General features: G+C 70.5%; 25 protein-coding genes, 1 tRNA gene and 1 pseudogene. 11 read left to right on the top strand and 16 right to left on the bottom strand.

What is annotated here, in order from left to right; translation table 11 throughout:
- Positions 1-400: 400 nt before the first annotated feature.
- Entirely contained in the window at positions 401-826 is a 426-nt protein-coding gene (locus tag ACFRAQ_RS28380; RefSeq protein WP_379105025.1) for a hypothetical protein, read from the bottom strand.
- Positions 827-1,018: 192 nt separating this feature from the next.
- On the opposite strand from ACFRAQ_RS28380, the gene ACFRAQ_RS28375 reads away from it, so the two are divergent.
- Together ACFRAQ_RS28375 and ACFRAQ_RS28370 are read left to right on the top strand one after the other, a co-directional pair.
- Positions 1,019-1,495: a hotdog fold domain-containing protein gene (locus tag ACFRAQ_RS28375; protein ID WP_357285062.1), complete on the top strand. Its 477-nt coding sequence runs from the start codon at positions 1,019-1,021 to the stop codon at positions 1,493-1,495.
- A gap of 61 nt (positions 1,496-1,556) precedes the next feature.
- Positions 1,557-2,789 (top strand): lycopene cyclase family protein, encoded by a 1,233-nt coding sequence (locus ACFRAQ_RS28370; protein ID WP_379105023.1) that lies wholly within the window; start codon positions 1,557-1,559, stop codon positions 2,787-2,789.
- 22 nt (positions 2,790-2,811) lie between these two features.
- Here the strand turns inward: ACFRAQ_RS28370 and ACFRAQ_RS28365 are convergent, their stop codons facing one another.
- The 4 genes from ACFRAQ_RS28365 to ACFRAQ_RS28350 form a co-directional block, all read right to left on the bottom strand.
- Entirely contained in the window at positions 2,812-3,840 is a 1,029-nt protein-coding gene (locus ACFRAQ_RS28365; protein ID WP_379105021.1) for an SDR family oxidoreductase, read from the bottom strand.
- Positions 3,841-3,936: 96 nt separating this feature from the next.
- Positions 3,937-4,827, bottom strand: a complete 891-nt coding sequence (locus tag ACFRAQ_RS28360) for an ABC transporter permease (protein ID WP_379105019.1) — start codon at positions 4,825-4,827, stop codon at positions 3,937-3,939.
- Complete coding sequence (locus ACFRAQ_RS28355) at positions 4,824-5,633, bottom strand: ABC transporter permease (protein ID WP_357089192.1); 810 nt, start codon at positions 5,631-5,633, stop codon at positions 4,824-4,826. The genes ACFRAQ_RS28360 and ACFRAQ_RS28355 overlap by 4 nt, the downstream gene beginning before the upstream one ends.
- Positions 5,630-6,637 (bottom strand): ATP-binding cassette domain-containing protein, encoded by a 1,008-nt coding sequence (locus tag ACFRAQ_RS28350; protein WP_379105017.1) that lies wholly within the window; start codon positions 6,635-6,637, stop codon positions 5,630-5,632. Before ACFRAQ_RS28350 ends, ACFRAQ_RS28355 begins: the two co-directional genes overlap by 4 nt.
- Before the next feature lie 332 nt (positions 6,638-6,969).
- Between ACFRAQ_RS28350 and ACFRAQ_RS28345 the strand changes: the two genes are divergently transcribed.
- Positions 6,970-8,451, top strand: a complete 1,482-nt coding sequence (locus ACFRAQ_RS28345; protein WP_379105015.1) for an aldehyde dehydrogenase family protein — start codon at positions 6,970-6,972, stop codon at positions 8,449-8,451.
- A gap of 48 nt (positions 8,452-8,499) precedes the next feature.
- Here the strand turns inward: ACFRAQ_RS28345 and ACFRAQ_RS28340 are convergent, their stop codons facing one another.
- Positions 8,500-9,741 (bottom strand): TetR/AcrR family transcriptional regulator, encoded by a 1,242-nt coding sequence (locus tag ACFRAQ_RS28340; protein ID WP_379105013.1) that lies wholly within the window; start codon positions 9,739-9,741, stop codon positions 8,500-8,502.
- Between the two features lie 127 nt (positions 9,742-9,868).
- On the opposite strand from ACFRAQ_RS28340, the gene ACFRAQ_RS28335 reads away from it, so the two are divergent.
- Entirely contained in the window at positions 9,869-10,657 is a 789-nt protein-coding gene (locus tag ACFRAQ_RS28335) for an enoyl-CoA hydratase-related protein (RefSeq protein WP_379105011.1), read from the top strand.
- A 9-nt stretch (positions 10,658-10,666) separates the two neighbouring features.
- On the opposite strand, the gene ACFRAQ_RS28330 is transcribed toward ACFRAQ_RS28335, so the two are convergent.
- From ACFRAQ_RS28330 to ACFRAQ_RS28300, 7 genes and pseudogenes are all read right to left on the bottom strand, one after another.
- Positions 10,667-11,920, bottom strand: coding sequence for an Nramp family divalent metal transporter (locus ACFRAQ_RS28330; RefSeq protein ID WP_379105009.1), 1,254 nt, complete (start codon positions 11,918-11,920; stop codon positions 10,667-10,669).
- Between the two features lie 126 nt (positions 11,921-12,046).
- Positions 12,047-13,039, bottom strand: coding sequence for an alpha/beta hydrolase (locus ACFRAQ_RS28325; RefSeq protein WP_379105684.1), 993 nt, complete (start codon positions 13,037-13,039; stop codon positions 12,047-12,049).
- Between the two features lie 320 nt (positions 13,040-13,359).
- Positions 13,360-27,423: pseudogene (locus ACFRAQ_RS28320) on the bottom strand (amino acid adenylation domain-containing protein); the annotation flags it as partial.
- Between the two features lie 250 nt (positions 27,424-27,673).
- The gene (locus tag ACFRAQ_RS28315; RefSeq protein ID WP_379105007.1) at positions 27,674-35,104 is read right to left on the bottom strand and encodes an amino acid adenylation domain-containing protein; all 7,431 of its coding nucleotides are present in this window, start codon (positions 35,102-35,104) and stop codon (positions 27,674-27,676) included.
- 308 nt (positions 35,105-35,412) lie between these two features.
- Complete coding sequence (locus ACFRAQ_RS28310) at positions 35,413-42,849, bottom strand: amino acid adenylation domain-containing protein (protein WP_379105005.1); 7,437 nt, start codon at positions 42,847-42,849, stop codon at positions 35,413-35,415.
- A gap of 210 nt (positions 42,850-43,059) precedes the next feature.
- Complete coding sequence (locus ACFRAQ_RS28305) at positions 43,060-44,040, bottom strand: LuxR C-terminal-related transcriptional regulator (protein ID WP_379105003.1); 981 nt, start codon at positions 44,038-44,040, stop codon at positions 43,060-43,062.
- 62 nt (positions 44,041-44,102) lie between these two features.
- Complete coding sequence (locus ACFRAQ_RS28300) at positions 44,103-44,942, bottom strand: M23 family metallopeptidase (protein WP_379105001.1); 840 nt, start codon at positions 44,940-44,942, stop codon at positions 44,103-44,105.
- A gap of 198 nt (positions 44,943-45,140) precedes the next feature.
- On the opposite strand from ACFRAQ_RS28300, the gene ACFRAQ_RS28295 reads away from it, so the two are divergent.
- Positions 45,141-46,184, top strand: coding sequence for a nitronate monooxygenase (locus tag ACFRAQ_RS28295; protein ID WP_379104999.1), 1,044 nt, complete (start codon positions 45,141-45,143; stop codon positions 46,182-46,184).
- A 57-nt stretch (positions 46,185-46,241) separates the two neighbouring features.
- Positions 46,242-46,634, top strand: coding sequence for an SCO5389 family protein (locus tag ACFRAQ_RS28290; protein ID WP_379104997.1), 393 nt, complete (start codon positions 46,242-46,244; stop codon positions 46,632-46,634).
- Positions 46,635-46,685: 51 nt separating this feature from the next.
- Here the strand turns inward: ACFRAQ_RS28290 and ACFRAQ_RS28285 are convergent, their stop codons facing one another.
- Together ACFRAQ_RS28285 and ACFRAQ_RS28280 are read right to left on the bottom strand one after the other, a co-directional pair.
- On the bottom strand, positions 46,686-48,479 hold the full coding sequence (locus ACFRAQ_RS28285) for a protein kinase (protein WP_379104995.1): 1,794 nt from the start codon (positions 48,477-48,479) through the stop codon (positions 46,686-46,688).
- Between the two features lie 87 nt (positions 48,480-48,566).
- On the bottom strand, positions 48,567-50,186 hold the full coding sequence (locus ACFRAQ_RS28280) for an acyl-CoA synthetase (RefSeq protein WP_379104993.1): 1,620 nt from the start codon (positions 50,184-50,186) through the stop codon (positions 48,567-48,569).
- 116 nt (positions 50,187-50,302) lie between these two features.
- Here ACFRAQ_RS28280 and ACFRAQ_RS28275 point away from each other — a divergent pair, with 116 nt between their 5' ends.
- Positions 50,303-51,121, top strand: coding sequence for a class I SAM-dependent methyltransferase (locus ACFRAQ_RS28275; RefSeq protein WP_379104991.1), 819 nt, complete (start codon positions 50,303-50,305; stop codon positions 51,119-51,121).
- 297 nt (positions 51,122-51,418) lie between these two features.
- Here ACFRAQ_RS28275 and ACFRAQ_RS28270 read toward each other — a convergent pair whose 3' ends face one another.
- Entirely contained in the window at positions 51,419-53,056 is a 1,638-nt protein-coding gene (locus tag ACFRAQ_RS28270; RefSeq protein ID WP_379104989.1) for a long-chain fatty acid--CoA ligase, read from the bottom strand.
- A 517-nt stretch (positions 53,057-53,573) separates the two neighbouring features.
- Here ACFRAQ_RS28270 and ACFRAQ_RS28265 point away from each other — a divergent pair.
- The 4 genes from ACFRAQ_RS28265 to ACFRAQ_RS28250 all read left to right on the top strand — a co-directional run bounded on the left by ACFRAQ_RS28265 (position 53,574) and on the right by ACFRAQ_RS28250 (position 57,459).
- Entirely contained in the window at positions 53,574-55,043 is a 1,470-nt protein-coding gene (locus tag ACFRAQ_RS28265; RefSeq protein ID WP_379104987.1) for a flavin-containing monooxygenase, read from the top strand.
- Positions 55,044-55,113: 70 nt separating this feature from the next.
- Positions 55,114-55,186: transfer RNA gene (locus ACFRAQ_RS28260), tRNA-Arg, on the top strand.
- Between the two features lie 594 nt (positions 55,187-55,780).
- Positions 55,781-56,140 (top strand): hypothetical protein, encoded by a 360-nt coding sequence (locus ACFRAQ_RS28255; RefSeq protein WP_379104985.1) that lies wholly within the window; start codon positions 55,781-55,783, stop codon positions 56,138-56,140.
- Positions 56,095-57,459: an FAD-dependent monooxygenase gene (locus tag ACFRAQ_RS28250; RefSeq protein ID WP_379104983.1), complete on the top strand. Its 1,365-nt coding sequence runs from the start codon at positions 56,095-56,097 to the stop codon at positions 57,457-57,459. Before ACFRAQ_RS28255 ends, ACFRAQ_RS28250 begins: the two co-directional genes overlap by 46 nt.
- The last annotated feature ends 212 nt before the right edge of the window (positions 57,460-57,671 follow it).

Raw genomic sequence — 57,671 nt, 5'->3', positions numbered from 1 at the left:
CACCACACGACCTAGGCCCTCGGGCCCGATCCATCGCCGCTGTTCATCTGTCATGGTTCATCCGGTCCACGCGGTCGGGCGTGTCGCTGCGCCGCTCATTCCTCGGCCCCGGACCAAAATCCTTACAAGCCTCGGAACAGTGTTCCGGACGCACCCACGCCGCAAATCAGCGGGGTGCAAAATTGGGTCTTTCTCACCCACCACCAGCGCCGATCCAACGGAAAAGACGCAACCCGGTGTGGGCAACCCGAACAGTATGCCTCGAGGCCCCGCCCCACTTCAAATCGCCCCCTCCCCCGCCCCCGGGCCAATGGCCCTGGTCACACCCGGTCGAGCCCCCCCGACTCGGGCCGCGTGCGGGCCGGTGCGGAATTCGGTTCGCGCACCGGCCATTTCACCCTCAGTTGTCGTGCATGTGGCGCAGGTAATAGTCCCAGCCGCCGAGATCCTGGATCAGCAGGAAGTTGCCGCCGCGGAACCGGGCGGGATCCACCAGGTACAGCCCGACCTGTCCGCCCGGTACATCGGCGGCCTCGCCGACGACCTGGGTCATGCTCCCGTGCGGGCGGCCGTCGACCACCAGATCGGAGTAGGTCGGATCGGGGGCGATCATATTGTGACCGCCGTTGATCTGGGTGATGGCCGCCGGGATCCAGCTGTTGGACAGGGCCACGGTCTCGTCGTGGGTCAGGTCCACGCCGAGGAAGATGCCCTCACCCGGGTTGGAGTACGGAGTGAAGGCGGCGGCCGAGCCGGCGGATGCGGTGGCGGCTGCTGCCCCCGCCAGTGCAATGCCGACGGTGGCCACCGCGGTGCGAATACGCATGATGTCGAGAGCTCCTATTTGTCCCCGATAGCCGGGCCGAGCGGCACCGGCTCCCAGCCGCGCCCGCGGCGCAGCCTTCCCAGATAACTAGCAACCGGTTGGTTTCGCGCGGCGAGGCAACCCGCCGACCGATCCGATGACCTATACGACACGGCACTTCCATGGAACTTACTTTTGAGTAAGATACGGGCCATGGGTAAAGAGACCGCTACGTATCGCGGGTGGAAGAAGCTTCCGGACAACCGGATCGGGCACACGCTGTTCTCGCTCGGGATGGTGGCCCGGGTGCCGTACTTCGGCACCGTGCTGCCGAGCGTGGTGCGGCTGGAACCTGGCCTGTGCGAGGTGACCGCGCCCAAGTGGTTCGGCATCCACAATCACCTGGGGACCTTCCACGCCATCGCGGCGTGCAACCTGGCCGAGGTGGCGATGGGGATGCTGTCGGAGGCCACCGTGCCCGACACCCACCGCTGGATCCCCAAGGCCATGAACGTGCAGTACCTGGCCAAGGCCAACTCGGGCCTGCGCGCGGTCGCGCAGCTGGACGAGGTTCCCGACTTCGCGCAGATCACCGAGGGGCGCGAACTCGTGGTGCCGGTGTCGATCTACGACCGGTCCGGGCTCGAGGTCGTGCACGCCGACATCACCACCTGGGTGACGCCCAAGTAATAGGGGGTGCGAAGTCGGGACCGACCTGGCGTGCACCGGTCCCGGCTGTTTGAATGCGGGTATGAGTGGCCGGGAGGTCGGCAGGGCCGCCGACGTGTGTGTGGTGGGGCTCGGTCCCACCGGGCGGGCATTGGCGCACCGCGCCATGGTGGCGGGCCTGCGGGTGGTCGCGGTGGATCCGCGGCCGACGCGGCTGTGGGCCCCGACCTTCTCCTGCTGGGTGGACGAACTGCCGCACTGGCTGGGGCACGGCGCCATCGCCAGCCGGATCGAGGCCCCCGCGGTGTGGACCACCACCGAGCACCGGATTCCGCGGCCCTACTGCGTGCTGTCCAAGCAGGGCCTGTTCGATGCGCTCCCGCTCGACGACGCCACCGTGATCACCGGTCGCGCCCGCACCGTCGAGGCGCACCGGGTGGAGCTGGCCGACGGCACCGAGGTGCGCGCGGCCACCGTCTTCGATACCCGCGGGCAGGCCACGCCGGGCGCGCGCCGCACGGCCAGCGCGCACGGCATCTTCGTGGACGAGGACATCGCCGCGCCCATGGTCACCGCCGGTGAAGGGCTGCTGCTGGATTGGCGCGACGAGAACGGCGCGGGCCCGGACGAGCCGCCGTCGTTCCTGTACTCGGTGCCACTCGGCGACGGCACGGTCATCTTCGAGGAGACCAGCCTGGGCCTGCGCGGCGGCATGCCGCAGCACGAATTGCGGCGGCGCACCCTGAATCGGCTGGCGGCGCACGGGATTCGGCTGCGCGGCGACGAGCCGACCGAGGCCGCACACTATCCGCTCGACGAACTGCCGCCGAAAGCCGGTCGCGGCGCGGTGATTCCGTTCGGTTCACGCGGCGGCATGATGCATCCGATCACCGGGTACTGCGTGGCGGATTCGCTGGCGCTGGTCGACACCGCGCTGGACGCGGTGCAGCGCGGCACCGATCCGATCGAGGCGCTGTGGCCCTGGCAGGCGCGGCTGGTCTATTGGATGCGCATGCGCGGCGTGTACGGCTTGGGGCGGCTCACCACCGCGCAGTCCATCGCCATGTTCGAGGCGTTCTTCACCCGGCCGCCGCGGCAGCAGCGCGCCCTGCTGTCGGCGCACGACGACTACTCGGCGCTGGGGACGGCGTTGTTCATGACGGTCGCGACCACCTGGCCGTTCACGTGGCGGTACGACCTGGTCGGCTGGACCAATCGAAACCGCTGGGTCGGTTGGGATTACGGGCGGGCCCGCACACTGGACGATCTGCTGCTGCCCCCGGACAGCCTGCTACCCGGGGACGACACGCCCTGAGGCCCAGACGCGGACTCGCGCCTCAGACCCAGTTCTCGATCCAGTACTTCCACACCACCCCCGCGTAGGCGGCCAGCGGCGGGACCTTGATATCGGTCCCGGCGAGGGCGGCCGCGGCATTGTGGGAGTCGAAGCGGCAGGCGAACTCGCAGTCCTCGATGACCTCCATCGGGATGCCGATCTGACGCAGCGCCCACCCCATGCCGGGCACCCGCAGCGTGACGTCGAGGGTCTGCTTGGGCATCACCTCGATCAGGTGCGGGGCGCCGGCCTCGTCGGCGAAGAGGTTGAAGGCCTCGGCGACGCTCTGCTCGCGCGGGTCCGCCAGGTGGTAGGTGTCCGGCCCGTCACCGTTCCGGTGCGCGATGTGGTCGAGCGCGCGGGCCACGAAATCGACCGGCACCATATTGGTTTCGCCGAGCTGGGGCGCCACCACCGGCAGGATACGCGGCAGTTGCGCGGCCATGCGCAGCAGCCGGAAGAAGTAGTAGGGGCCGTCGATGCGGTCGATCTCGCCGGTGCGGGAGTGGCCGATCACGATGGCCGGGCGGTAGATCCGCCAGGGCACCGCGGTCTGGTCGCGCACCTCCTGTTCGGCGCGCAGCATGGCGCGCTGGTGGGGGGTGGGCAGCAGCTGGCCGACGTCGGTCATGTCCTCGGTGAACACGCCCTCCCAGGCCCCGGCCACGCGCATGGTCGAAACATGGTGCAGTCGTCCCGCTTCCAGCGCGCCCGCGAGTTCGGCCACCCGCAGGGTGCCGCCGCCCGCGCCGGTGGCGTCGAACCCGGCGGCCAGGTGGAAGACGTGGTCGATCGAACCGCGGTGCGCGGCAATCCAGCTCGCGTCGACGCCGAGGCCGGGCGCGGCGAGGTCGCCGCGGACCGGGTGGACCCGGTCGCGGTCGCCCCAGTCGCGTAGGCAGCGGTTGTAGCGCAGCACCGAGTCCTCGCCCGGTCGCACCAGGACGTGAACGTCCGCGCCACGCTTCAGGAGTTCGGGTACGAGAAACCGACCGATGAACCCAGTCGCCCCGGTCACCAGGTATGACATGGGGGCCACCTTAACGTGACGCACGCCACTGGAACCCCGAGGGTCGCACCCGGGGGAAACCGGTCGGGCGTGTCCGCCCGCCGGCTTCCGTCGTGTCTAGGCTCCGGTCTCGGCCGCGCGCCGGTACCCGCGGATGGCGGGGTAGGCGAACACCACGATCATGCCGATCGCCCAGGCGGCGGTCTTCCACAACGGGGTCGCGATGGGCCCGTCGTAGGACAGGCCGCGCATGGCGTCGATGGCCGTACTCATCGGCTGGTTCTCGACCGTCTTCTGCAACCACACCGGGTAGGCGAAGACCGGCACGAACCCGGAGTTGAAGAACATCAGCAGGGTGTTGATGATGCCCACCAGCGACACCAGCATGACGCCTTCGGTCAGGGTGGCCAGCGCCGTCACCAGCACCGCGAATCCGAGTGCGAACAGCACCGGAATCGCCAGCATGGCAATCGAAGCCGCGGGCCCGTACCAGAACCGGAAGCCCAGCGCGACGCCCACCGCGAGCACGAACAGCGAGGTGATCACCACGCGAATGGCCTCGGCCATCAGTCGTCCGGTGAGCCCGGCGGCGCGGTGGATGGGCATGGTGTAGAACCGCCCGAGCAGACCGGTCGCCTTCTCCACCTTGAAGCCGAGCGCGCTCACCACCGATCCGGACATGGCCGCGACCAGCATGACCATCGGCACGGTGCCGTAGATGCTGGGCATGCCGGTGGCCATGGTGATCGAGTCACCGAGCACGATCCGGAACATGATCAGCGTGGCGGCCGGGTAGACCAGGGTCTGAATGGTGGTGGCGGGGTCGCGCATCCAGCCGATGAGCATGCGCTTGCACTGGATCACGCTCTGCTGCGCCCACACCGAGAGCGCGCGTTCCGAGCGGGGTTTCACCACGGGCAGCGGCTCATGCCCCGCCCACGAATCGGGTTGGGTCACCGGGTCCCCGGATTTCTCGACGGCCGTCTCGGCCGTGGTCGCCGTGCTCATGACCGCCTCACGCTCGCCCAGACCGCCAGCGGCAGGAAGACGACCAGCAGGCCGCCCAGCCACACCAGCGGCACCCACAACACATTCCAGGTCACCCCGTGCTGAGCCATGTCGCGCAGTGCGAAGGAGAACTGCGAGATGGGCTGGTTGCGCACGAACGGCCGCACCCACACCGGGAATCCGTTCTCCGGCACGAAGCCGCAGGACAGCATGCCGAAGATGAGGGTCGGCAGGGTCAGGGCCTGGCTCAGCGATTCGGGGCTCTTGGTCAGCGACCCGAGCCCGTCGGCGCCGATGGCCAGGATGGTGCCGACGGCGAGGGAGAACCCGCAGAACAGCGCGGCCTGACCCCAGCCGGCGACGAAGTGGAATCCGATCAGATGTCCCCAGACCAGCGCCGCGATCAGCGAGACCACCGAGCGCACGAAGCCCGCGGACAATCGCGACACCAGCGGCACCATCTTGCCGATGGGCATGGTCTGCATGCGGGTGTTGAGTCCGGTCATGGCTTCGAACGCGGCCAGCTGCGCGTTGGACATCATGGTGAAGGACATGGTCTGCAGCACGATGATCGGCATGACGAACTGGGCGTAGTCGATGCCCTGGAACTTCATCACGTAGCGCAGCGGCAGGTAGAAGCCGAGGGTGAAGACCAGGGGCACGATGACCGCGATGAGCATCTCGCCCTTGGTGAACATCACCCAGACCACGCGCCCGGTCAGGGCCCGCCACTGCGCGAAGCTGTTGGGCCGGGCCGGGGGTACCCCGGCGAAGAGATCGGCGGCGTTCGCCGCGGGCGCGGTCACGCGGCGCCTTCCGCGCCGACGGTCTCCTTGGTGCCGGAGTGTCCGGTGAGGGTGAGGAAGACGTCGTCGAGCGAGGGGCGTCGCAGGCCGATGTCGGCGAGCTGGACGGCCGCGCTGTCGAGCCGGCGCAGCGCCTCGGACAGGGTGGCCGCGCCCTCGGGGGCGGGGATGGACAGCCGGTCGCCGGAGAGTTCGGCGCGGACCGCGGCGGGCACCAGGTCGCCGAGGGCGTCGGCGACCTTGGTCAGCTGGGTCGGGTCGAGCGGCACGACCTCGCAGTAGCTGCCGCCGGTCTTCTCCTTGAGGGCGTCGGCGGTGCCTTCGGCGATGACCGTGCCCTTGTCGATGACGATGATGTTGTCGCTGAGCACGTCGGCCTCTTCGAGGTACTGCGTGGTCAGCAGGACGGTGATGCCCTGGGTCTTGAGCGCGGTGACGAGGTCCCAGACGCCCTGGCGCGAGCGGGGATCCAGACCGGTGGTGGGTTCGTCGAGGAACACCACCTCGGGCCGGACCACGAGGCCGCAGGCGATGTCGACGCGGCGGCGCATACCGCCGGAGTAGTGCCGGACCGCGCGGCGGCCGGCGCCGGTGAGGTCGAATTCCTCGAGCAGGTTGTCGGCGCGCTGCCGGGCGGCCTTGCGGGGCAGGCCCATGAGGCGGCCGAAGAGCTCGAGGTTCTCGCGGCCCGAGAGGTTCTCGTCGAGGGCGGCGTACTGGCCGGTCATCATGATGGACCGGCGCACCGCGGCCGGATCGGCGCGGACGTCGTGCCCGGCGATGCGGGCGACGCCGGAGTCCGGGCGCAGCAGGGTGGACAGGATCTTGACCGTGGTGGTCTTGCCCGCCCCGTTGGGGCCGAGGATGCCGAGGACCTGGCCGCGGGCGGCGGTGAAGCTGACCCCTTGCAGCGCGTGCACATCGCCGAAGGACTTGCGAATGTCTTCGACGAAAACGGCCGGATCGTCGGCTGCTACGGGTTCCGGTCTGTCCAAGCTGGGCATCAACTCTCCACTATCGGCTGGTCGGGCTGAACGATGTCGCCCCGGGGCGGCGGGTCCCCACATCGCGCGGGGGCGGTAGTTACCGCCCGCCGGGATGATCCACACCGCCGGCCGTGATGTTACCGGCGTGCCGCGCGGCAGGCCGTTTCTTTGCCGAAGCAGCGAATTTCAAACTGTGCCCTTGGTCACAAACCGAGGGTCTGCCGAATAGCCGCTGATCCAGGCGCAGACCGGGCGGTATGCGGCGATTTCGCTACCTTGTCGCATCTGCGCCTCGAACCATAGTCTGGCCTTGGCGGGGAGAGACATTCACAGGCCACGAGAGGTTGACCATGGCCGAGTCGGCGCAGCCGGCAGCAGGACGCGCCGGCGCGCGCAGATCCAAGGTACTCACGTCCTACGACCCCAGAACCGGGGAAGTCGTGGGCGAATACGCAGGTATGGGGGCGGGCGAACTGACCCGCACCGTGCGCTCCGCCCGCAGCGCCGAACAATGGTGGGCGGCACTGGGATTCGACGCCCGCAAACGCTGGCTGCTGGACTGGAAGCGCAGCCTCGCCCGCGGCACCCGCGACCTGGTGGAACTGATCAGCCGCGAGACCGGCAAGCCGCGCATCGACGCGGCCATCGAGGTCACCCTGGCCGTCGAGCACCTGGATTGGGTTGCGCGACATGCCGAACGGACGCTGGGCCGCACCACCCGGCTGGGCGCCACGCTGCGCCGCGAACCGACCGGCACCATCGGCTACCTGCCACTGGGTGTGGTCGGCGTGCTGGGGCCTTGGCACAATCCCGTTCTCACCCCGATGAATTCGATCGCCAGCGCGATGGCGTCGGGCAACGCGGTGGTGTTCAAGCCCAGTGAACTCACGCCCGGCGTGGGCGCGTGGCTGGCCGACACCTGGAATCGCCTGGCCCCGAATCAGCCGGTGCTGCAAGTGGTCACCGGCGACAGCGGCACCGCCGCCGCCCTGTGCCGCGCGCCGGTGGACAAGCTCGCCTACGCCGGGTCGGGCGCGGGGGCGCGCGAGGTGGCCGCGCTGGCCGCCGAGGCGTCCACTCCCCTGGTCATCGAGCCGGGCGGGCGTGGGTCGATGGTGGTCCAGGTCGACGCCAAGCTCGACAGCGCCGCGGCCGCGGCGGTGTACGGCGCCATGGCCAATTCGGGCCAGCAGCCCGCCGGGGTGCAGTGCGTGTACGTGGCCGACTCGGTGTACGAGCCGTTCCTGGAGCTGGTCGCCGATCAGGCCCGGCGGTTGCGGCCCGGCGCGGACCGGCGCGCCTCCTACGGGCCGATGATCGTGGACGCCCAGATCGACGTGGTGCGCCGCCAGGTGCGCGACGCGGTGACCCGGGGCGCGCGGCTGGTGGTCGGGAGCCTGGAATCGATCCGCGAGCCCTACATCGAGCCGATCGTGCTGACCGAGGTGCCGGAGAACAGCGCCGCGGTGACCGGCGAGCCCGTGGGTCCGGTGCTGGTGGTGAATCGGGTGGCCACCATGGACGAGGCCGCCGATCGCGTGAACGCGGATCGGAAGCCGCGCACGGTCTCGGTGTTCACCCGCGACGTCCGCTCGGTCCCGGAGTTCGCCGCCCGGCTGCGCAGTGAGCTGATCACGGTGAACGCGGCCCCGGTGTACGGCGTGAACGGTCCCGGCCGGATCCGGGATCCGCGCACGCTGCGGGAGTTCACGCGGCCGCAGACGATCACCGAGAAGCACCCGCCGGACCAGATCACCTCGGGCACGTTCGAGAAGCATCCGCGCCGGTTGCGGGTGGCGCGGGCGCTGTTCCGGATGCGGCACCGGGTCTGAGGATTCGGGAGGGCCTGCCGCCGAAGCCGATTCGGCGGTGGGCCCGACCTATTCGGCGGCGGGCGCGCCCAGCAGCACCGCGCGCATGAGCGCGCTCACCCGGGCCAGGTTCTCCGGCCGTCCGTCGAAACGGATGCGCCGACCCACGTCGATGACCTGGGCGATGGCGGCGTGCACCCGGAAGCGGGCCTCGACCTGGTCGCCGTCGAGCAGATTCGCCCATTCCAGGACGTTCTGCCGCTGCACCGACCGCAGCCGATGCTGTTCGGAGGCGGGCAGATTGGAGAATTCGGAGAAGTAGACCGGCAGGATCTCCGGCATGGCGAAGGTCATGCGGGCGAATCGGTCCGCGATCCGCACGGCGGCGTCCGAGCGGCTGGTGGCCTCGGCGAGGGCCTCGTTGTTGGCGATGGCGACGCGTTCGCCGGTGCGGTGGAAGGCGGCGGCGAGCAAGTCGGCCTTGCTGGCGAAATAGCGGTAGACGCTGGAGGCGTTGATGCCCGCGGCCGCGCCGATCTCCTCGATGCTGGCCTCGTGGTAGCCCTGCCGGCCGAAGATGCGGATGGCCTCGGTGAGCAGCTGCTCGCGCTTGGAGATGACGGGCAGGCCGCGCACCAGCGGCTCGCCGGTGGGCGGGGCGGGCGCGGGCGGCAGGTCGGCGCGCAGGATGTCCCAGCAGATCTCGGTGAGCAGGTTGACCAGCCGGGTGGTGGACAGCGCGGTGCGGTGCGCGGTGATGGATCCGATGGCACTGAGCAGGGCGGCGGCCCGCAGCTGGGTGTCGGCCGGATCGGCGTCGGGGTAGAGCGCGGCGATGGCGGCGGCGACGGTGTCGTGCAGTTCGGTGTAGATGACCCGGATGCGGGTGCGGTCCTCGCGTTCCAGGTAGCGGCGTTCCCACCGGTACAGGCCGCCCTCGCGGCGCACGTCGATGGTGTGCTCGGCGACGCCGCGGATCAGCGCGGTGAGTCGTGGTTCCGGTTCCAGGCCGGGATTGTCGGCGGCCTTGGCGGCGTCGAGCAATTGCTGCGCGCCCATTTCGGCGGCGGCGACCAGCAGGGCGTACTTGTTGCGGAAGTGGCGGTAGAGGGCGGGGCCGGAAATGCCGACCTCGGCCGCGATCTCGTCGACGCCGACCGGGTGGTAGCCGCGTTCGGCGAAGGCTCGCGCCGCTACTCGTACGATTTGCGCCTTGCGGTTCTTGGGGCGGCGGCGGGGGCCGGATTCCCCGTCGGGAGTACCGGCCGGTCGCCCGGTAGCGAGGGCGGCCTCGCTGCGATCGGCGACCATACAGTTTCTCCTTCTCGATGACACCGGCTGTTGACAGTGCCGGACGAACGCTCCTAAGTTAACCACAATTCGCAAAGCCGAACACACAGCATGCGGCCTGGCCGCAGATATATCTGGGGAGCGCCCGATGACCACGAGCACGCCGGGGTACACCGCGATCAAGGACGGGCGGATCCTGCGCATCACCATCACCAATCCCAAACGCAAGAACGCGCTCAGCTACGACACCATGGCGGGCCTGGGCGACGCCGTGCTCGCGGCCTCGGCGGATCCGGCGGTCCGGGTCATCGTGCTGACCGGCGAGGGCGGCGACTTCTGCACCGGCGCCGACCTGTCCTCCGCCCCGGAGGAGAAGACCCGCGGCATCACGCCCGAGATGACCATGGACGTGGCCAACCGGATGATCCGCGCCATCGTGGACGCGCCGATCCCGGTCGTCGCCCGGGTCAAGGGCGCGGCCGCCGGGGTGGGCGTGGCGTTCGCGCTGGCCGCCGATCTCACCTACGCCGCCGAGGACTCCTACCTGCTGCTGGCCTTCATCAATATCGGCCTGATGCCCGACGGCGGGGCGGCGGCGCTGGTGGCGGCCGCGGCCGGACGTCCGCTGGCCGCCGAGATGGCGCTGCTGGGCGAGCGGCTCCCGGCCCGAAAGGCCCTGGAGCACAGTCTGATCGCGGGCGTGTACGCCGACGAGGAACTGGACGCCAAGGTGGAGGCGGTGATCGCCAAGCTGGCGCACGGCCCGCGCCGGGCACTGGAGCTCACCAAGCGCGCCCTCAACGCGGCCGCACTGACCTCGCTCGAGGCCGCGCTGGCCGCCGAGAAGACGGGCCAGTGCGAACTGCTGGGCTCCGACGATTTCGCCGAGGGCGCGGCGGCCATGCTGCAGAAGCGCAAGGCCGTCTTCGCCGAATAGCGCCCGGCGTCAGCCCTTTCCGGTGGCCGTCAGGTAGATCAGCACCACGTTGAGCGTGGTGATGATGGCGGCCACCAGCCAGGCCAACCCGGTGGTGACACGGTGATTGACGTTCTCCCCCATGAGTTCCGGGTCGCTGGTGAACCGGACCAGCGGGATGAGCGCGAACGGGATCCCGAACGACAGCACCACCTGCGAGATGATCAGCGCCCGCGTGGGATCGATGCCGACCGCGAGCACCACCAGGGCGGGGATCAGCGTGATCACGCGGCGCACGACCAGCGGGATGTGCCGGTGCAGCAGGCCCTGCATGATCATCGCGCCCGCGTAGGCCCCGACGGAGGTGGACGCCAGCCCGGAGGCGAGCAGTCCGACCGCGAGCAGCAGTCCCGCGACGGGACCGAGCACGTCCTGTACCGCGGCGTGCGCGCCCTCGATGGTGTCGACGCCCTCGCGGCCGCGCAGGGTCTTGGCGGCCATGAGCAGCATGGCCAGGTTCACGGTGCCCGCGAGCAGCATGGCCAGGGCGACGTCGTAGCGGGTGATGCGCAGCAGGCGATTTCGGGCCGCGCCGACCTCGGGGTGCCCGTGCCGGTCTCGGGCCATGCCGGAGTGCAGGTAGACCACGTGCGGCATGACGGTCGCGCCGATCATGGCGGCGGCCAGCAGCACGCTGCCGGAGTCGGCGAAGCGGGGCACCAGGCCGCCGACGGTGCCGGACGCGGAGGGCGGTGAGATGACCACGGAGGCAAGGAATCCGATGGCGATGATGCCGAGCAGTCCGGTGATGACGCGTTCGAAGGGCCGCTGCCCGCGATGGTTCTGGATGAGCAGCAGGATCATCGACACGAAGCCGGTGATGATGCCGCCGACCATGAGCGGCAGTCCGAACAGCAGGTTGAGCGCGATGGCGCCGCCGACGACCTCGGCGAGATCGGTTGCCACCGCGACGGTCTCGGCCTGCGCCCAATAGCTGAGCCGCACCCAGCGACCGGCCTTGGCGCGCACCACTTCCGGGAGGGAGCGGCCGGTCACCAGGCCGAGTTTGGCGGACAGGAACTGCACCAGCCCGGCCATGATGTTGGCCATCACCACGACCCACACGAGCAGATAGCCGTATTCGGCGCCGGCACTGATGTTGGAGGCGACATTGCCGGGATCGACATAGGCGATCGCGGCGACGAAGGCGGGGCCCAGCAGCACACTGGCCGACCGCGCTCGCTGGAACGGGGTGCTGCTCTTATCGGCCACGCTGGTACTCACAAGATGAGTTTACGGGTTCCCGAACTTTTTGTTTAGCCCTTCCGTGCGACCTGTGACCACAGCCATAACGGCGAACGGCCCGGCACCTTCCGGTGCCGGGCCGTATCACGGTGTGCGCGTGGGTCTCTAGACGCCGAGACCCTGGGCGAGCAGCGGCCACGACGCGATGAACTCGTCGTTCCAGTAGCCCCACGAGTGGGTACCGGTCGGCCGGAAGTTGTAGGTGGCCGGGATGCCCAGCGAGTTCAGCTTGTTCGCGAGGTTGTGGCTGCAGAAGTTGGTGCCCGCCTCGATGACGCCACCGATGATCATCTGGTTGGCCAGGCCGTAGGCGCCGGGCAGCGCGTAGGGGCCGTTGAGGGTGTCGTACTGGCCGGGCAGACCGCTACCGGAGGAGATGTAGAGGTTGATGCCGCGCAGCTTGTCCGCGTTGATGACCGGGTCGTGCGCCGCCCAGTCGGGCGAGTTCGACGGGCCGTACATGTTCTCCAGCTTGCCGCCGCCCCAGGTCTCGACGGTCAGGCGCATGAACTCCTGGCCCTGCGGGTCGGCCATCTGGGCGCAGCCGGAGTAGGCGGCGACGGACTTGTACAGGTCCGGCTTGGCCTCGGCCAGGGTGAGCACGGTGGTGCCCGAGGTGGAGATGCCGGCGATCGCGTTGACGCCGTTGGTGCCGAGTGCGGCGTCGATCAGCGGGGGCAGTTCCTCGCTGAAGAAGGTGGTCCACTTGTTGCGGCCCAGGGTCGGGTCGTCGTTGTTCCAGTCCTGGTAGTAGGACCATTTGCCGCCGATGGGCTGGACCACGTTGACGTTCTTGTCGCCGAGGAAGCCATTGACGATATTGGTCTTCTTCACCCAGGAGGCGTCGTCCTGACCGCCGCCGGCGCCGTTGAGCAGGTACAGGGTGGGGCGCGGGACCGAGGTGTCGGCGGGACGCTGCACGTCGACCGGGTAGGTGGCGCTCATGGCCGCGGAGTAGACGTAGAGCCGGATGTTCCGGTCGTCCTTCATCTCGGCCTTGGTGATCTTCGAACCGTCCGCCGAGACCGGGTCGGCCAGCAGCTTCTTGCCGTCGATGATCGGGTCAGCGGAGGCGGAACCGCCGCCGACACCGGTCATGAGACCGGTGAGAACCGCTGTGGCGGCGAGGAAGGCGGCGGCTCGCGCCCCGCGCCGGCCGTTCCGGACATGTCGACGAATCAATGTTTCGCACCTTCATCTCGTGTCGTTTGCTGGTCGGAGACCACCCGGTCCGGTATTCCGGTTGTCTCGACCCCCGACAGACCATACGGCTTATCCCATCGCCGCAACAGCCGCAATGTTACGGGCGGGTCGCGCGGCGCGACCCATCGGCCCGCCGCGCGTCGCCTGTCGATTCCCGCTCGTGTCCAGCTCAGCGGCTGTGCTGTCGACAGTTCGGCCGCTGTGCCGTCACCCGCTCAGCGGCCGTGGTCGGCGAGTCCGGCCAGCGCCTGCACCCAGCCCTCGACCAGCTGCTTGACCTGGTCCAGGGTCAATACCGCGCCGACGAAGTCGAAGCGGGCGACGAGCCCGTCCTGACTGGTGTCGACGGTGACGTCCAGGTACAGGTCGGCCGCCACCGGCTCCGGGTAGACCTCGGCGGGACGCAGATCCCGATAGCGGAAGCCGATGCGACCCAGCGGCAACACCGCGATCTCAGCGACCGTGTCCGGGTTCAGGTACCGCAGCAGCCCGAATCCGACACCGTGCGAGGGCACTTCGCGCGCGAAATCCCGGATCTGCTCGATGACCGAGCCCGCACCGGGGCCGCCGGAGCGCACCTCGGCCAGGTCCAGACCCTCGAGCCGGAGCGGGAACGGGTAGCTGGTGCTGAACGCGCCGACCGTCCGCAGCCCGTCCCGGTCGCCGGGGACGCGGCCGTCGGCGATCAGGCGCACCACCGAACCCAGCGTGTCGCGCAGCGTTTCGGAGTCCGGGTCGAGCAGGGTCGCGGCCAGCGCGGCGAGCAGCACCTCGTCGATGCTGGCGTGGTAGCGGCGGGCGACGGCGTCGACGGCCGCCGCGCCCTCCCCGGTGATGGCCACCGAGACCCGCCCGCGGCTGCCCGAGTCGGCCTCGCCGAGCACCAGGTCCGGGGAGATGCCCTCGGTCACGCCCGCGAGCGCCTGACGCCACCAGTCCAATTCGTCGACGGTGGCGTCGTCCACGGCGCGGTCGGCCAGGGCCCGGGCGACGCCGCGCGGGTGCGCGTCGGCGCTGTGCGGGGTGGCGTGGCCGCCGGACCAGGAGGCGGTGAGGTCCTCGATGACGGTGCGCCACGAGGCGTCGTCCACCACCAGGCCGTTCGCGACCACCACCAGCACGGCGGCGGGACGGTCCCCGGCGTCGCCGCCCGCGGCCCCGTTCTCGAGCAGGACGAAGCGCATGTTGTAGCCGCGCTCGGGGTCGAGTTCGGCTGCGGCGGCGTGGATCACGGCCTCGATGGGGTCACCGACGGCCTCCACGTTCGGGTCGATCTGCCACACCACCGCGGCGCCGCGCGGCTGCACGGCGGGAAGGTCCAACGCCACGGTGTCGCCGTCACGGCGCAGGCGCGCCCACAGGCCGGGGTGCCGGTCCAGGAGACCGGCGACCGAACGGCGCACGCGGGTGCCGGAGATGCCGGCGGCGATGTCGAGGGTGATGGCCCGGACCCAGATGCCGGACGGCTCCACCTCGAGCAGGCCGATGGCTCCGGCGGGGAGCGGCGACACCTCGCCGACCGCGCTCAGCGCGGGGCCGGACGCCGCGGACACCGGGACCGCGGGGCGGCCGGCGCTCGGCGCGACGGGGGTGTCGGCGGCCGAATCCGGTTCGGTCGCGGGCTGATCCGCTGCACCGGCGTCGCGGGACGCGGTGGGCCCGGATTCCGAGACCGCCGACGCGTCGTACCGCGGCGCGGCGGTCTCCGGCTCCGGCCGGAACGCGACGTCCGGTTCTCCGGTGACATCGGGTTCGACGGCGACATCGGGTTCGAAGGCCGCGTCGGGCTCGAACGCGATATCGGGTTCGGAGCCCACCGAGCGCGCGGGCTCGGCGGGATCGTGCAGTTTGACCGGCGGCGCGAGGTCCTCGGGCCGGATGATCGGCAGCACCTGGGTGATGGCCCAGTCGTCGGCGTTGTTCATCGAGTCGGCGTTGTTCGCCGGTTCGGCGCTCTCCACCGGTTCAGCTTTGTCCACCGTCGCCGAGTTGTCCTCGGGTTCGGCGGTTTCCGGCGTTTCGCCACGGTCGGCCCGCTCGATGAGCTCGGCCAGGCGCGGGCCGATGACGGCGAACGCCTCCGGGGTGCACATGAGCTGATGCCGCACCGGGACAACGTGTTCGGCGATGCGACCGGTGACGTAGGGTCGCCAGTCCTCGGCGCTGTGCGGTTCGCCGTCCTCGCGGCCGAATTCGGCGGAGAACAGGTCCATCCGGGTGTCGAGCACCGAATGCCGGTAGCGCGCACCGAGTTCCACGGTGCGGACCGCGCCGCGGTACATGCGCCGCAGCCGGTCCACGGTGAGCACGGCCAGCTCGGCGGGGATGGCGGCGTGCAGGGCGTGCAGCGCCTCGTCGCTGAGGTCCTGCAGATCGCCCGCGGGCAGCGCGTCCTCGCCGACCCCGAATTCCGCGAACTGCGCGCGCAGATCCTCACGGAAGCTGTCGAATTCGGCGCCCGGGTAGGCGTCGAGCACGGCCAGCAGGTCGACCCGGTCGCCGGCGGCCCGCAGTTCGGTGGCGATGGCGTGCGCGAGCACACCGCCGAGGGAGTAGCCGAGCAGCCGGTACGGCCCCTCGGGCTGGACTTCGCGTATTGCCTCGATGTAGGTGCGCGCGACCTCGGTCAGCGATTCGGGCCGGTAGTCGTCCGCGGTGAGGGCCGGGGACTGCAGACCGTAGATCGGCTGGTCCTCGGGCAGGAACCGGGACAGTCCGGCGTAGGGCCAGGCCATGCCGACCATGGGCGGCGCGCAGAACAGCGGCGCGCGGGTGCCGGTGGCCCGGATGGGCAGCAGCACACCGAGGGCCGAGTCGGCCGCGGCGTCGAAGTCGTGCTCGCCCTCGAGCGCCGCGGCGATGCGGGCGCTGAGCCCGGCCACCGTGGGCTCGGTGAAGAACCAGGACACCAGGACCTCGGCGCCGGTGAGCTCGCGCAGCTTGGTGACGATGCCGGTGGCCAGCAGCGAGTTGCCGCCGATGCTGAAGAAGTCGTCGTCGGCGCCGACCCGGTCGAGGCCGATGGCCTCGGCGAAGGCGGCGGCCACCGTCTCCTCGAGCGGACTGCTCGGGGCGCGGTATTCGCCTTGGCGCAGTTCGGGTTCCGGCAGGGCCTTGCGATCCAGTTTGCCGACCGGGGTGAGCGGCAGTTCGTCCAGGACCAGGATGGCGGCGGGCACCATGTGCGGCGGCAGGGTCCGCGCGGCGTGCTCGGTGAGCAGGTCCGGGTCGGGTGAGTGGCCGGGCGTGGCCAGCACGTACGACACCAGGACGGTGACGCCCGCGTGGTTCTTGCGGCCCACGGTGACGGCGAAGTCGACCCCCGGGTGGGTGGCCAGCACGGCGTCGATCTCGCCGAGTTCGATGCGGAATCCGCGCACCTTGACCTGGAAGTCGGAGCGCCCGACGTAGTCGAGCTCCCAGCCGACCCGGGTCCCGGCCAGATTGCCGTCCCGGAGTTCGGGTTCGGCGAACCAGCGGACCACGTCGCCGGTGCGGTACATGCGCGAGCCGGGTTCACCCCACGGGTTCGCGACGAACCGTTCCGCCGAGAGCGCGGCCCTATTGCGGTAGCCGCGTGCGAGCGCGCCGCCGGACAGGTACAGCTCGCCCGCGACGCCCGGCGGCACCGGGTTCAGGCGGGAGTCCAGCACCAGCGCCGACATGCCGTGCACCGGGGAGCCGATGGTGATGTGGCGGCCCGGTTCCAGCTGCGCGTAGGTGGAGATGATGGTGGTCTCGGTGGGCCCGTACGCGTTGTGGTAGACGCGATTTCCGGTCTTCCACTTGGCCACCAGTTCCGGCGGCGTCACGTCGCCGCCGACCGACACCACTTCCATCTGCGACTGCCCGGCCGGGTCGACGGTGCCCAGCACCGCGGGAGTGATGATCGCGTGAGTGACGTTCTCGCGGCGCATGAGTTCGGCGAGTTCGGGTCCGCCGAGGATGTCGCGGGGCACGATCACCAGCGTCGCGCCGGTGGAGAACGCGCAGATCCATTCCAGCACCGAGGGATCGAAGCTGGGCGAGCAGATGTGCAGCATCCGGTGCTCGGCGTCGAGGTCGTAGAGGCCGGTCGCGTAGTCGCTGAGGCCGCCGAGGCCGGCGTGGGTCACGGTGACGCCCTTGGGCATTCCGGTGGAGCCCGAGGTGTAGATGACGTAGGCCGGGTTGGCCATGCGGATCGGGGCGACGCGATCGGCGTCGGTCACCGGTTCCGGGGACTCGGCCGCGCACCGGCGGTCGGTGGCGGCGTCGTCGAGGCACAGCCATTCGACCTCGCCGGGCAGCGTGGGCTGGAAGGCCTTGCTGGTGATGCCGATGACGGCGCCGGAGTCGGAGACCATGTGCCGCACCCGATCCGCCGGGTAGGCGGGGTCGACGGGCACGTGCGCGCCACCGGCCTTGGCGATGGCGAGCACCGCGGCCACCATCTCGAACGAGCGCGGGAAGGCCACGGCGACCAGCTTCTCCGGGCCGACGCCGTGCCGGATGAGCACCCGGGCCAGCTGCGAGGAGTAGTCGTCGAGTTCGCCGTAACTGATGGAGTGCCCGCGGTAGCGGATGGCGACGCGGTCGCGACCCAGGGCGACGCCGCGGGTGAGCAGCTCGGGCAGCAGCGCGGTGGCCATCACCTCGTCGCCGTGCACGTGGGTGAGCAGTTCGTACTCGTCGGCGTCGAGCAGCGGCAGGTCGCCGATGGCGGTGACGGGCCGGTCCACGATGGCCTCGAGCAGCCGGACGAAGCGCTCCGCGAACACTTCCACGGTGCGCTGTTCGAAAAGGTCGCGCGCGTAGGTGAACACGGCGTGCAGGCCGCTGTCCGCGTCGCCTTCGCGGACGGTCAGCGACAGGTCGAACTGGGAGGTCTGGATCCCGGAGTCCAGGGCGCTGATCCGCAGTCCGGGCAGCTCGAAGTCGCTGTCGGGGGTGTTCTGGAAGGCCAGCATGACCTGGAACAGCGGGTTGCGGGCGGTGGACCGCTCGGGGTTGAGCACCTCGACCAGCCGCTCGAACGGCAGGTCCGCGTGCGCGAAGGCCTGCAGGTCGGCTTCCTTGGTGGCGGCGAGCAGTTCGTGGAAGCGGAGTCCGCCGTCCACGTGCGAGCGCAGCACCAGGGTGTTGACGAACATGCCGATGACGTCGTCGAGGGCGGCCTCGCCGCGGCCCGCGACGGGCGTGCCGATGGCGATGTCGTCGGTGCCGGACAGGCGCGCCAGGAACAGGGCCAGCGCGGAGTGCACGACCATGAACAGGGTGGCGTTCTGCTCGCGGGCGATGCGCGCCAGACCCTGCTGGAGTTCGGCGTCGATGTGGAAGGGCACCAGGCCGCCGCGGAAGCTGGACACCGGCGGGCGTGGGTGGTCGGCGGGCAGGTTGAGCTCGTCGGGCAGCCCGGCCAGCGCGGTGCGCCAGTGGGCGGCCTGCTCCGAGATCAGGCTCTGCTCATCGGTTTCCGAGCCGAGGACGGTGCGCTGCCACAGGCTGTAGTCGGCGTACTGGACGGTGAGCGGGGTCCACGCGGGCGCGGCCCCGGCCGAGCGCGCGATGTAGGCGGTCATCAGGTCGCGGGCCAGCGGGCCCATGGACCAGCCGTCGGCGCTGATGTGGTGGGCGACCAGCACGATCACGTGCACGGCGGGTTCCACCTCGAAAAGGCGGACGCGCAGCGGGATCTCGCGGGTGACGTCGAAGCCGGTGGCCAGCAGCGTGCCGATCAGCTCGGGCAGGTCGGCGGCCGCGGCGGGCTCGGCGGTGAGCTCCGGCACCGCCTGCTCGGCGGGCAGCACGACCTGGTGGGCCGCTCCTCCGCTCTGCGGGTACACGGTGCGCAGGGTCTCGTGACGGGCCACCAGGTCCGCGACGGCCTGGCGCAGCGCCTCGACGTTCAGTTCGCCGTCCAGGCGCAGGGCCATCGGCAGGTTGTAAGCGGTTGCGGCGGTGTCGAACTGGTTGAGGAACCACATCCGCTGCTGGGCCAGCGAGAGCGGCACCAACTCCGGGCGCGGGCCCGCGACCAGCGGCGGACGGCGACGGCCGCCGCTGCCGGTCAGTACGCGCCGGGCCAGTTCGTCGACGGTGGTGGCCTCGAACAGGTCGCGCACCCCGAGCCCGGATTCGAGCGCGGTGTTGATGCGGGCCACCACCTGGGTGGCGACCAGCGAGTTGCCGCCGAGGGCGAAGAAGTCGTCGTCGAGGCCGACGGGCCGGTCCAGTCCGAGGGTCTCGGCGAAGACCGCCGCGACGGCCAGCTCGACCGTGGAGACGGGGGCGCGGAACTCGCGCGCCTCGAATTCCGGTGCGGGCAGGGCCTTCCGGTCCAGTTTGCCGTTGGCGTTGACCGGCATGGCGTCGAGCACCACCGTGGCGGCGGGCACCATGTAGGACGGCAGCCGGGCTGCCAGGTGGGCCCGCAGCGCGTCCTGATCGATGGCGCCGCCGGCGGCGGGCACCACGTAGGCGGCCAGCATGTCGCCGGTGTGCTCGGAGGAGTGCAGCACCACCACGGCCTGGTCCACGGAGTCGTGCGCGGTGAGGGCGGCCTCGATCTCGCCGAGTTCGATGCGCAGGCCGCGCAGCTTCACCTGGAAGTCGCTGCGGCCCAGGTAGACCAGGTCGCCGTCGGCGTTCCACTTCACCAGGTCGCCGGTGCGGTACATGCGCTCGCCGCGGCCGAAGGGGCTGGCCACGAAGCGTTCCGCGCTCAGGTCGGGGCGGCCGACGTAGCCGCGCGCCAGCTGCGCGCCCGCCAGGTACAGCTCGCCCACCAGGCCGGGGGCGACCGGGTGCAGGCGCGCGTCGAGCACGTAGGCGCGGGCGTTCCAGACCGGGCCGCCGATCGGCACGGCCCCGGCCACGTCGGCGCGGACGGGCGCGGCGGTGGCGTGCACGGTGAATTCGGTGGGCCCGTACAGGTTGTGCAGGGCGGCCGGGCTGATCGCGCGGAAGGCGTCCACGGCGTCGGAGGTGAAGGCCTCACCGGCCACCAGCAGCGCACGCAGCGAACCGATCCGCTCCGGGTCGGCGGTGGCGGCGAACATCCGCAGCATGGACGGCACGAACGAGGTGATGGTGACGTTGTGGGCGGCGATGACGTCGGCCAGGTACTGCGGGTCGCGGTGGCCGTCGGGGGTGGCGACGATCATGCGACCGCCGGTGGCCAAGGGGGCGAACAGTTCCCACACCGAGACGTCGAAGGTGGCCGGGGTCTTGAACAGCACCACGTCGTCGCGGCCGATCCCGTATTCGCCGGTGATCCAGCGGATCTGGTTCACCGCGGCGGCGTGCGGCACCGCGACGCCCTTGGGGCGGCCGGTGGAGCCGGAGGTGAAGATGACGTACGCGGTGTGCTCGGGCCGCAGCGGCGCCCGGCGTTCCCCGTCGGTGACCGGGTATTCGGCGTAGCCGGCCAGGATCGCGGTGTCGACCTCGAGCACGCGGCGCTCGCCGGCGTCGAAGCTGTCGCGCGAGGTGGTGAGCACGCACACCGGGTCGGCGGTGTCGAGTACGTGGGCGACCCGTTCGGCGGGCTGGTCCGGGTCCAGGGGCACGTACGCGCCGCCCGCCGACAGCACCGCGTAGGCGGCGGTGACGAAGTCCAGCGAACGCCGGATGTGCAGGGCCACCAGCGTTTCCGGGCCGACGCCCTCGGCGATCAGGCGGCGCGCCAGGCGGTGCACGCGGGCCGCGAACTCGCCGTAGGTGACCCGCTCGCCGCCACTGTCGATCGCGATCGCGTCGGGGGTGCGCAGGGTCTGGGTCTCGAACTGCGAGAGCAGCGTGGAGCTCCAGGCGTGCTGCCCGGCCGTGAGATCGACGGCGGTGGCGTTCCAGTCCGTCATCACCCGCTGGCGTTCGTCCACGGCCAGCAGGTCGAAGTCGCCGACGGCGCGTTCGGGGTGGGTGGCGGCGGCGACCAGGGTGCGGCGCAGGCGCTCGGCCAGGCGGTCCATGGTGTCGGCGTCGAACAGGTCGGTCGCGTAGGTGAACGCGGCCGAGATACCCTGCGCCACACCGTCGGTGGAGGTGCGCTCGACCAGGGTGAGGTCCAGGTCGAACTTGGCGACCGGCACGGTCAGGTCGACGTCGGAGACGGTGACGCCCGGCAGCTCGAACACCGCCGGGGTCATGTTCTGCAGCGTCATCGACACCTGGAACAGCGGGTGCCGGGCCTGCGAGCGCGGCGGATCGAGCAGTTCCACGATGCGTTCGAACGGCGCGTCGGCGTGCTCGAAGGCGGCCAGGTCGGTGCGACGGACCGCGGTCAGCAGTTCGGCGAAACCGGCGTTCGGGTCTATCTCGGTGCGCAGCACCAGGGTGTTGACGAACATGCCGATGAGCTCGTCCAGAGCGGCCTCGCCGCGACCCGCGATGGGCGCGCCGATGGCGATGTCGCGGGTGCCCGACACGCGTGCCAGTAGCACCGCGAAGGCGGCGTGCAGCACCATGAACAGGGTCGTGTTGTGCTGCTGCGCGACCCGGTTCAGGGCGGCGTGCACGTGCGGGTCGATATCGAAGACGTGCACCGCGCCGCGGCCGGAGGCCACCACCGGGCGGGGCCGGTCGGTGGGCAGTTCCAGCTGGTCGGGCAGTCCGGCGAGGGTGTCACGCCAGAAGTCGAACTGGCGGGCCAGCGGCGAGGCGGGATCGTGCTCGTCGCCGAGGCTCTCGCGCTGCCACAGCGCGAAGTCCGCGTACTGCACCGGCAGCGGCGACCACTCCGGCTCGCGGCCCCGCATGCGGCCGAAGTAGGCGGTCATCAGGTCGCGGGTGAGCGGGCCGCCGGAGAAGCCGTCACCGGCGATGTGGTGGACCACGCACACCAGCACGTGGTCGTCGTCGCTCAGACGCAGCAGGCGCAGCCGCAGCGGCGGCGCGACGGTCACGTCGAACGGCGCGAACGCGGCCTCCGAGACCACCTGGGCCACATCGGCTTCGGTGACCTGCACGACCGGCAGCGACGGCATGGCGTCGGGCGCGTCGATGGCCAGGATCAGCTGGTGGCCGACGCCGTCGTGCTCGGGGTAGTAGGTGCGCAGCACCTCGTGCCGGGCCACCAGGTCGGCCACGGCATCGCGCAGCGCGGGCACGTCCAGCGGGCCAGTGACGCGCAGCGCGGTGGGCAGGTTGTAGGTGGCGGCCTCCGGATCGAGCCGGTTGAGGAACCACATGCGCTGCTGCGCGTAGGACAGCGGGATCAGCTCCGGGCGCGGCATGGGCCGCAGCGGGGCGGTGCCGGCGACGGCCGAATCGGCCAGCGCGTCCAGGGAATTCGCGAGTTCGGCGACGGTCGGGTGCTCGAACAGGGCGCGGACCGGGACCCGGGCGCCGATGGCCGAGCCCAGGCGGGCCACCACCTGGGTGGCGTTGAGCGAGTTGCCGCCGAGCTGGAAGAAGTCGTCGTCGGCGCCGACGCGGTCGGCGCGCAGCACGGTCGCGAAGATCTCGGCCACCGTCTGCTCGGCGGCCGTGGCGGGCTCGCGGTATTCGCGGGCCTGGAACTGCGGCACCGGCAGCGCCTTGCGGTCGAGCTTGCCGGAGGCGTTGAGCGGCATGGCCTCCAGGCGCACCACGGCCGAGGGCACCATGTAGGAGGGCACGGATTCGCGGGTGTGGGCGAGCAGGTCGGTATCGGTCACCTGCGCGTCGTCCTCGAGAACGACGTAGGCGACCAGGCGGTCGCCGGTCTCCCCGCGCACCAAGGAGACGGCGGCGCGGTGCACGGCGGGGTGGCCGAGCAGCACGGTCTCGATCTCGCCGAGTTCGATGCGCTGGCCGCGCAGCTTGATCTGGAAGTCGCTGCGGCCCAGGTATTCCAGGGCGTGGCCGGTGCCGGCCGAGCCGGCGGGCTCAGCACCGCCGGACGGCACCCAGCGGACCACGTCGCCGGTGCGGTAGAGCCGCTGCCCGCTCTCGTGGGCGACGAAGCGTTCGGCGGTCAGCGCGGGCGCGCCGAGGTAGCCGCGCGCCAATTGCACACCGGCGACATACAGTTCGCCGGCCGCGCCGAACGGCACGGGGCGCAGCTGCCGGTCCAGCACCAGGACCCGGGTGTTGGCGACGGGGCCACCGATCGGCACCGCGACGCCGTGCGTGCGCTCGGCCGGATGGGCGGTGACCACGGTGGCCTCGGCGGGGCCGTACCAGTTCACCAGCTTCGTGTCCGGCAGCGCCGCAGCGAATTTCGCGGCGCTCTCGGCGGACAGCGCCTCACCGGCGGCGAACACCCAGCGCAGCGAGGGGTGTCGCCGGGCCGCGCCGTCGAGGTACGCGTCGAGCATGGACGGCACGAAATGCACGGAGGTGACCGCGTATTCGTCGATCACGCGCGCGATGTAGGCCGGGTCGCGGTGCCCGTCCGGCTCGGCGACGACCACGGTCGCGCCGGTCTGCAAGGGCCAGAACAGCTCCCAGGTGGAGATGTCGAAGGTGATCGGCGTCTTGTGCAGCACCACGTCGCCGGGACGGTGCGGGTAGGTGCGCTGCGACCAGCGGAACTGGTTGGCCATCTGCCGATGCGTGATCACCACACCCTTGGGGCGGCCGGTGGAGCCGGAGGTGTAGATGACGTAGGCGGCATTGTCCGGACGCACCGGAGCGGGGGCCACCTCGACGAACTGGTCCGCGCCCGCGAGCGCGTCCACGAAGAACAGCGGGACGCCGGAAGCGGTTTCGAAGTCGTCGGCGGCGCGGGTGAGCACGCACACCGGCGCTGATCCGGCCAGCACGTACTCGTTGCGCTCGGCCGGATGATCGGGGTCGACCGGCACGTACGCGCCGCCGGACCGCAGCACCGCGTAGACGGCCACGACCAGGTCGATGCTGCGCCGCATGGCCACGGCCACCCGGGATTCCGCGCCGACACCGCGCAGGGTGAGCTCCTGCGCCAGGCGACGGGACCGGGCGTCGAGCTCGGCGTAGGTGAGGCTGATGCGGTCGAAGACGACGGCGGGGGCGTCGGGCGTCCGGGCCACCTGGGCGTCGAACAGGGTGAGCAGCGTCGAATCGTCCTGCAGCTCGGGCACTTCGGTGGCGTTGACCTCGGCCAGCGCGCGGCGTTCGCCGTCGAGCAGCGCGTCGATCTCGGCCACGCGGGCCCGCGGATCGGCGGCGATGCGGCCGAGCAGCGCCGCGAGCCGGTCGGCGATGGCCTGCGCGGCGTCCTCGTCGAAGAGGTCGCGCAGGTACTTCACGCCGAAGCCGAGGCCCTTGCCGCGCGGCTGCACCATGACGGTGAGCGGGTAGTGGGTGCCGTTGGTCGCGGACGCGCCGAGGATGCCCGCGCCGTCGATGGGCGCGGCGGCGTCGTCGAGCGATTCCTCGTCCACCGGGAACGAGGCGAACACCACGATGGAGTCGAAAAGCCCGTCGACGCCCGCGATCTCCTGGATCTCGCCCAGCCCGACGTAGTGGTGGTCGAGCAGGGCGGCCTGCTCGTCCTGCAGCGACCGCAGCACCTGCGCGAGGGTGTCGCCCGCGTTCAGCCGCACCCGCACCGGAATGGCGTTGAGGAACAGGCCGATCATGGTCTCGATGCCCGCCAGCTGCGGCGGACGGCCGGAGACGGTGGCGCCGAAGACCACGTCGTCGCGGTCGGTGCTGCGGCCGATGAGCAGACCCCACGCGGCCTGCACGACGGTATTGAGCGTGACGCCCGCGTCGTGGGCCACCTTGGTCAGGGTCGCGGTGTCGGTCTCGGACAGCGTGAAGGTGATTTCGCCGATGCCGGAGGTGATCTCGCGGGAGGGGTCGACCGCCGCCAGCGGGGTCGGGTCATCGAATCCGGCCAGGGTCTCGCGCCAGGCCTCGCGCGCCGCGCCGTGGTCGCGGGCGGCCAGCCAGGCCAGGTAGTCGCGGTAGGGACGCACCGCGGGGATCCGGGAGGCGTCGCCGTCGGCCGCGTAGAGCAGCAGCATGTCCTGCACCAGCAGCGGCATGGACCAGCCGTCGATGAGGATGTGATGGCTGGTGACGCACACCCGGTAGCGGTCAGCGGCGGTCCGGAACAGCGTGATGCGCAGCAGCGGGCCCGCGCCCATGTCGAAGTGGCGGGCCACGTCGAAGGCCATCAGCCGGTCGGTCTCGGCCAGCGCCTCGGCGGGTTCGCGGTCGCTGAGATCCAGGTACTGCCAGGGCAGTTCGACGTCGTCGAGGATGACCTGCAGCGGATTGCCCGCGCTGTCCTCGGCGAAGACGGCCCGCAGGTTGACGTGCCGTTCCAGCATGGCGCGGGCGGCGGCGTGCACGCGCGCCACGTCGATCTCACCGGCCACGTCGAGGGCGAACTGCACCATGTAGGCGTCGACCGAGGATTCGGCCAGGCGGGCGTGGAACAGCATGCCGGACTGCAGCGGCGTCAGCGGCCACACCTCGGACAGGTTCGGGTACTGCTCGCGCAGCCGCGCCTCGTCGGCCGGGTCCAGCTCGACCAGCGGGCCGGTCGCGAGTTCCTCGGTGGCGGTGGCGTTCTCGACCGGCACCGCGACCTCGGCCAGCGCGGCCACGGTGCGGGCGGCGAACATCTCGCGCGGCTTGAAGCCCAGGCCGCGGGCGCGCGCCCGGGACACGATCTGGATGGCGGTGATGGAATCCACGCCGAGGCTGAAGAAGTCGTCGTCGAGCCCGACCCGGTCCAGGCGCAGCACCTCGGCGATGACCTCGGCCACCGCCTGCTGCGCGGGGGTCTCCGGCGCGCGGTACTCGCCGATCTCGAGCTGCGGTTCGGGCAGCGCACGGCGGTCCAGCTTGCCCGCGGGGGTCAGCGGGATCTCGTCGAGCTCCATGATGGCGGCGGGCACCATGTGCGCGGGCAGCGCCCGTTCCGCCAGCTCGGACAGTTGCGGGGTGTCGATCGAATAGCCCGGTGCGGCATGCACGTACGAGACCAGCGCGGTGGCGCGCCCGTTCACCTCGTGGCCGATGGTCACCGCGAAGTCGACCGACTCGTCGCCCGCCAGCACGGCGTCGATCTCGCCGAGTTCGATGCGCAGGCCGCGGATCTTGACCTGGAAGTCGTTGCGGCCCAGGTACTCCAGTTCACCGGCGGCGTTGGCGCGCACCAGGTCGCCCGTGCGGTAGAGCCGGGAACCATTTGCCTCGAACGGATTCGCCACGAAGCGGGATGAGGTCAGTTCGGGGCGGGCGTGATAGCCGCGGGCCAGCAGCGCGCCCGCGATGTACAGCTCGCCGGGCGCTCCGGCCGGGACCGGCCGCAGCCGCTCGTCCAGCACGTGCGCGGTGGCGCCACGGATCGCCGCACCGATGGTGACCGTCCGGTCCGCCGCCAGCGGATCGGAGATATTGGTGGCGATGGTGGCCTCGGTGGGGCCGTAGGCGTTGAAGAACCGGCGGTTGCCCGACGGGCTCGTCGACCATCGGCGCACCAGCTCCGGCGACACCGCCTCGCCGCCGCCGACGATGGACTCCATGCCCGTCAGCTGCTCGGGATCCAGCGAGGCCAGCACGGACGGCGTGATCAGGCCGTGCGTGACGCCCTCGCGGGCGATCAGCGCGCCCAGCTCCGGGCCGCCGTACACGTCGGGCACGGTGACCACCAGGGTCGCCGCCGCGCCCACGGCCATCAGCAGTTCCATGATGGAGGCGTCGAACGACGGGGTGGCCACGTGCAGCACCCGCGACTCCGCGCCGATGCCGAAGCGTTCCCGCATCTCCGCGGTGAGCGCGGCCAGGCCGGTGTGGGTGACCACGACGCCCTTGGGCAGCCCGGTGGAACCGGAGGTGTAGATGGCGTAGGCGGTGTGCTCGGCGCGCAGCGGGCGCACCCGGTCGGCATTGGTGACCGGTTCGGCCGAGTAGGTGTTCGCGGCGGCCAGGAACTCGTCGGTGTCGATGTCGAGCCACGGCACGGCGGCGGGCAGCGTGGAGCGGGTGTCGGCGACGGTCAGGCCGAGGACCGCGCCGGAGTCGGTGACCATGTGCAGTACGCGGTCGGCCGGGTAGCTGGGGTCGACGGGCACGAATCCGGCGCCGGTCTTGGCGACCGCCCAGACCGCGACGACGGACTCCACCGAGCGGCGGATGCCGACCGCGACCAGATCCTCCGGGCCGATGCCGCGCGCGATGAGCAGCCGGGCCAGCCGGTTGGAGCGTTCGTCGAGTTCGCCGTAGCCGAGACGCGCCAGGGCGGCGTCGGCGTCGGCCAGGACGACGGCGGTGCCGCCCGGGTTGGCCTCCACGGCGGTGGCCATGAGTTGCGGCAGGGTCGGGACGTGCGGTCCGCGGCGGGTCCGGGTCGGGCGTACGCGAGCCGTGCGGGTCATGCCTGCACCGCCACGAGCTCGTTCTTCCGGTCCCCGACCACCCGAATCATGCAGCTTGTCCTCATCCTGTCCGTGTTGCTCTACCGCCGCGTGCACCGACAAACTTCATCGGATCCACGTAGACCGCGTTACTCCGCCCTGCCGGTGGCAGGGCGGTTCGCCGCCCTCGGAGACGGCGGGTTCACGCGGGGCTTCCCCAGAGTATTCAGCCCGGCGGGCGGGAGAGCCACTCCGGGAGGTCAACCCGTGGTCAGCACACCCCACCCGCCCCGGGAAGGGCGATCACGGTGTGACCGGACCACTGCGAAGGGACCGGGAGCGCGTCCACCACCAGGGCCCGCAGATCCTCCAGCTCGGCGGGGTCCACCCGGCCGACGCCGTCGCGTTCGGCGAACAGGTGGGTGACCCATTCGTCGGCGAGCGTCCCGGTCAGGTCGGCGCCCGGCTCGGCCAGCACCATCGAGGCCCCGACACCGCCGGCGGCGATCACCTCCAGCAGTGCGAAGGGGTGGTCCACCGCGCCCGTCCGGAAGGTGCGGGATTCGAAGGTCAGCTGCGATTCGCCGCGAATCCGGTCCACCAGGGCCGCCACCGCGTCGTAGCCCAGGGAGGCCCGCCCGGGGGCGGCGAAGGCGGTGTCGTCGCCGCGCAGGGCGCGGGTGCGGTGCGCGTAGGTGACCGGCCGCGCGGATTCGGCGGCGATCTCGGCGGCCACACCCGGATCGTCGAGGGCCAGCCAGTCGATGCCGGAGACCGCCATGGGCGTCCCGGTGGTGAGACCGACCTTCATATCCAGTCCGGCCGGGGGCAGCCGGTCGAGGGAGGCCAGCGGCACCGCGGCGGCACCGGCCTTGAGCACCGCCCAGGTGGCCACGGCCAGGTCGACACCGCGGTCCAGGCGCAGGCCCACGCCCGTGCCCGGACCGCAGCCGCGCCCGATGAGGACGCGGGCCAGCCGGGAGGAACGGGCGTCGAGGTCCTGGTAGGTGACGGATTCGTCGCCGTGAACCAGGGCCGGGCCGTCCGGATCGTCCTCGACCGTGACCGACAGCGACTGCGGCAGCGCGGCGCCGTGGGCGGTGGTGGCGACCACCGGCACGGGGGCGGGCGCGGCCTGGACGCGGGAGCGTTCGGCCGAGTCCAGCAGATCGATATCACCGACCGGCATGTGCGAGTCGGCGGCTACGGCGGCCAGCACCCGCAGCAGTCGCGCGCCCAGCGCCTCGATGGTCGACTCGTCGAAAAGGTCGGTGGCGTAGGAGAAGACGACGGCCAGATCGCCGGGGGTGCCGTCGGCGGCGGGCGGGTGCGCCTCGACGCCGATCTGCAGATCGAACTTGGCGGCGGTCAGGTCGGCGTCCACGGCGGAGACGGTCAGCCCCGGCAGTTCGAGTTCGGCGACCTCGTTGTTCTGCAGGGCCAGCACCACTTGCAGCAGCGGACCCGCGCCCGGCGCGACCGCCTCGACCACCCGCTCGTAGGGCAGGTCCGCGTGCGCGAAGGCCGACAGATCGGTTTCGCGCGCCGCGGCGACCAGGTCGTCGAAGGAGGCGCCGGGGTCCACGGCGGTGCGCAGGGTGAGGGTGTTGACGAACATGCCGACCAAACCGTCGAGCACCCGTTCGCCGCGGCCCGCGACCGCGGTGCCGATCACGATGTCCGAGCTGCCCGACTGCCGGGCCAGCAGTACGGCGAGGGCCGCGTGCATGACCATGAACAGCGACGCGTTGTGGCGGCGCGCGATGCGGTTCAGTTCGGCGTGGATCTCGGCGGGCACCACGTAGTCGACCAGCGCGCCCCGCATGGACGGCGCGGCCGGGCGGGGCCGGTCCAGCGCCAGCGGCGGCCGCACCGGCAGATCCGCGAGCTGTTCACGCCAGTACGCCAATTGCGCTGCCGCGACGGAGTTCTCGTCGGTGTCGACGCCGATCATGGCGCGCTGCCAGAGCGCGAAGTCGGCGTACTGCACGGGCAGCGGGGTCCAGCCGGGGGTTTCGCCCTCGGCGCGGGACAGGTAGGCGGTCATCAGGTCGCGGGCCAGCGGGGCGAAGGACGCGCCGTCGGCCGCGATGTGGTGGGCGACCAGGATCAGCAGGTAGTCGTCGGGCGCGTCACCGGCGAGCAGCCGCAGCCGCACCGGAACCTGCTGCGCCACATCGAATCCGGTGCCGACCAGCTGTTGCACGCACGCGCCGATATCGCCGGTGCGTTGCAGTTCGAGGCCGCCGGGAAGCGCCTCGGTGAGCGAGAGCACCTCCTGGTACGGCGCGCCGCCGGGCTCGGATTCCGGGTAGCGGGTGCGCAGGATCTCGTGCCGGGTCAGCACGTCCTCCGCGGCCAGGGTCAGCGCCTCGACATCGAGTGCGCCGGTGAGCCGGATGACCATGGGGATGTTGTAGGCCGCCGACTCCGGGTCGAGCTGGTTGAGCACCCACATGCGCTGCTGGGCCAGTGACAGCGGGATGCGGGCGGGCCGCTCCCCCGCCACCAGTGCGGGCCGGGTACCCGCCGCCGCGCCCGGAACGATGCGGGCCGCCAGGCCGGAAACCGTTGGGGTCTCGAAGAGTTCGCGCACGGTGACGGTGCCCTCGAGGGCCTCGTTGACGCGGGAGACCGCGCGGGTGGCGATGAGCGAGTTGCCGCCGAGTTCGAAGAAGTCGTCGTCCGCGCCGACTCCGTCGACGCCGAGCAGGTCGGCGAAGACGCCCGCCACGATCTCCTCGATCGGGGTCGAGGGCGGGCGGAATCGGCGGGGCTGGATCAGCGGGGCGGGCAGCGCCCGGCGGTCCAGCTTGCCGGAGGCGTTGAGCGGGAAGGCTTCCATCACGGCGACCGCGGACGGCACCATGTAGGCCGGAAGCTGCTGCGCGACAGCCGTTTTCACTGCCGTCGGGTCGACGTCGACGCCGGGTTCGCGAACCACGTAGCCGATCAGCTGGTCGCCGGTGACGGCATCGGACCGCACCACCACGACCGATTGCGCGACACCGGGCTGCGCCAGCAGCGCGGCCTCGATCTCCCCCAGTTCGATGCGCAGACCGCGCAGTTTCACCTGGAAGTCGGTGCGGCCCAGGTATTCGATCTCCCCGTCGGCGGTCCACTTCACCAGGTCGCCGGTGCGGTACATGCGCTCACCGTGGCCGAAGGGGTCGGCGACGAAGCGGTCGGCGGTCAGGTCCGGGCGGGCCACATACCCGATGGCCAGCTGGTCGCCGGCCAGGTACAGCTCGCCCGCGACGCCGGGCGCGACCGGCCGCAAGCGCGAATCCAGCACGTAGAGGCGGGTATTGAAGACCGGCCGCCCGATCGGCACCGACACCGTGTCGGCATCGGTCACCTCGTGATAGGTGACGTCGACCGCCGCCTCGGTCGGACCGTACAGGTTGTGTAGTCGCGCACCGGTGAGCTCCCGTAGTCGCTGCGCGGTGGGCGCGGGCAGCGCCTCGCCGGAGGCGAACACCTGACGGAGTCTGATTGCCCTCCGCTTCGCTCCGGGCGGGTTCGCGGCGCTGGAGGTCTCGTTCTTCCCTCCCTCCGCTCCTCCGCTTCGCTCCCCCGCTCCGCTCAGTCCAGAACGAGACGCGCCGCGAACCACCTGGTCATTCTCGCCCAGCGACGATAGGAACACCGTCAGCATGGACGGCACGAAATGCGCCGTGGTGACGCCTTGTTCGGCGATCACCTCGGCCAGGTACATGGGGTCCCGGTGCCCGTCGGGCCGGGCGACGACCAGGCGCGCGCCGGTCTGCAACGGCCAGAAGAACTCCCACACCGACACGTCGAAGGTGGCCGGGGTCTTCTGCAGCACCACGTCGGTGTAGGTCAGCCGGTACTGCGCCTGCATCCAGACCAGGCGGTTGACGATCGCCGCGTGGCTCACCGCCACACCCTTGGGGCGACCGGTCGACCCCGAGGTGAAGATGACGTAGGCGGGATGCGCGGGCCGCAGGGGTCGCACCCGGTCGAACTCGCCGATCGGTTCGGCCGAGCGATGCCGCGCCTGTTCCTCGGCGTCCTCGACCAGCACGGTGGACCTGCCGTCCCCGCCGTCGAATTGGTCGGCGCGGGTGGTGAGCACCAGGCGCGGTCGGGCGGTGTCGAGAATGTGCGCGATGCGATCGTGCGGCTGTTCGGGATCCAGCGGCACGTAGGCCGCGCCCGCCTCGACGATGGCGTACATGGCCACCACCAGTTCGGTGGAGCGCCGGATGGCCAGGGCGACCAGGGTTTCCGGTCCGACGCCGTACTCGTCCACCAGTTCGCGGGCGAGGCGGCGGGCGCGCTGGGCGAGCTCGCGGTAGGTGAGGCGTTCGTGCTCGAACACGAGCGCCACGGCATCGGGGGTACTCGCCACCTGCGCCTCGAACATCGAGACCAGGGTCGGCGCGCTGCCGCGCGGCAGGCCGACGGCCGCGACCACATCGCAGCCGGTGGCGTTCCAGTCGGTGAGGACCCGGCGCTGTTCCTCCTCCGACAGCAGGGCCAGGTCGCCGACCGGACCGGTGGGGTCGCCGCCCACCAGCTCGAGCACGCGGGCGAACCGGCGCGCGAAGGAGGCGACGGTGGCCTCGTCGAACAGGTCCAGCGCGTAGGAGAATTCGGCCGCCATGCCGGTGCCGTCGCCGTGTTCGTCGACCCGTTCCTGCACGGTCAGTTGCAGGTCGAATTTGGCGAACGGCACCTCGAGGTCCGCGCCGGAGACGGTCAGGCCGGGCAGGCGCAGGTCGGCGGGCGCCAGGTTCTGGAACGACAGCATGACCTGGAACAGCGGGTTGCGGGCCTGCGAGCGGGCCGGTTCGAGCAGGTCCACCAGTCGTTCGAAGGGCACGTCGGCATTGCCGAAGGCGCGCAGGTCGGATTCGCGGACCCGGCCCAGCAATTCGGTGAAGCCGAGCGCCGGGTCGACGTCGGTGCGCAGCACCAGGGTGTTGACGAACATGCCGATGAGGTCGTCGAGTTCGGCGTCGCCGCGGCCCGCGACCGGGGTGCCCACGGCGATGTCGCGGGTGCCGGACAGCCGGGCCAGCAGCACCGCGAGCGCCGCGTGCACGACCATGAAGGTGGTGCCGTTGTGGGCGCGGGCCAGTCGCCGCACGCCCGCGTACACGTCGTCGGCCAGCTCGAAGCGGAAGGTGCCGCCGCGATAGGACGCGACCGGCGGGCGCGGGCGGTCCGCGGGCAGCACCAGTTCGTCGGGCAGTTCGGCGAGGGTGTCGCGCCAGAACGCGAGCTGCCGTGCGATGGCCGAGCTTTCGTCGTCCTCGCTGCCGAGCGCGGCCCGCTGCCAGAGCGTGTAGTCGGCGTACTGGACCGGCAGCGGCTGCCACAGCGGCGCGTCACCGGAGCTGCGGGAGACGTAGGCGGTCACCAGGTCCCGCACCAGCGGTCCCATGGAGAACCCGTCGGCGGCGATGTGGTGGACCACGCAGACCAGGACGTGCTCGTCCGGTCCCAGCCGCAGTACGCGCAGTCGCAGGGGCGGTTCGGCGGTGACGTCGAAGCCGGTGCCGCCGAGTTCCATGACCCGCGCGGTCAGGTCGGCGAGGTCGATGTCATCGATCGGAAGTGCCGGGATCGCACGGGAATCGGTGCGGGCCAGCACCTGCTGGTAGCCCTCGCCGTCGACCTCCGGGTAGATGGTGCGCAGCACTTCGTGCCGTTCCACCAGGTCCCGGGCCGCGGCGCGGATGGCGTCCAGGTCGAGCGCGCCGGACAGCCGGACCGCGAGCGGGACATTGTCGACCGCGCCGGCGGGATCGAACCGGTTGAGGAACCACATGCGCTGCTGCGCGTAGGACAGCGGCACCCGGTCCGGGCGCGGCCCGGCGACCAGTGCGGGCGCGGCGTTCCCGGTGGTGATTTCGTCCTCGACCAGCCGGGCCAGCGCGGACACCGTGGAGGCGTCGAACAGCACCCGCACCGGCACCCGCGCGTCGAGCGCGTTCCCGATGCGGGCTACGGCCTGCGCGGCCAGCAGCGAATTGCCGCCGAGTTCGAAGAAGTCGTCGTCGGAGCCGACCCGCACCGGGTCGGCGCCGGGCGGGGTGAGCAGGCCCGAGAAGATCTCGGCGATGGCCTGTTCCGCGGGTGTGGCCGGGGCCCGGAAGGCGCGGGCGGCGAAGACCGGTGCGGGCAGGCGGGCGCGGTCGACCTTGCCGACCGGGGTCAGCGGGATCTCGTCGAGGGCGACGATGGCCGCGGGAACCATGTAGGCGGGCAGCGATTCTCCCGCGAAGGCCGTCAGGGCCGCGACGTCCACGGTCGCGCCGGGGGTGGGGAGCACGTAGGTGACGAGGGCGGCGGCGCCGGTCGGCAGGGTGGTGCCGAGGGTGACGGCGAAGTCGACGTCCGGGTGCGCGGTCACCGCGCTGTCGATCTCCCCGAGTTCGATGCGCAGGCCGCGGATCTTGACCTGGAAGTCGGTGCGGCCGTGGTGTTCGAAGGTCCCGTCCTCGCGGCGGCGGACCAGGTCGCCGGTGCGGTAGAGCCGTTGCCCGGGTTCGCCGTAGGGGCTCGCGACGAAGCGTTCCGAGGTCTGCCCGGGCCGGTTCAGATAGCCCATGGCCAGCGCCTGACCCGCCAGATACAGTTCGCCGATCACGCCGGGCGGCACCGGCCGCAGGCCCGCGTCCAGCACGTACGCGCCGATGCCGGGGAGCAGCGAACCGATGTGGGTGCCGCGGCCGGGCTGCAGCGCGTCGGTGGCGGTGGCGATGGCGGTGACCTCGCTCGGGCCGTACTCGATGAAGAACTCGCGGTCGGGGGTGACCCAGCGGTCCACCAGCGCGGACGGCACCCGCTCGCCACCGCACATGACGGCCTGCAGGTCCTGCGGGACCGCCGGATCCAGCGATTCCAGCACGGCCGGGGTGATGCAGAGGTGGGTGATGCGTTCGCGGCGTAGCAGTTCGGTCAGTTCCGGTCCGCCGAACACGTGCGGCGGCACCACCACCAGGGTCGCGCCCGCGCTGAACGCCCACAGCAGTTCGACGATGGAGAAGTCGAAGCTGGGGGTGATGAGCTGGGTGAGCCGTGAATCCTCGGTGATGCCACGGTGTTCCCGGCGGGCGGCCAGCACGGCCAGGCCGGCGTGGTCGATGGCCACGCCCTTGGGCTTGCCGGTGGATCCGGAGGTGTAGATGACGTAGGCCAGGTGCTGTTCGGTCAGCGGCCGGGTGCGGTCGGCGTAGGAGATGGGGTGCGAGGGCCGGGCGGCGATGCGTTCGGCGCGGGCCGGATCGTCGAGTTCGACCCAGTAGGCGGTGGTTCCGAGACCGCGGCGGTGGGCGGCCACGGTGACGCCGAATTTCGCGCCGGAGTCGGTGAGCATGTGCTCGATCCGGTCGGCCGGATAGGTGGGGTCCACCGGCAGGTAGGCCGCGCCGGTCTTCACGATGGCCCACACCGCGAGCACCGATTCCACCGAGCGGGCGATGGCCATGGCCACCACGTCGCCGGGACCCACGCCCAGCGCGATCAGCTCGCGAGCGACCTGCGAGGACCGCTCGTCGAGTTCGCGGTAGGTGAGCTCGACCAGGTCCGCGGGATCTCCGGTGGGGTTGAAGCTGACGGCGACGGCGGTGGCGGAGGATTCGACCGCGGCGGTGAGCAATTGGCCGAAGAACGGGCTGCCGGAACGGCGTCGCCGACTACCACGGGCTGATCTGCGGGCAGTTTCCATACAGTTGTTCACCTCACAGATACAGCAATCCACACGCGTCGAAGATCTTCGACCAGCTCGAGCCGACAGAGCCTGCGCAGCCGGACGAACCGGCACAGCATAGCCGCGCACGGCAGGTCCGACCGCTCGAACTGGAAGGACTATCGATGGCAGCGACACGGCGTTGCATGATGTGATCTGCGCCATAGCCATTCGCGATGGCTACCAACGGAGCCGGCGGGAGGTGAATTCCGCCGGCGCCGACGCGGTCCCGAGGGACCGCTCTGCACGAGGGCTACCGCGACGCAAACGCGGCAGCAGCGTCTCCGCTACTCCGGCGGCACCGTCCCAGGGTCCGGCAGCACCGCCACGGTGGCGGTCTGCGCCCACGGCTCGGCGGCCGCGGTGGGGGCGTCGAGTACGACGGCCCGAAGATCCTCGAGCGGAGCCGGATCCAGCTCGCCGAGGCGATCGGCCTCGGCGAAGACGTGGGTGACCCACTCGTCGGCGAGCACGTCCGACAGTTCCGCACCGGGCTCGGACGGCACCAGCACCACCGACGCCCCGACCGCTCCGGCCGCGACCGCTTCGATCATGGCCAGCACGGAATCCGCGGCGCCGTGATGGAAGGTGCGCGATTCGAAGGTGAGGTCCAGACCGCGGGCGCGGTCCACGGCGGCTGCCAGACCGTCGTAGGTGAGCGTCCCGTCCGCCGAGGTCCGAGCCCGATCGTCACCGCGCAGCGCGCGAATCCGGTTGGCGTAGGTGACCGGTCGCGCCGATTCGGCCGCGACCTCGGCCGCGGTCTCCGGATCGTCGAGCACCACCCAGTCGATGCCGCGCACGCCCTCGGGCGCGCGGCCGACGGTGATGCCGACCTTCACGTCCTGGCCGGGCGTCTCGGCGGCGGCGAACGGCACCATCATGGTGCCCGCCTTGAGCACCGCCCAGATGGCGACCACCTGGTCCACGCCGCGGTCCAGGCGCAGCACCACGCCGGTGCCGGGCCCGCTGCCGCGGGCGATGAGCACCCGGGCCAGCCGCGAGGAGCGGGCGTCGAGTTCGGAGTAGGTGAGCGCCTCCTCGCCCCACACCAGCGCGGGGCCGTCCGGGTCGTCCTCGGCGGCGGTGGTGAGCAGCTGGGACAACGCCGCACCGCGCACGGCGAGCCCGGCCGGTTCCGGCGCGGACTGCGACATCGCCTGCACCGCAACCGATTCCGCGGCGTCGAGCAGCTCGATGTCGCCGACCGGCAGCTGCGGGTCGGCGGCGACGGCGGTGAGCATCCGTTCCAGCGCCCGGCCGAACGACGCCATCGAGAATTCCTCGAACAGCTCGGTGTCGTAGTTGAGGATGACGGCCAGTTCACCAATCGCGCCGTCCACGCCGGGGCGCGGTTCGACGCTGATCTGCAGATCGAATTTGGCGGTGGCCAGGTCGGTGTCGACGGCGGCCACGGTCAGGCCCGGCAGCTCCAGCACCGGGCTCTCGGTGTTCTGCAGCGAAAGCACCACCTGGAGCAGCGGATTCGCGGTGGTGCGGGCGGTGAGCTCGGAGACCCGTTCGAACGGGATGTCCGCGTGCGCGAACGCCGACAGGTCGGTCTCGCGGGCCCGCTCGACCAGCTCGTCGAACGACGCGGCCGGATCCACCTGGGTCCGCAGCGTCAGCGTGTTCACGAACATGCCGACCAGATCGTCGAGCGCGCGTTCGCCGCGGCCCGCGACGGCGGTGCCGAGCACGACGTCGGTGCTGCCCGACAGCCGCGACAGCCAGGCCGCCACCGCCGCGTGCACCACCATGAACAGCGACGCGTTGTGCTGGCGCGCCAGGCGATTCAGGCCCGTGTGCACCTGCGGCGACAGCGTGAAGTCGAGCAGCGCGCCACGCATGGACGCCGCCGCCGGGCGCGGCCGGTCCAGCGGCAGCATCGGGCGATCGGGCAGTCCGGACAGCTGATCGCGCCAGAACGCGACCTGCGCGGCGGCAGCCGAATCGGCGTCGTCCTCGAGGCCGAGCGCGGCCCGCTGCCACACCGCGTAGTCCGCGTACTGCACCGCGAGCGGCTGCCAGGCCGGGGCCTCGCCCGCGGCGTGCGCCAGGTACGCGGTCATCAGGTCGCGGGCCAGCGGCGCCATGGAGGCGCCGTCGGCGGCGATGTGGTGGGCCACCAGGACCAGCAGGTAATCGTCCGGGTCGTCGCCGGTGATCAGCCGGACCCGCACCGGAACCCGCTGCGCCACATCGAATCCGGTGCCGACCAGCGCGCCGATCCGGCCGCCGATATCGGTGGCCCGCTCCACCTCGAGACCGTGCGGCAGCACGTCGGCGACCGAGAGGATCTCCTGGAAGGCGGGGCCGCCCGGCGTGGTCTCCGGGTAGCGGGTGCGCAGCACCTCGTGGCGGGTGAGCACGTCCTCGACGGCGTGGCGCAGGGCGGGCACGTCGAGTGCGCCGGTGAGCCGGATGACCATCGGGATGTTGTAGACCGGGGAATCGGGGTCGAGCTGGTTGAGCACCCACATGCGCTGCTGCGCCAGCGACAGCGGGACGCGGGCGGGCCGCTCCCCCGCCACCAGCGCCGGTCGCGCCCCGGCGCCCGCGCCCGGCACGATGCGCGCCGCGAGCCCGGAAACCGTTGCGGTCTCGAAGATCTCGCGCACGGCGACGGTGGTGTCGAGGGCGGCGTTGATCCGCGCCACCGCCCGCGTGGCGATGAGCGAGTTGCCGCCCAGTTCGAAGAAGTCGTCGTCGGCGCCGACCCGGTCGGTGCCGAGCAGCTCGCCGAACACCCCGGCCACGATCTCCTCGATCGGGGTCGACGGGGCCCGGAAGCTCTTGGCCTCGAACACCGGGGCCGGGAGCGCCTTGCGGTCCAGCTTGCCGGACGCGTTGAGCGGGAACTCGTCGAGCACCACAACGGCGTTGGGCACCATGTACGCCGGAAGCGACCGGGCCAGACCGGCTTTCAGCTCCTCCGGGGTGGTGTCGGCGGCGACAGCGTAGCCCACCAGCTGGTCGCCGGTGTGCGCGTCGGCGCGCACCACTACCACCGACTGCGCGACACCCGGCTGCGCCAGCAGCGCGGCCTCGATCTCGCCCAGTTCGATGCGCAGACCGCGCAGCTTCACCTGGAAGTCGGTGCGGCCCAGGTACTCCAGTTCGCCATCGCCGGTCCACTTCACGAGATCGCCGGTGCGGTAGAGGCGTTCACCGGTGCCGAACGGGTCGGCGACGAAGCGGTCCGCGGTCAGGTCCGGGCGCTCGACATAGCCGCGCGCCAGCTGCACACCCGCCAGATACAGTTCGCCCGCGACGCCGGCCGGGACCGGGTTGAGGCGGGAATCCAGCACGTAGACACGGGTATTGAAGACCGGCCGCCCGATCGGCATCGACACCGTGTCGGCGTCGACGGCCTCGTGATAGGTGACGTCGACCGCGGCCTCGGTCGGACCGTACAGGTTGTGCAGCCGCGCACCGGTCAGCTCACGCAACTGCCGCGCGGTCGGCGCGGGCAGCGCCTCACCCGAGGCGAACACTTGCCGCAGGCTGTGTTCGATCTGCCCCTCCGCTTCGCTCCGGGACGGGTTCGCGGCGCTGGAGGTCTCGTTCTTCCCTCCCTCCGCTCCACTCGGTCCAGAACGAGACGCGCGAACCAGTGCGCCGGTCTCGCCCAGGGCCGAGACGAACATCGACAGCATGGACGGCACGAAATGCGCGGTGGTGATGCGCTGTTCGGCGATGATCTGCGCCAGGTAGACCGGGTCGCGGTGGCCGTCCGGCTTGGCGACCACCAGGCGCGCACCGGTCTGCAAGGGCCAGAAGAACTCCCACACCGACACGTCGAAGGTGGCCGGAGTCTTCTGCAACACAGCGTCTTCGGCGGTCAGCGTGTATTCGTGCTGCATCCACACCAGGCGGTTGACGATGGCGTGGTGCTCGACGGCGACGCCCTTGGGGCGGCCGGTCGAGCCGGACGTGAAGATGACGTAGGCGGTGTGCTCGGGGCGCAGCGGTCGGACGCGCTCGGCCTGGGTGATCGGCGCGCCGCTGAGGGCCCGTGCGGACGCCTCGGCCCGTTGGACCGACAGGGTGGCGACATCCCTTGCCCCGGCCTCGAATTCGTCCGCCTCGGCGATGAGCAGCAGTCGCGGCCGCGCGGTGTCGAGGATGTGGCCGATGCGGTCGGCGGGCTGGTCCGGGTCCAGCGGCACGTAGGCCGCGCCGGCCTGCAGCACCGCGTACATGGCCACGACCAGCTCGGTCGACCGCCGCAGGGCCAGGGCCACCAGTGATTCCGGCCCGACACCTTCGGCGATCAGCAGTCGCGCCAGGCGGTTGGAGCGCTCCGCGAGCTCACGATAGGTCAGCGTCTCGTCCGCGAACACCAGGGCGACAGCGTCCGGGGTCGCCGCCACCTGGGCGTCGAACCGCGAAACCAGGGTCGCCGCGGCGCCTTCGGGCAGCGTGGCCGCCACGTCGAAGCCGGTGGCGTTCCAATCGGTCAGCACCCGCTGCCGTTCCCCGGCGGAGAACAGCGCCAGATCGCCGACCGGTGCGGCCGGGTCGGCGGTCAGCGCGGCCAGCACCCGCTGGAAGCGGGCGGCCAGTTCGGCGACGGTGGCGGCGTCGAAAAGGTCCATGGCGTAGGAGAACTCGGCGGCCATGCCGGTGGCGTTGCCCCGCTCGTCGAGCGATTCCTGCAGGGTGAGCTGCAGGTCGAACTTGGCGAACGGAATCTCCAGGTCCGCGCCCGCCACCGTGAGGCCGGGCAGTTCCAGCCGGGTGGGGGCCATGTTCTGGAAGGTCAGCATGACCTGGAACAGCGGGTTGCGGGCCTGCGAGCGGGCCGGGTCCAGCAGTTCCACCAGGCGCTCGAACGGCACGTCGGCGTGGCCGAAGGCGCGAACATCGTTCTCGCGCACCGCCGCCACCAGGTCGGTGAAGGAGGCGGCGGGGTCGATGTCGCTGCGCAGCACCAGCGTGTTGACGAACATGCCGATCAGATCGTCGAGTTCGGCCTCGCCGCGCCCGGCCACGGGGGTACCGATGGCGATGTCGCGGGTGCCGGAGAGCCGGGCCAGCAGCACCGCGAGCGCGGTGTGCACCACCATGAACAGCGTGGTGTTGTGGGTTTCGGCGAATCGGCGTGCGGCGGCGTAGATCTCGTCGTCGAGCCGGAAGTTGTGGTTGCCGCCTCGGTAGGAGGCGACGGCGGGCCGCGGCCGATCCCAGGGCAGCACCAGTTCGTCGGGCAGGTCGGCGAGGTTCTCGCGCCAGTAGGCGATCTGGCGGGCCAGCGGCGAATCCGGGTTGTCCTCGCTGCCCAGCGATTCCCGCTGCCACACCGCGTAATCGGCGTACTGCACCGGGAGCGGGGCCCACTGCGGAGCGGCCCCGTTCATGCGCTGCGCGTACGCGGTGACCAGGTCCCGGGCCAGCACGCCGATCGAGACGCCGTCGGCGGCGATGTGATAGATCGCGGCGACCAGCACGTGCTCGTCGGGCGCGAGGCGCAGCAGGCGCAGGCGCAGCGGCGGTGCGGCGGTGACGTCGAAGCCCGCGCCGACCACCTCGGCGACCCGGTCGGCGATCTCCGCGGCGTCGATCTCGGTGACCGGCAGTTCGGGCCGGGCCCGCGGGTCGGTGGCGGGCAGCACCTGCTGGAAGCCCTCGCCGTCGACCTCGGGGTAGATGGTGCGCAGCACCTCGTGGCGGGCGACCAGGTCCGCCGCGGCGGCGCGCATGGCGTCCACGTCGAGGGCGCCGGTGAGCCGCACCGCGAGGGGCATGTTGTCGACCGCGCTGTTCGGGTCGAAGCGGTTGAGGAACCACATGCGCTGCTGCGCGAAGGACAGCGGCACCCGGTTCGGGCGGGGCAGCGAGCCGAGCGCGGGCCCGGTGGCGGCCGGGGCCGTCTCACCCTCGAGGCGGCGCGCCAGTTCGGCCACGGTGGAGCCGTCGAACAGCACGTGCACCGGCACCCGCACGCCGAGGGCGGTGCCGATGCGGGCGGCGGCCTGGGCGGCGAGCAGCGAGTTGCCGCCGAGTTCGAAGAAGTCGTCGTCGGCACCGACCCGGGCGTCCGGATTGTCGGGAATCAGCAAGGCGGCGAACACTTCCGCGATGACTTCCTCGGCGCGGGTCGCCGGGGCGCGGAACTCGCGGGCCGCGAACACCGGCTCCGGCAGAGCATTCCGGTCCAGCTTGCCGACCGGGGTCAGCGGAATCTCGGCCAGCACCACGATGGCCGTGGGCACCATGTACGCGGGCAGCGACTCGCCGACGTGCGCGGCCAGCGCCGCGGTGTCCACGGTCACGCCCGGGCGGGGCAGCACATACGAGACCAGCGCGGTCGCGCCCGACGGCAGCGCGCGGCCCAGGGTCGCGGCGAAATCCACGTCCGGGTGTGCGCTCAGGGCATTGTCGATCTCGCCCAATTCGATACGCAGACCGCGGATCTTGACCTGGAAGTCGGAGCGGCCCAGGTATTCGATGACGCCCGGCTGCTCGGATTCGGCCGGATTGCGGCGCACCAGGTCACCGGTGCGGTACAGCCGCGAACCCGGGGATCCGGCGGCCTCGCCGAACGGGCTCACCACGAAACGCTCGGCGGTCAGGCCGGGACGGCCCTTGTATCCCTGCGCCAGTGCGGGTCCCGACAGGTACAGCTCGCCGACCACGCCGTCCGGCACCGGCCGCAGCCGCGAATCCAGCACGTACGCACCGACACCCGCGATGGCGGCGCCGATGGTGATGGGCTCGCCCGGCAGCAGCGGGGCGCTGGAGGTGGCGAGAATGGTCGCCTCGGTGGGGCCGTAGCCGTTGAAGAAGGAGCGCTGATCGGTCGCCCAGCGCGACACCAGTTCCGGGCCGAACTTGTCACCGGCCACCACGACGGTGGTCAGCTCGCTGAGCCCGGCCGGATCCACCGATTCCAGCGCACCGGGCGTGATGAACACGTGGGTGACGCTCTCACGGTCCAGCAGGTCGGCCAGTTCCACACCGCCGAAGACACCGGCGGGCGCGATGACGAGGGTCGCACCCGCGGTGAAGGTCAGCAGCAGTTCCAGCACCGAGACGTCGAAGCTGGGGGAACAGACGTGCAGCACCCGCGAATCCGCGGAGACCGCGTAGTGCTCACGTTCGGCGGCCACCAGCCCGGCCAGGCCGGTGTGGGTGACCACCACGCCCTTGGGCTTGCCGGTGGAACCGGAGGTGTAGATGACGTACGCGGGGTGCTGCTCGGTGAGCGTGCCCACCCGATCGGCGTAGGAGATCGGGTGGTCCGGGTGCGCGGCGATGCGCTGCGCCTGCGCCGGATCGTCGAGTTCGATCCAGGTGGCGGCGTCGCCCAGGCCCGCGCGGTACTCCCGGGTGGTCAGGCCCAGCACCGCGCCGGAATCGGTGAGCAGGTGTTCGATGCGGTCGGCCGGATACGCGGGGTCGACCGGCACATAGGCCGCGCCGGTCTTGGCGATGGCCCAGACCGCCAGCACGGATTCGATCGAGCGGGTGATGCCGATGGCGACCATGTCGCCCGGGCCGACCCCGCGGGCGATCAGTTCCCGGGCCAGCTGCGAGGAGCGCGCGTCCAGCTCTCGGTAACTGATCTCGCGCTGAGCGGCCGGATCTCCGGTCGGGTTGAAACGGATGGCGATGGCGTCACCGGCGGATTCGACCGCCGCGGTGAGCAACTGCCCGAAGAGTGGGCTGCCGGACCGACGCCGACGACTACCGCGAGCTGTACGGCGGGCAGTATCCATACGCGTGCATTCACCTCTCGGGTTGGTCTTTTCCGCAGCCGAAGACACTCGGCGGACCCACGAAAACTGACGTCTGTTCCCGGGACGTCAAAAGGTCAGCGGACGGAAACAATCATATCGATGCTCGCGAACTGCCCCGAGCTGCCATGCATGATGAATATCGCTGACCAGCGAGAAGTGTTGCTGTGAGGTGACTTGCGCCACAGACCCTTAGAGCCAGCCGCGGCGTGTCGCCTGCACTCCGGCCTGGAAACGGGTGCTCGCGCCCAGCCGTTCGAGCAGACTCGCGGTGCGGCGCACCACCGTTCGACGCGACAGGCCCAGCCGGCGCGCGATGGTGTCGTCGGTCGCGCCCATGCTCATCAGGGTGAGGATGGCCTTGTCCCGATCGTCGAGCGCCTCGGACGGATTCACCGAGATCGGCGTGGCGGTCAGCCACAGCGCGTCGAAGGTCTTGACCAGCAGGTCCAGGGTGGGCGACGGGCCCACGCGGACGCCCATGGGGTCGCCGCGGCGCTCGTCGGTGTGCAGCACCAGCACGGCGCGCCGATCGTCGGCGACGATCAGCTTCATCGGCGGGTCGGCGAGCGTGCGCGCCTGCGCGCCAACGGCGTTGGTGGCCAGCACGTGGCGCAGCCGCTCCGGATCCTGGTAGATGGTCTCCTGGTACAGGGTCCGGTAGTCGATGCCGGCCGCGATGCGCGAGGTCTTGAGCTCGAACATCCGCTCCTCGGTCTCCACATCGGAGAGGAACGGACCGCGTTCCACCACCTTCACGGTGGCGTGCGCGGTGTGCTGCAGGTCCTCGAAGTCGGCCAGCAGCTGGCGGCGCTCGTAGACGGCCACCACCGCACCGTCGGCGTCGGTGGTGCGACGCACCGAGCGGAAGGTCTCGCCCAGGCGCGCGGCGGCCGACTGCATGCGCAGCATGTCCTGATTACGGCGGCGAGTCTCGGCCTCCGACAAGGCTTCCGGGGCGTGCGCGTCGAAGCGCACCACGCCCTTGCCGTCGGTGAGCCGGACCACGGCCTCGAGCTGGCACAGCGCCTCCAGCGCGGACTCGGCCACGCGGGGCGGCACGGTCAGCCGCTCGGCCACCTCGAGCACGGTCGAACGCGGGTGCTGAACCAGCACCGCGTAGGAACGGCCGTGCACGGAGGCAGGGTCGAAGAGTTCGTCCAGTGTCGTCACCGCACCCACCGGCAGACGCCGGTCCGGAAAACGCCCGGTCATCGCGGGGGCCGGTGAACGATCTACTGGTCCGGTCCCCACTGCTGCTGCATGAGAACGCCCTTGCTGGCTAGCCATGGCAGCGGATCCATCTTGTTGTCGGCGGCGTCCCAGATCTCGAGGTGCAGATGGGGACCGGTCGAGTTGCCGCGGTTGCCCACGGAGGCGATGACATCGCCGGTGTTCACGCGCTGGCCCACGTTCACGTACATGTCGTTGACGTGTCCGTAGACCGCGGTGGTGCCGTCGTCCTGCTTGACGCGCACCCAGAGGCCGAAGCCCGAGGCCGGGCCGGCATCGATGACCGTGCCGCCCATCACCGAGTGGATGGGGGTACCGATCGGGTCGGCGAAGTCGATGCCGTAATGCATTGCGCCCCAGCGCATGCCGAAGCCGGAGGAGAGCTGGCCGTTGACCGGCTTCACCACGCCCGGGCCCGGGTTGAGCTGCTGCTGGAGGGACTTCAGAGTCTGTTCGGCCTGCGCCAGCGGGTTGGAGATCTCCGGCGGCAGGTTCTGCAGGCCGAAGGGGGCCGGGTTCGGCGCGGGGGCCGCGATCGGGGCCTCGGGGGCGGGCTCGGCGATGGGGGCCGCCACGTCCTTGGCCTGCTTCAGATCGGCGGTCGCCGCGACGGGGGCGACGTCCTCGGCGACCGTGGCGGCCTTCTCGTCGTGCGTGGGGAGCAGCGGGGCGGCGTGCGCGAGAGCGGGGACCAGCTGCGATCCGGTGCCGATGAGCGCACCGGCCGCGACCGCGAAACTGGCGGCGGTCTTGACCTTGTCGGTGGCGGAGGGCTCGGCCCGGTGCCGCCTGCGCGAGGTGACGCCAGTGCGGACAGCACCGGAATCACCAAGCAAATCCATGACTGATACGGAGTTCGCGGTCGTTCGGTGATGCGGCACTGCAAGTCCTAGCGTTCGGAGGGTCCGGTAACGATTCGGCATCGCTGTGATGGAAACAGTACTCGCTTGTGACCATTTCGCAACCTTCTGTGCGATAACGCCAGCTCGAGCACTCGAACCCTTGATCACAAACCGTAACCGAAAAGGCACAATGGTGAGATGGTTCTCGACGAGTTGCGTACGCCGATCGTCCTGGCACCCATGGCCGGGGGGCCGTCCACCCCGGCGCTGGCCGCCGCCGTGACCGACGCGGGCGGGCTGGGCTTCGTTGCCGCCGGATATCTGCCCGCGAGTGAGCTGGCCGCGCGGATCGCCGCGACGCGGGCGCTCACCGCCGGCGCGTTCGGGGTGAATCTCTTCTATCCCTCCGAACCGAGTCCGACCGATCGATTCGAGACGTATGTCGGCGGCCTGGCCGCCGAGTTCCCCGTCGGCGAGCCCCGCTACGACAGCGACGACTGGGACGCCAAACTCGACCTGCTCACCGCCGACCCCGTCCCGGTGGTGTCGACCACCTTCGGCTGCCCGACCGCCGCGGAGATCGCGCGGCTGCGGGCGGCCGGGACCGAGGTGTGGGTGACGGTCACGACCGTCGCCGAAGCGCGCCGGGCCGTGGCCGCGGGCGCGGACGCGCTGATCGCGCAGGGCGCGGAAGCGGGCGGGCATCGCGGCGTGTTCGTCGACGATCCGGCCGACGATCTCACCGACCCCCTGGGCCTGCTGACGCTGCTGCAACTGCTGCGCGACGCGGTGGACGCCCCGATCGTGGCGGCGGGCGGCATCGCGACCGGCGCGGGCGTGGCCGCCGCGTTGTCGGCCGGAGCGGCCGCCGCACAGCTGGGTACCGCGTTCCTGCGCTGCCCCGAGGCGGGAACCGCGCCGGTGGTGCGCGCGGCGATCATCGCCGACACCCCGACCATGCTGACCCGCGCCTTCACCGGACGCCGGGCGCGCGGACTGCGGAATCGATTCCTGGTGGAGCATCAGGACGCTCCGGTCGCCTATCCCGAGATCCATTACGCCACCGGGCCTTTGCGGGCGGCCGCGCGGGCCGAGGGCAATGCCGACGCGGTGAATCTCTGGGCAGGTCAGGCGCATGCGCTGGCGCCGGAGCTACCGGCGGGCGAGCTGGTCCGAACCCTGACCGCGGACGCGAAAAAGGCTCTGGAGCGGGCACTTTCGTCGCGAATCCAGACTTATTGACAACGGATTCCATCTACAATCGGCTGACACCTTCCGCCATCCCATGAGGAGAGCGTTATGTCACTCGATGTACCCACCGCACTACTCGAGCGCGCCGAACGCGGTGAAGTCAGCGACGCAGAGTTCGTCGAATGCGTCCGTCACTCGCTGCCCTACGCCTACGAGGTCGTCAGCCGGGTAGCCGACGATCTGCGTTCCGGCACGGCGGAATACGCCGACAACACCATCGCGCCGCCGGACGAGACGGCCCGTGGTCAGCTGCTGCGGGCCATGGCCTCCGATGCCATTCGCGGCGGCCTGGAGCGCCATTTCGGCATCAAGCTCGCCTTCCAGAACTGCCACCGGGTCGCGGCCTTCCCGCTCGCCTCGGTCGGCGGCGACACCTACTCCACCTTCATCTCCACCCGGGCCCAACTGCTCAACCAGAGCCCGGAACTGCGCAACTGCTGAGCGCCCCATCCGGATTCGGCGCGACCGCGACCCGGTCGCGCCGAATCCGCGCTACCCCCGCGCCCGGAACCGGCGCACCTCCAGCACCGTCACCCAGATCGATCCCGCGAATGGCGCGACGAAGATCAGGTACGCGATCAACGTCTCCAGCCAGCCGTCGAATCCTTCGGAGAACGTCACCGCCAGCACGCCGACGCTCATGATCCCGAAGAACAGCACCCCTAACCCCAGCACCGCCCACCACACCGGCTGCCACGGCCGAATCCCCTGCCGCCGCACCGGCTTCGCCACCGCCCCGCCATAGCCGGCGGCATGCGGCGACGCGAACCCCATCGCGCCGGTCATCGGCTGCTCGACCCGCCCAGCCGAACCCATGCCGCCCGGCTGCCTCGCCATGCCCGCCGCGGTCCCGCCCGGCAGCGGCGCGGCGCCCCCACCGATCACGCCCGGCAGCGACGTCGCACTCCCACCCATCACGCCGGGCAGCGGCATACCGCCCGAACCCATGACACCCGGCAGCGGCGTACCGCCCGAACCCATAACACCGGGGGGTGGCGTTGCGCCCGAGCCCATCCCAGGCGACATGCCTCCACTCGCGCCCATGCCGGTCGACGGAAGTGCCCCACCCACGGCGATTCGACTGGGCGGTGGCGGCGTACCAGCGCCGAACCGGCTCGGCGGCGGTGTCGCACCGGCGTTCAGCCGGCTCGGCGGAGGCGTTGCGCCCGAAGGAGTTCTGGATTGCGGCGCCGGTGCCGGGCCCACTGCTGAGCGACCGTAGGACGCCGGGCCGCCCGGCCCAGGGCCCGGCGTCGAACCGGGGCTGGACGCCGAGTCGGAGCCGGGGCCCGACGCCGAGCTCGGGCCCGAACCCCGGCCCGGGATCGACCCGGGGTTCGCCGATCCCGGAGGCGGGGTGTAGGGCGTGTACTGGGATGCGGGGGTGGGAGTGTGGCTCGGGAAGCGGTCCGCACCATCCCATTTCGCGGTGGGTTCGGCCCGGCGGTGCGGGGCCTGACGCGGGGCCGGGGTCGATTCCAGGGCGGTGCGGGCGGCGGCGGCCAGCGCGCCCGCGGAGGAGAAGCGGTGGTCGGGATCCTTGGCCATGCCGCGCGCGATGACGGCGTCGAGGGCCGCGGTGACCCGGGGGTTGCGGTCGGCGGCGCGGGGCGGGTCGGTGGTGAGGTGGGCGGCCATCTGCTGGACCGGGTCGGCATGGGCGAAAGGTTTCGCGGCGGTGAGGGTTTCGTACAGCAGGCAGGCCAGGGAGTAGACGTCGGAGCGCAGGTCCTCGGTGCCGGAGTAGCGTTCGGGCGCCATGTAGGCCCAGGTCCCCACGGCCACACCGGTGCCGGTGATGGTGGCCTGGCCGACGCCGCGGGCGATGCCGAAGTCGATGAGGTAGGCGAAGCCGTTGGGCAGCGTGAGCACGTTGGAGGGCTTCACATCCCGGTGCACCAGCCCGGCCTTGTGCGCGATGTCGAGGGCCTCGGCGATCTGCGAGACGAGTTCGACAGCCCGCCCGGGCGTCATCGCGCCCTCCGCGCGCAGGGTCTTGCCCAGATCGGAGCCGTCGATCAGCTCCATATCGATGTAGAGCCGTCCGTCGAGTTCTCCGAAGGCGTGGATGGGCACTACGTGCGGCCCGCGTAGTCGGGCGGCCAGCCGGGCTTCGCGTTCGAAGCGCCGCCGGTAGTCCTCGTCGGCGGCGAGTTCCGCGGGGAGCAGTTTGAGGGCCACTTCCCGTTCCAGCCGGGTGTCCTCGGCCAGCCACACCTGCCCCATGCCGCCGCGACCGAGCAGCTCGACGAGCCGATAGTGGCCGAGATTACCTGCCCCCGGCACCTGTCCTCCCCTGGCTCGACCGCGTACTGCGATGCTCAGCATACGGCGCGGTCCGCCGGAAGGGCAGGTGCCGGATGCGGCTGCGGCTCAGACCTCCTGGAGTTTGCGCTTGAGCACCTTGCCGGTGGGGTTGCGGGGCAGTTCGGCGAGGAACACCACCTCGCGCGGCACCTTGTACCGGGCCAGGTTGTCCTTCACGAACTCCTTGATCTCGGGCTCGGTGCAGGTCCGACCCTCGTGAACGACCACGAAAGCCTTGAGCCGCGCGCCGAATTGCGCGTCCGCGACCCCGATGACCGCCGCTTCCCGCACCGCCGGATGCGTGTAGAGCAGTTCCTCGACCTCTGCCGGGAAGACGTTCTCGCCGCCGGAGACGATCATGTCGTCGTCGCGGCCGTCGATGAAAAGCCGTCCCGCGGCATCGAAGTGGCCGACGTCCCCGGAGGACATGAGCCCGCGCACGAATTCCTTGTTTCCGCCGCCGGTGTAGCCCTCGAACTGGATGCTGTTGCCGACGAAGATGCGTCCGGTCGCGCCATTGGGCACGGCCCGCCCGCGCTCGTCGAGGATCTCCACACGCGCACCCAGCACCGGTTTACCCACGCAGCCGGGCTCTTCGGCCAGATCGGCGGGGGTGGCGATGGTGGCGTAGGCGACCTCGGTGGACCCGTACAGGTTGTAGACGACCGGTCCGAACGCCGCCGTCACCTCCCGGCACAGTTGCGCGCCGAGCTGGGATCCGGCCACGAACACGATGCGCAGCGCGGACAGGTCGCGCCCGGTGAGCGCCTGGCCGCCCAGATCCATCATGCGCGACAACATGACCGGCACCGCGATCACCGTGGTGGCCCGGCGCCGGGCCATGGAGTCGATGGCGGCCTGCGGGTCGAAGCGGCGGCGGATCACCAGGGTGGAGCCGAAGCCCAGGGTCAGTACGGCGCAGGCGAAGCCGAGGGTGTGGAACATGGGGGCACAGCATTCGGTCACCTCGTTCACCCGGAACGGGACCTTGGACAGCAGACCACCCAGGGACAGCAGCGATTTCGGTTCCGCGCGGGGCGCGCCCTTGGGGGTGCCGGTGGTGCCGCTGGTGAGCAGGATGATCTTGGGTTCGGCCCCGGGCGCGGGCGGCGCGTCCGGTGAGCCGGTGGCGATGAGGTGTTCGAGGCTGTCCGCGCGCGGCTCCTCGGTCCAGGCCCGGTAGCTGCCGCGCTTGGGGTGCACCTCGCCGAGCAGTTCGGCGTACTCGTCGTCGTAGACGAGCAGGTCGGTGCCCTCGCGGGTGGCGACGTCGCGGATCTGCGGGGCCGCGAAATCGGTGTTGAGCAGGATGATCCGGGCCCCGCACTTGGCGGCGGCGAAGATGGCGTCGAGCAGGCCGCGGTGATTGCGGGCCAGCACGGCCACGCCCTCACGCGGTTTCAGCCCGCGCTCGCGCCAGGCGTTGGCGAGCCGGTTGGAGCGGTCCTCGAGGTCGGCGAAGGTGAGTTCGCCCAGTTCGTCGATGACGGCGGTGCGGCTGCCGTAGCGCGCCGCCGACAGCCGCAGCCCGGCGGCCAGGGTGCCGTAGCGCAGCATGGCGGTGGCGGCGGCCAGCAATACGGCCGGGGATTCCAGTCGCGCCAACCCGGCTTCCACGGCCAGGCGCGCGGATTCGGCCTCCAGGTAGGCCCGCTCCCCCACCGACTTGATCAGCCCGAATGTCATGCCTGACCACCCTGTTTCGATTCCACCCCGGACCTCCTCGTCCACCCCTGCGGATTGCGGGCATCTGCCCTCAAACTAACCGTACGGGCCAGGGACCGCGACCGGAACTGCCTATCATGGCGACCGTGACAGATCCGTTGTCGGCGAATCGGCGGAACTGGGATGCCCGCGCCGGCATCCACGCCGCCAGCCGTTTCTACCGTGATCATGATGCGAGCTACTGGTTCGCGCCCTTCGAATGGGATGCCCTGGGGGATGTGGACGGCCTCGATGTCGCCCATCTGCAATGCCATCTGGGCACGGAGACAATCGAATTCGCGCGCCGGGGCGCTCGCGCGGTGGGCTTGGACTTCTCGCCCGAGTCGGTGCGGCACGCCCGCGAATTGGCCGGAGACGCCGTCGAATACGTGTGCGCCGACGTGTACGACGCGCGAGAGGCCCTGGGTGAGAAGAGTTTCGACGTCGTCTACACCGGCAAGGGCGCGCTCTGCTACCTGCCGGACCTGACCCGCTGGGCGCGGGTGGTCGCCGACCTGCTGCGACCCGGCGGGCTGTTCTATCTGGTGGAATTCCATCCGCTGCTGCACGCGCTGGGACCCACGCCGCCGCCGGAGGTCGACCCGAGTCAGCTCGTCCTGCACGACGACTATCTGGCCGGGCGCGGCGCGCAACGCCGCGACAGCGCGCACACCTACACCGACGGCCCGGACCTCACCTCCGACACCACCGCCTACGAATGGCGACACGGTCTCGGTGAGGTGGTCACCGCGCTGCTCGAGGCGGGCCTGCGCATCACCGGACTGACGGAGACCGACACCCTGCCGTGGCCGCGCTGGCCGCAGATGGTGCCGACCGAGACCGGCTGGTGGCGGCTCCCGCCCGCGGATCCGATCGTCCCGGTGCTCTACGGATTGTCCGCTGCCAAGGACAAATAGTCGCAAGCTATTGACTGGCGATCCCCACGGCGGGACACTTGAATTCACACCGGAACACCGGGGCGAGCCATAGTGTCTGACGAGACGTCGAAAGACATGGGTGGCATGTTCGAGGAATCCGGCCAGGCCCCCGGCAAGCCAGTCGGATGGAGAGTAATCAGCGACGACTGATACTCCGAATTCGATGGAGACTACCGGGGACTGATCTATATATGGAGGAATTCGCGCCGGTCAGGCGCCTGTTTTCGAGCCGCGCCCCAGGGGGACGCGGCTCGAGCCGTATCTCGGGTACAGCGATCAGGCCAGCGTGACGACGGTCAGCGAGCCGTCGGCGTGCTGGGCGCGCAGCCGCTTCTTGTCGAACTTGCCGACACTGGTCTTGGGCACCTCCGCGATGAAGGCCCAGTGCTCGGGCAGCTGCCACTTGGCGAACTTCGGCGCGATGAAGTCGCGCAGCTCTTCGGGTTTGGCCGCGGAGCCGTCGGCCAGCACGATGGCGACCAGCGGACGCTCGTCCCACTTCTCGTCCGGGATGCCGATGACGGCGGCCTCGGCCACGGCCGGGTGGCCCATCACCGCGTTCTCCAGGTCCACCGAGGAGATCCACTCACCGCCGGACTTGATGACGTCCTTGGAGCGGTCGACCAGGGTGAGGTAGCCGTTGGGGCTAATCTTGCCGACGTCGCCGGTGCGCAGCCAGCCGTCGTGGAACTTGTCCGGGTCCACCTCGCCGCCGGACGGCGAGTAGTAGGAGCCGGTGATCCACGGTCCGCGAACCTCCAACTCGCCCAGCGCTTCTCCGTCGTTGGGCAGCACCGAGCCGTCGTCGGCGACCAGGCGGGCCTGCACGCCGGCCGGGAAGCGGCCCTGGGTGTAGCGGTAGCTCCAGGCCTCGTCGCCCTCGGCGCCGGCAGGCGGGTGCGCGACCGAACCCAGCGGGGAGGTCTCGGTCATGCCCCAGGCGTGCAGCAGCTTGACGCCGTGCCGCTCCTGGAAGGCCTGCATCATCGACGGCGGCACGGCCGCGCCGCCGACCACGCAGGTGCGCAGATGCGAGATGTCCTGCGGCTGCGCCTGCAGCCCGGCCAGCACGCCACCCCAGATAGTGGGGACAGCGGCCGCGAAGGTGGGCTTGACGGCGGCCATCATCTCCAGCAGCGGGGCGGGCTGCAGGAAGCGGTCGGGCATGAGCACATTGGCGCCGGACATCATGGCGGCGTACGGGATGCCCCAGGCGTTGGCGTGGAACAGCGGCACGATGGCGAGCACGGTGTCGGAGGCGTCGAAGCCCATGCCGTTGGGCGAGATCACCTGCATGGCGTGCAGCCAGTTGGAGCGGTGCGAGTAGACGACGCCCTTGGGGTCGCCGGTGGTGCCGGAGGTGTAGCACATGCCGGCCGCGGAACGCTCGTCGATGACCGGGAAGTCGTAGCTGTCGGACTGGGCGTCGAGCAGCTCGCGGTAGGAGTGCACGGTGACGCCCTCGGGAGCCTGGAGCGCGGCCGCGTCGCCATTGGCGACGATCACGTGGCGGACGGTCTTCAGGTTGGGCAGGTACTGGGCGAACATCGGCAGCAGCGAGCCGTCGACGATCACGACCTGGTCTTCGGCGTGGTTGGCCACGAACACCAGCTGTTCGGGGAACAGTCGGATGTTCAGGGCGTGCAGGACTGCGCCCATCGCGGGGACCGCGATGTAGGCGACCATGTGCTCGTTGTTGTTCCACATGAAGGTGCCGACCCGGTCTCCGACGCCGACGCCCAGGTCACGCAGGGCGTTGGCGAGCCGGGCCGCGTCCTGGCCGACCTCACGATAGGTCTGGGTGCGCAATCCGTCGCCGGTCCAGGTGGAGACATGACTGTCGCCCTGGAAGGTGGACGCGTAGCGCAGCAGTGTCGCCAGCGACAGCTGCTCGTCCTGCATGGTGCTCAACATTTCCCAACCGCTCCTTGCATGTGCCTACGAGTGACGTGAACTGAGTCACTTGCGGCGAGCCTAGCCGAATTCGGACATGAGCTGCGAGGAAGTCGTCCCGGGTCAGGGGACGAGGTCTCGGGCTGCGGACGACGAACCCCACCCTCGCCGTCCGCAGCCCGTCGCCGACCCGCCGCCGCCCAACACGACGACCAGCCGGCCCCGCGGTCCTGATCAGCGACTCGGCGCGCTGACGACGCCCCCTGCGGCGGCGCAGAATAGCCAATCACTAACCAGGACAAGCAAATTGGAGCAAAGACTTCCGTGAATATAGGGAGTGTGACACCGGGCTGTCCAGTCGGGGACAGCGTCGCAGGTCAGACTGCGCTCACTGACCCGGACAGTGAGCGGCGAGAACGGCATTCCGGCAACAATCGGCATCCGAACCCGGGCTCACAATCCCCGGTGGCCGAAAATACCGATTCACTGACCGGCGATGTCTGCATGACCAGCGGTAATGCGCTCTACCGTTGCTGGTATGCAGCGAGAGCCGTCCATTCTGATCATCGGTGCCGGTTTCGCCGGACTCGGTATGGCGCTGGAATTGCAGCGCCATGGCCTGACCAACTTCACCATTCTGGAGAAGGCCGCCGACCTCGGCGGGGTCTGGCGGGAGAACACCTATCCGGGCGCGGCCTGCGATGTGCCGTCGCCGCTGTACTCGTGGTCGTTCGAGCCGAAATCGGATTGGCCGCGGCGGTTCTCGCAGCAGGCCGATATCCACGCGTACATGCGCACGGTCGCGGAGAAGCACGGTCTGCCGGCCAAGATCGAGTTCGGGGCGGAGGTGCTGGACGCCGAGTTCGACGAGTCGAGCGCGATGTGGCGGGTCCGCACCGCCGACGGCGTCACCCATCTGGCGGACGTGCTGATTCCCGCGGTCGGACAACTGTCGCGCCCCGCCATGCCGAATCTGCCCGGCATCGATTCCTTCACGGGCGCGGCGTTCCATTCGGCCGAATGGGATCATTCGGTAGATCTGACCGGTAAGCGGGTGGCCTGCATCGGTACGGGAGCCAGTGCCATTCAATACATTCCGGCGATCCAGCCGAAGGTCGACCACCTCACGCTCTTCCAGCGTTCGGCCGCGTGGGTGCTGCCCAAGTTCGACGTCGAGTACACCCCGCTGCATCACGCCCTGTTCGAGTACGTGCCGGGCGCGCGGCTGGCCGAGCGGTTCGCCATCTGGACGTTCTTCGAGGTGATGGCGTTGGCGCTCACCGATATTCCGGCGATCAAGACCCCGGTGATCGCCATCGCCGACCGGCACCGCGCGAAGCAGGTTCCCGACGAGGCGCTGCGCGCCAAGCTGACCCCCGACTACGCGGCGGGCTGCAAGCGCGGCCTGTTCTCGAACGAGTACTTTCCCGCCTTGTCGCAGCCCAATGTGACGGTGGAGACCACCGCCATCGAAGCCGTGACCCCCAAGGGAATTCGCACCGCCGACGGTGTCGAGCATCCGGTCGACGTGATCGTCTACGGCACCGGTTTCAAGGGCACCGAGTTCCTGGCCCCCATGCACATCTACGGCCTGCACGGCCGCAAACTGGCCGACGAGTGGTCCCCCGAGGGCGCCCGCGCCTTCCTGGGCATGTCGGTCCCCGGTTTCCCGAACCTGTTCCTCATGTACGGCCCCAACACCAACGTCGGTTCCGGCTCCATCATCTACATGCTGGAGTCCCAGTCCCGCTACATCCGACAGGCCATCTCCTACCTGTCCCGCCGCCCCGGCCGCTACCTGGCCGCCACCCCCGAGGCGGAGCAGTCCTGGGACGACTGGCTGCAGCGCCGACTGAAGGACACCCCCTGGAACTTCTGTTCCAGCTGGTACCGCAACGCCTCGGGCCGCATCACCAACAACTGGCCCGGCGCCACCCTCCTGTTCCGCTGGAAAACAACCAGATTCACCCCCGCCGACTACCTCGAATCCGAAGCCTCCCGCCGCTGACCCAGCGGATGCGACCCCCGAGCCCCCAACCAGGTAGACTGCCGACGACCCGGCCACGGCCGGGCGGTCAGCCCTCGTAGCTCAGGGGATAGAGCACCGCTCTCCTAAAGCGGGTGTCGCAGGTTCGAATCCTGCCGAGGGCACATCCTTACCCGCAACTTGCGCACCGGCGCGTTTGAATGCCAGATACGTGCCAGTTCAGCATGAGCGCCGGTCGCGGAACTGGACATCCAGGCGCAAGTCGGAGCAAGGCCCGCGCCAACGGCCGACACCTACGTGTCCGTTGCAATGCCTCGCCTTGGTCGACGTCAAACCCTGGATGAACGACGCACGGCGCCAGCGCCTTCGGCGTGCGGGGCGCGACCCGACCGACCCCGCGAGCGGTTTCATCAGATCCGGATCCTGATCATCACAACGATGCCGAGCGGACTTCGGTGTGGACAGCGATGGCCGATGCTGCGCGGCTGGCATCGGTAGCGCCGCAATGCCTTCCGACGTGTTCAATACCGGTCGGCCAGATCCTCGTCGTCGACGACCCGCGCAGCCGCGGCGAGCCTACGCAACCTCGCGACCACGATGTCGGTGGCAGCTGCTGTGGGGGCGGCTGCTGTAGCAGCTGAGCCGGCGGCCAGCGGGACGCGGCGGGCATTATATATGGGCCAATGCTAAGTCTTCTGGAGTTCGGCGAAACCGCGTAGACTTCCAGCAGGTCGGGACAGCATTTTTGGAGCCCTATCATGACCGAGAGAAAGAGTTCACGCACAAGGTTCACCCGGCTGGCGGCTGCCGCCGGTATAGCCGCACTCGCCGCGATTCCGGTCGCCGCAGCCGCGGCAAAAGCGCCTACCGCGCAAGCAACCACGCCAACGTCTGTAACCCAGCAAGTCGACAGCCCTGGTTGGGGCGGCGGCCACGGCTGGGGCGGCGGCGGCTGGGGCGGTGGCGGCTGGGGCGGCGGCCACGGCTGGGGCGGTGGCGGCTGGGGTTGGGGTGGCAACGGCTGGGGTTGGGGCGGCAACGGCTGGGGTTGGGGTGGCGGCAACGGCTGGGGATGGAATCCCGGCTGGTGGCTACCCGGTGGCTGGGGCAGCTTCTAGCGCTGGTGATCGAGCCCGGACACGCACAGCGTGCCGGGCTCGGTCGCATCGAGTACCACCATGTGAAGCCAGGTTCGACCAACTCGGCTGGAGCCGGTGACGAGATGAAGATCGTATGTGTCGGTGGCGGGCCGGCCGGGTTGTACTTCGCTATTTCGATGAAGCGCCGCGACCCGGCCCATGACATCACGGTGATCGACCGCGATCCTCCCGGATCCACCTATGGCTGGGGCGTCGTGTATTGGGACGACCTGCTCGACATTCTGTATCGGAATGACCCCGACAGCGCCCAGGCGGTGCGTGCCGGGTCGGTCGTATGGCGTGAACAGGCAATCCATGTGTGCGACAACGAGACCGCGCATTTCGGGGGCTACGGGTTCAGCATGGGGCGCGCGGCCTTGCTCGACGTGCTTTCGCGACGGGCGAGGGACCTGGGCGTCGATGTCCAGCACGGGCGAAACGTGGATGATCTGTCCGGCTTCGACGATTTCGATCTCATCGTCGCCTCCGACGGCGCGAACAGCCGGATACGACAGCTGGGTGATCATCGTTTCGGCACGTCGGTCACACTCGGCGAGAATCGATATATCTGGCTCGGCACGGACAAGGTCTTCACCCGATTCACCTTCGCCTTCGAACACACCTCGGCCGGTTGGATCTGGTTTCACGCCTACCCGTCGATTGCCGGGAGAATCAGCACCTGCATCGTCGAATGCCAACCGCGGACTTGGCATGGACTGGGATTCGATTCCCTGGACGATCTGGAGAACGTGCGGGTTCTGGAGAACATATTCGGCCGCCCTCTCGACGGTCACTCGTTGATCAGCAAGACACGAGGCGAATTCGCAAGGTGGAGCCGATTTCCCGAGGTGACCAACAAGACCTGGTATCACGACAACGTGGTGCTGCTCGGCGATGCGGCGCACACGACGCACTTCACCATCGGCTCAGGCACCCGGTTGGCAATCGTCGACGCTGTCGTGCTCGCACAGAACCTGTACGAGCATGCCGAGGTCGCCGACGCACTGAAGAATTACGATGCGCAGCGGCGCGCCGCACTGCGCCCGATACAGGCCGCCGCCCGTACCAGCATGGTCTGGTTCGAACACGCCGACCGATATCTCGATCGCGGCGCCGTGCAGTTCGCCTATGCGATGTCGGTCCGGCACGGGCGGCAAATGCCGTGGCGGTATCAGCTGCACCTGCTCACGCAGGTACCCAGTGTGCGCAAGATCAGGCGTGCCATCGAATCCGGACAGCGATGGCGGCGGGCTGCCCGCCGTGGGGAGCTCGCGATGGCGCCCCGCTCGAGCCGCTAGCTCGCCGGTTCGGTGTCAAGGTTCGAATCCTGCCGAGGGCACACCATCAGCGCCGGATATGGCCGACGGCCCCGGCCGAGCGCCTACCCTGAACACACGAACGCCCCGTTGGATAGGCTTGGGTTCTAGTAGTGGTCGCAACATCCCAGCTCAAGGGGTGTAGTGGACTTTCAGATTCGAGAGGACCGGGGGCGGCATAGCGGCGGGCGGCC

The sequence above is a fragment of the Nocardia sp. NPDC056611 genome (genome assembly GCF_042792755.1).
In the GTDB taxonomy this organism is placed as follows: domain Bacteria; phylum Actinomycetota; class Actinomycetes; order Mycobacteriales; family Mycobacteriaceae; genus Nocardia.
Note: the sequence above shows the minus strand (reverse complement) of the source record. Positions and strands in the feature narration are given on the sequence as shown.

Excerpts from the sequence above, each read along its gene's own strand:
- ACFRAQ_RS28375 (WP_357285062.1), top strand. The coding sequence starts at position 1,019 with ATGGGTAAAGAGACCGCTACGTATCGCGGGTGGAAGAAGCTTCCGGAC.
- ACFRAQ_RS28255 (WP_379104985.1), top strand. The coding sequence starts at position 55,781 with ATGACCGAGAGAAAGAGTTCACGCACAAGGTTCACCCGGCTGGCGGCT.
- ACFRAQ_RS28275 (WP_379104991.1), top strand. The coding sequence starts at position 50,303 with ATGGCGACCGTGACAGATCCGTTGTCGGCGAATCGGCGGAACTGGGAT.
- ACFRAQ_RS28300 (WP_379105001.1), bottom strand. The coding sequence starts at position 44,942 with ATGGATTTGCTTGGTGATTCCGGTGCTGTCCGCACTGGCGTCACCTCG.
- ACFRAQ_RS28310 (WP_379105005.1), bottom strand. The coding sequence starts at position 42,849 with ATGGATACTGCCCGCCGTACAGCTCGCGGTAGTCGTCGGCGTCGGTCC.
- ACFRAQ_RS28340 (WP_379105013.1), bottom strand. The coding sequence starts at position 9,741 with ATGGTCGCCGATCGCAGCGAGGCCGCCCTCGCTACCGGGCGACCGGCC.
- ACFRAQ_RS28295 (WP_379104999.1), top strand. The coding sequence starts at position 45,141 with ATGGTTCTCGACGAGTTGCGTACGCCGATCGTCCTGGCACCCATGGCC.
- ACFRAQ_RS28250 (WP_379104983.1), top strand. The coding sequence starts at position 56,095 with ATGGAATCCCGGCTGGTGGCTACCCGGTGGCTGGGGCAGCTTCTAGCG.
- ACFRAQ_RS28335 (WP_379105011.1), top strand. The coding sequence starts at position 9,869 with ATGACCACGAGCACGCCGGGGTACACCGCGATCAAGGACGGGCGGATC.
- ACFRAQ_RS28365 (WP_379105021.1), bottom strand. The coding sequence starts at position 3,840 with ATGTCATACCTGGTGACCGGGGCGACTGGGTTCATCGGTCGGTTTCTC.
- ACFRAQ_RS28360 (WP_379105019.1), bottom strand. The coding sequence starts at position 4,827 with ATGAGCACGGCGACCACGGCCGAGACGGCCGTCGAGAAATCCGGGGAC.
- ACFRAQ_RS28325 (WP_379105684.1), bottom strand. The coding sequence starts at position 13,039 with ATGACCGGTGTCGGCGGCGGTTCCGCCTCCGCTGACCCGATCATCGAC.
- ACFRAQ_RS28370 (WP_379105023.1), top strand. The coding sequence starts at position 1,557 with ATGAGTGGCCGGGAGGTCGGCAGGGCCGCCGACGTGTGTGTGGTGGGG.
- ACFRAQ_RS28280 (WP_379104993.1), bottom strand. The coding sequence starts at position 50,186 with ATGACATTCGGGCTGATCAAGTCGGTGGGGGAGCGGGCCTACCTGGAG.
- ACFRAQ_RS28350 (WP_379105017.1), bottom strand. The coding sequence starts at position 6,637 with ATGCCCAGCTTGGACAGACCGGAACCCGTAGCAGCCGACGATCCGGCC.
- ACFRAQ_RS28270 (WP_379104989.1), bottom strand. The coding sequence starts at position 53,056 with ATGTTGAGCACCATGCAGGACGAGCAGCTGTCGCTGGCGACACTGCTG.
- ACFRAQ_RS28265 (WP_379104987.1), top strand. The coding sequence starts at position 53,574 with ATGCAGCGAGAGCCGTCCATTCTGATCATCGGTGCCGGTTTCGCCGGA.
- ACFRAQ_RS28290 (WP_379104997.1), top strand. The coding sequence starts at position 46,242 with ATGTCACTCGATGTACCCACCGCACTACTCGAGCGCGCCGAACGCGGT.
- ACFRAQ_RS28380 (WP_379105025.1), bottom strand. The coding sequence starts at position 826 with ATGCGTATTCGCACCGCGGTGGCCACCGTCGGCATTGCACTGGCGGGG.
- ACFRAQ_RS28315 (WP_379105007.1), bottom strand. The coding sequence starts at position 35,104 with ATGGAAACTGCCCGCAGATCAGCCCGTGGTAGTCGGCGACGCCGTTCC.
- ACFRAQ_RS28345 (WP_379105015.1), top strand. The coding sequence starts at position 6,970 with ATGGCCGAGTCGGCGCAGCCGGCAGCAGGACGCGCCGGCGCGCGCAGA.